General features: G+C 54.1%; 55 protein-coding genes (2 of these 55 running past the window's edge). 20 read left to right on the top strand and 35 right to left on the bottom strand.

Annotated features, from left to right (window positions below; translation table 11 throughout):
• Positions 1-96, bottom strand: the start of a protein-coding gene (locus HUF18_RS12675; RefSeq protein ID WP_145470881.1) for a YeeE/YedE family protein. It extends 324 nt beyond the left edge of the window; the window shows 96 of its 420 coding nt (coding positions 1-96); the start codon lies at positions 94-96; the stop codon falls past the left edge of the window.
• 190 nt (positions 97-286) lie between these two features.
• Here HUF18_RS12675 and HUF18_RS12670 point away from each other — a divergent pair, with 190 nt between their 5' ends.
• From HUF18_RS12670 to HUF18_RS12660, 3 genes are read left to right on the top strand one after another with little or no spacing between them, the layout of a single operon-like run.
• Positions 287-1,654: a leucyl aminopeptidase family protein gene (locus tag HUF18_RS12670; RefSeq protein WP_225692450.1), complete on the top strand. Its 1,368-nt coding sequence runs from the start codon at positions 287-289 to the stop codon at positions 1,652-1,654.
• Positions 1,655-1,697: 43 nt separating this feature from the next.
• Positions 1,698-2,318: a trimeric intracellular cation channel family protein gene (locus HUF18_RS12665; protein ID WP_145470877.1), complete on the top strand. Its 621-nt coding sequence runs from the start codon at positions 1,698-1,700 to the stop codon at positions 2,316-2,318.
• 37 nt (positions 2,319-2,355) lie between these two features.
• Complete coding sequence (locus HUF18_RS12660; protein ID WP_225692449.1) at positions 2,356-2,727, top strand: hypothetical protein; 372 nt, start codon at positions 2,356-2,358, stop codon at positions 2,725-2,727.
• A 39-nt stretch (positions 2,728-2,766) separates the two neighbouring features.
• Here the strand turns inward: HUF18_RS12660 and HUF18_RS12655 are convergent, their stop codons facing one another.
• The 3 genes from HUF18_RS12655 to HUF18_RS12645 all read right to left on the bottom strand — a co-directional run bounded on the left by HUF18_RS12655 (position 2,767) and on the right by HUF18_RS12645 (position 6,789).
• Positions 2,767-3,432 carry a carbonic anhydrase gene (locus tag HUF18_RS12655; RefSeq protein ID WP_145470874.1) on the bottom strand — a complete coding sequence of 222 codons (666 nt, stop codon included), beginning with the start codon at positions 3,430-3,432 and terminating at the stop codon, positions 2,767-2,769.
• A 110-nt stretch (positions 3,433-3,542) separates the two neighbouring features.
• The gene (gene oadA / locus HUF18_RS12650) at positions 3,543-5,354 is read right to left on the bottom strand and encodes a sodium-extruding oxaloacetate decarboxylase subunit alpha (protein WP_145470951.1); all 1,812 of its coding nucleotides are present in this window, start codon (positions 5,352-5,354) and stop codon (positions 3,543-3,545) included.
• Between the two features lie 19 nt (positions 5,355-5,373).
• Positions 5,374-6,789, bottom strand: a complete 1,416-nt coding sequence (locus HUF18_RS12645; protein ID WP_225692448.1) for an acetyl-CoA carboxylase biotin carboxylase subunit — start codon at positions 6,787-6,789, stop codon at positions 5,374-5,376.
• Between the two features lie 136 nt (positions 6,790-6,925).
• Here HUF18_RS12645 and HUF18_RS12640 point away from each other — a divergent pair, with 136 nt between their 5' ends.
• The gene (locus tag HUF18_RS12640) at positions 6,926-7,882 is read left to right on the top strand and encodes a LysR family transcriptional regulator (RefSeq protein WP_225692447.1); all 957 of its coding nucleotides are present in this window, start codon (positions 6,926-6,928) and stop codon (positions 7,880-7,882) included.
• A 48-nt stretch (positions 7,883-7,930) separates the two neighbouring features.
• On the opposite strand, the gene HUF18_RS19640 is transcribed toward HUF18_RS12640, so the two are convergent.
• From HUF18_RS19640 to HUF18_RS12630, 3 genes are all read right to left on the bottom strand, one after another.
• On the bottom strand, positions 7,931-8,056 hold the full coding sequence (locus tag HUF18_RS19640) for a hypothetical protein (RefSeq protein ID WP_255606124.1): 126 nt from the start codon (positions 8,054-8,056) through the stop codon (positions 7,931-7,933).
• Between the two features lie 38 nt (positions 8,057-8,094).
• On the bottom strand, positions 8,095-8,304 hold the full coding sequence (locus tag HUF18_RS12635; RefSeq protein WP_145470949.1) for a hypothetical protein: 210 nt from the start codon (positions 8,302-8,304) through the stop codon (positions 8,095-8,097).
• A gap of 70 nt (positions 8,305-8,374) precedes the next feature.
• Positions 8,375-9,358: a GlxA family transcriptional regulator gene (locus HUF18_RS12630; RefSeq protein WP_225692446.1), complete on the bottom strand. Its 984-nt coding sequence runs from the start codon at positions 9,356-9,358 to the stop codon at positions 8,375-8,377.
• Between the two features lie 107 nt (positions 9,359-9,465).
• On the opposite strand from HUF18_RS12630, the gene HUF18_RS12625 reads away from it, so the two are divergent.
• Positions 9,466-10,008 (top strand): acyl-CoA thioesterase, encoded by a 543-nt coding sequence (locus HUF18_RS12625; RefSeq protein WP_225692445.1) that lies wholly within the window; start codon positions 9,466-9,468, stop codon positions 10,006-10,008.
• Between the two features lie 43 nt (positions 10,009-10,051).
• Here HUF18_RS12625 and HUF18_RS12620 read toward each other — a convergent pair whose 3' ends face one another.
• The 8 genes from HUF18_RS12620 to HUF18_RS12585 form a co-directional block, all read right to left on the bottom strand.
• Positions 10,052-11,569, bottom strand: coding sequence for a phage tail sheath family protein (locus HUF18_RS12620; RefSeq protein WP_225692444.1), 1,518 nt, complete (start codon positions 11,567-11,569; stop codon positions 10,052-10,054).
• A gap of 107 nt (positions 11,570-11,676) precedes the next feature.
• Positions 11,677-12,213 carry a DUF1697 domain-containing protein gene (locus HUF18_RS12615; protein WP_225692443.1) on the bottom strand — a complete coding sequence of 179 codons (537 nt, stop codon included), beginning with the start codon at positions 12,211-12,213 and terminating at the stop codon, positions 11,677-11,679.
• 166 nt (positions 12,214-12,379) lie between these two features.
• Positions 12,380-13,933 (bottom strand): alkyl hydroperoxide reductase subunit F, encoded by a 1,554-nt coding sequence (ahpF, locus tag HUF18_RS12610; protein ID WP_225692442.1) that lies wholly within the window; start codon positions 13,931-13,933, stop codon positions 12,380-12,382.
• Between the two features lie 259 nt (positions 13,934-14,192).
• Positions 14,193-14,750 (bottom strand): alkyl hydroperoxide reductase subunit C, encoded by a 558-nt coding sequence (gene ahpC / locus HUF18_RS12605; protein WP_145470856.1) that lies wholly within the window; start codon positions 14,748-14,750, stop codon positions 14,193-14,195.
• A gap of 442 nt (positions 14,751-15,192) precedes the next feature.
• Positions 15,193-16,275, bottom strand: coding sequence for a mechanosensitive ion channel family protein (locus HUF18_RS19790; protein ID WP_225692441.1), 1,083 nt, complete (start codon positions 16,273-16,275; stop codon positions 15,193-15,195).
• 75 nt (positions 16,276-16,350) lie between these two features.
• Positions 16,351-17,094 (bottom strand): 23S rRNA (guanosine(2251)-2'-O)-methyltransferase RlmB, encoded by a 744-nt coding sequence (gene rlmB / locus HUF18_RS12595; protein ID WP_225692440.1) that lies wholly within the window; start codon positions 17,092-17,094, stop codon positions 16,351-16,353.
• Positions 17,095-17,101: 7 nt separating this feature from the next.
• Positions 17,102-19,762, bottom strand: coding sequence for a ribonuclease R (rnr, locus tag HUF18_RS12590; RefSeq protein WP_225692439.1), 2,661 nt, complete (start codon positions 19,760-19,762; stop codon positions 17,102-17,104).
• Between the two features lie 51 nt (positions 19,763-19,813).
• A complete protein-coding gene (locus tag HUF18_RS12585; protein WP_225692438.1) occupies positions 19,814-20,185 on the bottom strand; it encodes a gamma-butyrobetaine hydroxylase-like domain-containing protein in 372 nt (123 codons plus the stop codon).
• Between the two features lie 144 nt (positions 20,186-20,329).
• On the opposite strand from HUF18_RS12585, the gene HUF18_RS12580 reads away from it, so the two are divergent.
• On the top strand, positions 20,330-21,964 hold the full coding sequence (locus HUF18_RS12580) for a methyl-accepting chemotaxis protein (RefSeq protein WP_145470846.1): 1,635 nt from the start codon (positions 20,330-20,332) through the stop codon (positions 21,962-21,964).
• Positions 21,965-22,033: 69 nt separating this feature from the next.
• On the opposite strand, the gene hslU is transcribed toward HUF18_RS12580, so the two are convergent.
• Positions 22,034-23,377 (bottom strand): ATP-dependent protease ATPase subunit HslU, encoded by a 1,344-nt coding sequence (hslU, locus tag HUF18_RS12575; protein WP_145470844.1) that lies wholly within the window; start codon positions 23,375-23,377, stop codon positions 22,034-22,036.
• A 3-nt stretch (positions 23,378-23,380) separates the two neighbouring features.
• Positions 23,381-23,911, bottom strand: coding sequence for an ATP-dependent protease subunit HslV (gene hslV / locus HUF18_RS12570; protein ID WP_225692437.1), 531 nt, complete (start codon positions 23,909-23,911; stop codon positions 23,381-23,383).
• Positions 23,912-24,069: 158 nt separating this feature from the next.
• On the opposite strand from hslV, the gene HUF18_RS12565 reads away from it, so the two are divergent.
• Entirely contained in the window at positions 24,070-24,561 is a 492-nt protein-coding gene (locus tag HUF18_RS12565) for an FKBP-type peptidyl-prolyl cis-trans isomerase (protein ID WP_225692436.1), read from the top strand.
• 103 nt (positions 24,562-24,664) lie between these two features.
• On the opposite strand, the gene HUF18_RS12560 is transcribed toward HUF18_RS12565, so the two are convergent.
• On the bottom strand, positions 24,665-25,063 hold the full coding sequence (locus tag HUF18_RS12560; RefSeq protein WP_225692435.1) for a hypothetical protein: 399 nt from the start codon (positions 25,061-25,063) through the stop codon (positions 24,665-24,667).
• A 116-nt stretch (positions 25,064-25,179) separates the two neighbouring features.
• Here HUF18_RS12560 and HUF18_RS12555 point away from each other — a divergent pair, with 116 nt between their 5' ends.
• The 3 genes from HUF18_RS12555 to HUF18_RS12545 all read left to right on the top strand — a co-directional run bounded on the left by HUF18_RS12555 (position 25,180) and on the right by HUF18_RS12545 (position 28,147).
• Positions 25,180-25,758 (top strand): LPP20 family lipoprotein, encoded by a 579-nt coding sequence (locus HUF18_RS12555; RefSeq protein WP_225692434.1) that lies wholly within the window; start codon positions 25,180-25,182, stop codon positions 25,756-25,758.
• A gap of 70 nt (positions 25,759-25,828) precedes the next feature.
• A complete protein-coding gene (locus HUF18_RS12550) occupies positions 25,829-27,400 on the top strand; it encodes a hypothetical protein (RefSeq protein WP_225692433.1) in 1,572 nt (523 codons plus the stop codon).
• A gap of 99 nt (positions 27,401-27,499) precedes the next feature.
• Complete coding sequence (locus tag HUF18_RS12545; protein WP_225692432.1) at positions 27,500-28,147, top strand: MBL fold metallo-hydrolase; 648 nt, start codon at positions 27,500-27,502, stop codon at positions 28,145-28,147.
• A 76-nt stretch (positions 28,148-28,223) separates the two neighbouring features.
• Here the strand turns inward: HUF18_RS12545 and HUF18_RS12540 are convergent, their stop codons facing one another.
• Complete coding sequence (locus HUF18_RS12540) at positions 28,224-28,784, bottom strand: hypothetical protein (protein ID WP_225692431.1); 561 nt, start codon at positions 28,782-28,784, stop codon at positions 28,224-28,226.
• Positions 28,785-29,056: 272 nt separating this feature from the next.
• Here HUF18_RS12540 and HUF18_RS12535 point away from each other — a divergent pair, with 272 nt between their 5' ends.
• Positions 29,057-29,920: a hypothetical protein gene (locus HUF18_RS12535; RefSeq protein WP_225692430.1), complete on the top strand. Its 864-nt coding sequence runs from the start codon at positions 29,057-29,059 to the stop codon at positions 29,918-29,920.
• Between the two features lie 85 nt (positions 29,921-30,005).
• Here the strand turns inward: HUF18_RS12535 and rpmE are convergent, their stop codons facing one another.
• Entirely contained in the window at positions 30,006-30,215 is a 210-nt protein-coding gene (rpmE, locus tag HUF18_RS12530; RefSeq protein WP_145470828.1) for a 50S ribosomal protein L31, read from the bottom strand.
• Positions 30,216-30,357: 142 nt separating this feature from the next.
• Here rpmE and HUF18_RS12525 point away from each other — a divergent pair, with 142 nt between their 5' ends.
• From HUF18_RS12525 to HUF18_RS12505, 5 genes are all read left to right on the top strand, one after another.
• A complete protein-coding gene (locus HUF18_RS12525) occupies positions 30,358-32,568 on the top strand; it encodes a primosomal protein N' (RefSeq protein WP_225692429.1) in 2,211 nt (736 codons plus the stop codon).
• Positions 32,569-32,680: 112 nt separating this feature from the next.
• Positions 32,681-33,496, top strand: coding sequence for a CZB domain-containing protein (locus HUF18_RS12520; protein WP_186436030.1), 816 nt, complete (start codon positions 32,681-32,683; stop codon positions 33,494-33,496).
• 22 nt (positions 33,497-33,518) lie between these two features.
• Positions 33,519-34,031, top strand: a complete 513-nt coding sequence (locus HUF18_RS12515) for a phosphatidylglycerophosphatase A family protein (protein ID WP_225692428.1) — start codon at positions 33,519-33,521, stop codon at positions 34,029-34,031.
• A 177-nt stretch (positions 34,032-34,208) separates the two neighbouring features.
• A complete protein-coding gene (locus tag HUF18_RS12510; RefSeq protein WP_145470820.1) occupies positions 34,209-34,580 on the top strand; it encodes a VOC family protein in 372 nt (123 codons plus the stop codon).
• Between the two features lie 59 nt (positions 34,581-34,639).
• Positions 34,640-35,215, top strand: a complete 576-nt coding sequence (locus HUF18_RS12505) for a YdeI/OmpD-associated family protein (protein WP_225692427.1) — start codon at positions 34,640-34,642, stop codon at positions 35,213-35,215.
• Positions 35,216-35,427: 212 nt separating this feature from the next.
• Here the strand turns inward: HUF18_RS12505 and HUF18_RS12500 are convergent, their stop codons facing one another.
• The 10 genes from HUF18_RS12500 to HUF18_RS12455 form a co-directional block, all read right to left on the bottom strand.
• On the bottom strand, positions 35,428-36,591 hold the full coding sequence (locus HUF18_RS12500) for a VWA domain-containing protein (protein ID WP_225692426.1): 1,164 nt from the start codon (positions 36,589-36,591) through the stop codon (positions 35,428-35,430).
• Positions 36,579-38,885, bottom strand: a complete 2,307-nt coding sequence (locus HUF18_RS12495; protein ID WP_225692425.1) for a DUF5682 family protein — start codon at positions 38,883-38,885, stop codon at positions 36,579-36,581. Before HUF18_RS12495 ends, HUF18_RS12500 begins: the two co-directional genes overlap by 13 nt.
• 21 nt (positions 38,886-38,906) lie before the next feature.
• Positions 38,907-39,986 carry an ATP-binding protein gene (locus HUF18_RS12490; RefSeq protein WP_145470812.1) on the bottom strand — a complete coding sequence of 360 codons (1,080 nt, stop codon included), beginning with the start codon at positions 39,984-39,986 and terminating at the stop codon, positions 38,907-38,909.
• Entirely contained in the window at positions 39,979-41,451 is a 1,473-nt protein-coding gene (locus HUF18_RS12485; protein ID WP_225692424.1) for a DUF5691 domain-containing protein, read from the bottom strand. The genes HUF18_RS12490 and HUF18_RS12485 overlap by 8 nt, the downstream gene beginning before the upstream one ends.
• Positions 41,445-42,830, bottom strand: coding sequence for an SWIM zinc finger family protein (locus HUF18_RS12480; protein WP_225692423.1), 1,386 nt, complete (start codon positions 42,828-42,830; stop codon positions 41,445-41,447). The genes HUF18_RS12485 and HUF18_RS12480 overlap by 7 nt, the downstream gene beginning before the upstream one ends.
• 215 nt (positions 42,831-43,045) lie before the next feature.
• Positions 43,046-43,870 carry an NAD(+) diphosphatase gene (nudC, locus tag HUF18_RS12475; RefSeq protein ID WP_225692422.1) on the bottom strand — a complete coding sequence of 275 codons (825 nt, stop codon included), beginning with the start codon at positions 43,868-43,870 and terminating at the stop codon, positions 43,046-43,048.
• A gap of 28 nt (positions 43,871-43,898) precedes the next feature.
• A complete protein-coding gene (locus HUF18_RS12470; RefSeq protein ID WP_225692421.1) occupies positions 43,899-44,666 on the bottom strand; it encodes a hypothetical protein in 768 nt (255 codons plus the stop codon).
• Positions 44,667-44,743: 77 nt separating this feature from the next.
• A complete protein-coding gene (locus HUF18_RS12465; protein ID WP_225692420.1) occupies positions 44,744-45,565 on the bottom strand; it encodes a mechanosensitive ion channel family protein in 822 nt (273 codons plus the stop codon).
• Positions 45,558-47,645 (bottom strand): ATP-binding protein, encoded by a 2,088-nt coding sequence (locus HUF18_RS12460; RefSeq protein ID WP_225692419.1) that lies wholly within the window; start codon positions 47,643-47,645, stop codon positions 45,558-45,560. The genes HUF18_RS12465 and HUF18_RS12460 overlap by 8 nt, the downstream gene beginning before the upstream one ends.
• Positions 47,646-47,710: 65 nt before the next feature.
• Positions 47,711-48,388: a zinc metallopeptidase gene (locus HUF18_RS12455; protein ID WP_145470798.1), complete on the bottom strand. Its 678-nt coding sequence runs from the start codon at positions 48,386-48,388 to the stop codon at positions 47,711-47,713.
• 247 nt (positions 48,389-48,635) lie between these two features.
• Between HUF18_RS12455 and ribA the strand changes: the two genes are divergently transcribed.
• Entirely contained in the window at positions 48,636-49,292 is a 657-nt protein-coding gene (gene ribA / locus HUF18_RS12450; protein ID WP_145470796.1) for a GTP cyclohydrolase II, read from the top strand.
• A gap of 15 nt (positions 49,293-49,307) precedes the next feature.
• Here ribA and HUF18_RS12445 read toward each other — a convergent pair whose 3' ends face one another.
• From HUF18_RS12445 to HUF18_RS12425, 5 genes are all read right to left on the bottom strand, one after another.
• Positions 49,308-50,648, bottom strand: a complete 1,341-nt coding sequence (locus HUF18_RS12445; protein WP_145470795.1) for an HD domain-containing phosphohydrolase — start codon at positions 50,646-50,648, stop codon at positions 49,308-49,310.
• Positions 50,638-52,314 (bottom strand): sensor histidine kinase, encoded by a 1,677-nt coding sequence (locus HUF18_RS12440; RefSeq protein WP_225692418.1) that lies wholly within the window; start codon positions 52,312-52,314, stop codon positions 50,638-50,640. The genes HUF18_RS12445 and HUF18_RS12440 overlap by 11 nt, the downstream gene beginning before the upstream one ends.
• 79 nt (positions 52,315-52,393) lie before the next feature.
• Positions 52,394-54,274, bottom strand: coding sequence for a 1-deoxy-D-xylulose-5-phosphate synthase (dxs, locus tag HUF18_RS12435; protein ID WP_145470791.1), 1,881 nt, complete (start codon positions 54,272-54,274; stop codon positions 52,394-52,396).
• Between the two features lie 212 nt (positions 54,275-54,486).
• Positions 54,487-55,389: a (2E,6E)-farnesyl diphosphate synthase gene (gene ispA / locus HUF18_RS12430; protein ID WP_225692417.1), complete on the bottom strand. Its 903-nt coding sequence runs from the start codon at positions 55,387-55,389 to the stop codon at positions 54,487-54,489.
• Complete coding sequence (locus tag HUF18_RS12425) at positions 55,389-55,631, bottom strand: exodeoxyribonuclease VII small subunit (protein WP_145470787.1); 243 nt, start codon at positions 55,629-55,631, stop codon at positions 55,389-55,391. The genes ispA and HUF18_RS12425 overlap by 1 nt, the downstream gene beginning before the upstream one ends.
• A 195-nt stretch (positions 55,632-55,826) precedes the next feature.
• Here HUF18_RS12425 and pomA point away from each other — a divergent pair, with 195 nt between their 5' ends.
• The 3 genes in view from pomA to HUF18_RS12410 are tightly spaced (at most 17 nt apart) and all read left to right on the top strand, a layout consistent with a single transcriptional unit that may run on beyond the window.
• A complete protein-coding gene (gene pomA, locus HUF18_RS12420) occupies positions 55,827-56,585 on the top strand; it encodes a flagellar motor protein PomA (protein WP_145470785.1) in 759 nt (252 codons plus the stop codon).
• 5 nt (positions 56,586-56,590) lie between these two features.
• Complete coding sequence (locus HUF18_RS12415; protein ID WP_145470783.1) at positions 56,591-57,571, top strand: flagellar motor protein MotB; 981 nt, start codon at positions 56,591-56,593, stop codon at positions 57,569-57,571.
• A 17-nt stretch (positions 57,572-57,588) separates the two neighbouring features.
• Positions 57,589-57,671: the 5' end (the start) of a PilZ domain-containing protein gene (locus tag HUF18_RS12410; RefSeq protein ID WP_145470781.1), read on the top strand. It continues 475 nt past the right edge of the window; the window shows 83 of its 558 coding nt (coding positions 1-83); it begins with the start codon at positions 57,589-57,591; its stop codon lies off the right edge, out of view.

Here is a 57,671-nt window from a genome sequence, read left to right as displayed (position 1 = left end):
GGTCATACCACTGATACGGCCAATGCCCAGCCACAACAGACTTGCCGCCAGACCAATCAGCGTGCCGCCGATCAGCTCCGGAATAAATTCGTTCATAGAAGAGATACCTGAATAAAACCGTGGGGTATTCTAATCCATGTGCGGGATTACGTCTGCCGGCGCGTCTGCTGGCGCTTCCGCGCGCAGCAAGCTGATATTCACCACCAAGGTCGCTGGTGCCGCCCATTCTGTAATTTGCGGGAATTACCTATACTGTGAACATTATTTTCAGTAGTCCGGAGTTTCCATGTCTGATGTTTTAGCCGCAGGCCAGCAGGGTATCCCTCTTACCATTCTTGAAAGCAGCGATTTTCCGCGCTGGCTCGAACAACAGGCTGACAGCGTTAAAGCCTGGCTGGATGCCTGCGGCTACAGCGGCAAGGGAGCACAGTTATTACCGGCAGCCAATGGCTCCCTGCAAAGCGCGCTCTTTGTCTGCGATAACCTCGACGATATGTTCGCCTGTGGCGAGCTGGCCAACCTGCTGCCCGCAGCGGATTACGTGATCGACAATATCAGCGATACCGATCAGTTAATCAGCATTGCCTTTGCCTGGGGCGCTGGCGCCTACCGGTTTGAGCGCTATGTCAAACCGGGTAAGCCACAGGCGCGTTTATTACTGGCCGACAGCGGCGCACTGGCGTACGCCCAGCAGCTGGTCAGCGCAACCCGTCATGTCCGTGATCTGGTCAATACTCCTGCCGCCGATATGATGCCGCAGCATCTGGCAGCTACTCTGGAAAATCTGGCGCAGGAGTTTGGCGCACAGTTTTCTCAGATTGTCGGCGATGATCTGCTGAGCGAAAATTATCCGATGATTCATGCGGTCGGGCGCGCCAGTGCCCATGCTCCACGTCTGCTTGATCTGCGCTGGGGCGATGAAAAACATCCGCTGGTCACTCTGGTGGGTAAAGGTGTGTGCTTTGACAGCGGCGGTCTGGATTTAAAACCTGCCGATGCCATGCGCACCATGAAGAAAGATATGGGCGGCGCTGCCCATGTGGTTGGCCTTGCTTACCTGATTATGGCGCAACAGCTGCCGGTGCGTTTACGCGTGCTGGTTCCGGCGGTTGAAAATGCTGTCAGCGCTGACAGTTTCCGTCCCGGTGATGTGCTGAATACGCGCAAAGGCTCAACCGTTGAAATTGACAACACCGATGCCGAAGGCCGTCTGGTGCTGTGCGATGCATTAACCGAAGCGGTCAGTGAGTCACCGGATCTGGTCATCGATTTCGCCACACTCACCGGCGCCTGCCGGGTGGCGCTGGGTACTGAATTGCCGGGTTTCTTTACCAATCAGATGCAGCTGGCTTCTGATTTAATGCAGGTCGGTCAGCGCATTACCGATCCGGTCTGGCACCTGCCCCTGCATCAGGCTTACCGCGATTCACTGAAAAGCGATATCGCCGATCTGGTGAACTCTGTACCCGGACCCTTTGGTGGTGCGATTACCGCCGCGCTGTATCTGGAGCATTTTGTTGATAACACGCCCTGGGTGCATTTTGACGTAATGGCCTGGAACCGCCGTAAATTACCGGGCCGTCCGGTGGGTGGTGAAGCCATGGGTATGCGTGCCGTTTTCGCATATCTGCAGAACCGTTATGCAGCGCAATAAGCGCTGCTGTTTTTTTAACATTACTTAATGCCGGGCGATCACTATGGTTCTGAGCACCGCTGAAGTGATGTACTGGTCAACCATGTTTGCTTCGATTCTGTCAGCCTCCGCCGGTGTGCTGGATGCGCGCAGCAAACAGTTTGATCTGTTCGGTATTATGATTATCGCGTTTTGTGCCGCCCTCGGTGGTGGCACCCTGCGCGATACCCTGCTCGACCGCACCGTATTCTGGGTAGCGGATTCCAGCTATCTGATTTTTACCTGGTTTGGTGCTCTGGCCACTTTTTTTCTGGCGCGCTGGATTAAATTGTCCGGCCGCTGGTTTGTACTGCCGGATGCTGCGGCATTAGGTTTATATACCGTAGCCGGCACTCAGGCTGCCCTGGGCGTTGGTGCCGATATGCTGGTCGCTTCGTTTATGGGTGTTATTACCGGTGTTGCCGGTGGGATTCTGCGGGACATACTGCTCAATCAGGACCCGCTGGTATTTCAGGGGCAGTGGTATGCGACCGCCGCCTGGAGCGGCTCCCTGCTGTATATTTTGCTGATTCATAACGATATAAATATCGGCGCCGCTGCCCTGGTTGCCGGTATTTTTATTTTTCTGCTGCGCCTCAGCGCCATCCGCTGGAATCTGGTTTTGCCACGCTATAAAGAGAAATAACGTCCGCACAGTACCCTGTAAATTCAAAGGAATGAACATGACCCCCACTCTGACACACACCCTGTTGCTGCTAACCAGCCTGTCCATTGGCACAGCGTACGCAGCACCAGCATTACCGCTGGCCGATGGTCAGTATGTATTTCAGCAACGCTACGCCGAGCACCCGCAGATGCAGGGCATCAATCTGGATACCGAAATAAAACAGGGAAGGATCTCTCTGACCAACAACGACAGTGACGGCGTATTTCCGTTGGGATTAATTGATGAGGGAGAGCTGTACTGGCATGCCCGCTCCGGTCATTGGATTATTATCTATGAACCGAAGGATAAAGAGGCAAAGGATGTTGGCGGTTGCAGCGATGGTCCGGCGGTCGTTGATCTGGAGAATAAAATTTACTGGACCTGCTGATTGCAGAATCAGGGCCGGTGAAGAAACCGGCCCGGACGATTATTCGCCGACGCTCGCAATAATATCGGCATAATGAGCCGAGAAATCGTTAAAGGTATCGCTGTTATGGCTGCAGCAACGGATGCCACCACTTTTAATGTCATACACCCAGCCGTGAATATGTACTTTCTGTGTCGACAGCTTGGCGGCCACCACCGGATGGGTGCGTAAATGCTGCACCTGCTGCAAAACGTTCTCTTCAATGGCTTCGTTCAGGTGCTCATGACCCAGACACATATCCGATGGAATACCATTGCGTTCGCGCACGATTTCCATTGCAGAGCGGCAATGACCTAACCACTCTTTAACGTGCGGCAGACCTTTCAGTTTGGTCATATCCAGCGCGCCTTTAATCGCACCACAATCGGTATGTCCGCACACAATAATATGGCGTACGCCTAAAACCGCGACGGCATACTCAATAGATGCGGTCATGCCACCGGTTTCGTTAGAGTGTGGGGGAATAATATTACCGGCATTACGGCAGATAAAGAGATCACCAGGGGCTGAGCCGGTAACCATATTCGGATCGATACGGGAGTCCGAACAGGTAATAAAGAGTACGTCCGGATTCTGGCCATCGTCAGCCAGCGTGCCGAACAGGTCTTTCTGTTGCGGATACACATTCTGTTTAAAATTCAGTACACCACGTATCAGTTTTTCCACTGCAATCTCCCCTTATCAACGGCGCTAAGAATACGGTATTCCCTCCGTAAGAAACATGATTTTCTCAGCGGACTGTTGTGCCGCTGACGACACAACAATCCTCCCCGGTATCAACCGATTTCGATTAATACCTCACCCGGCGTTACCCGGTCCCCTTTGCTCACATAAACCGCCTGTACGGTACCGGCGATATTGGCGTGAACTTCGGTTTCCATTTTCATCGCTTCGGCAATCAACACCGACTGGCCGGCTTCGACTTTATCACCTTCTTTCACCAGCACATCGACGATATTGCCCGGCATTGCTGCGGTAACATGACCCGGTTGTGTGGCACGTTTACGGCCATGATTGCTGCTGCCTTCGGCGACGTATTCGTTCAGCGATTCAAAAATTACTTCTTCCGGCATACCGTCCAGCGACAGGTACAGCTTGCGTTTACCGACACCGGAGTCGCCGACACCGGTAATAGCTACTTCATAGCTTTCGCCGTGTACGTCGATACGGAATTCAGTTGCCATCGCTTCGCCCATACGGCCTTTGCCTTTCTGGTCCGGTGGCAGCAGTTCTTCCGGTTTCAGGGTGCCATCGGCACGCTGCTGCAGAAATTCACGGCCCAGATCCGGGAACATGGCAAAAGTCAGAACATCTTCTTCGCTTTGTGCCAGAGCACCAATGTCATCACGCAGCTTATTCATTTCCGGGCTTAATAAATCCGCCGGACGACCGTCGTTAACGCTCTCATTACCAATGGCTTTTTTCTGCAATTCAGCATTCACCGGCGCCGGTGCTGCACCATAGCCACCCTGCAGGTAACGCTTAACTTCGTTGGTGATGGTTTTATAACGCTGACCCGCCAACACGTTATATACCGCCTGGGTGCCAACAATCTGTGAGGTTGGGGTTACCAGCGGAGGAAAACCAAGGTCTTCACGTACCCGTGGAATTTCGGCAAACACCTCACGGATTTTATCCAGCGCGTTCTGTTCTTTCAGCTGATTCGCCAGGTTGGACATCATGCCGCCCGGCACCTGATTAATCTGCACGGAAACATCTTCGCGGGTAAATTCACTTTCAAACTGGTGGTATTTTTTCCGCACTTCGCGGAAGTAATCGGCAATTTCACCCAGTAATTCCAGATCCAGACCGGTGTCGTAGCCTGTGCCTTTTAACGCAGCAACCTGCGACTCGGTCGCCGGATGACTGGTACCTGAGGCAAAGGAAGAAATCGCAGTATCGATACGGTCAGCACCGGCTTCTATCGCTTTCAGCTGACACAGCGGCGCCAGACCTGCCGTTGAATGACTGTGAATAACCAGCGGTAAATCCACTTCGGCTTTAATCGCTTTTACCAGCTCATAAGTGCCGTATGGTGTGAGCAGACCCGCCATATCTTTAATGGCAATAGAGTCGGCGCCCATGGCCTGCATCGCTTTGGCCTGTTCAACAAAGAGCGCTGGCGTATGCACCGGACTGGTGGTGTAGCAGATGGTGCCCTGCGCATGTTTACCGGCTTTTTTAACCGCTTTCATTGCGGTTTCGATGTTACGCAGATCGTTCAGCGCATCGAATACACGGAATACATCAATGCCGTTATCCGCCGCTTTCTGCACAAAGGCTTCCACCACATCATCGGCGTAATGGCGATAACCGAGCAGGTTCTGACCACGCAGCAGCATTTGCAGGCGGGTATTGGGCAGCGCTTTTTTCAGCTGACGCAGACGCTCCCACGGGTCTTCTTTAAGGAAACGCACACAGGCATCAAAGGTGGCGCCGCCCCAGACTTCCAGCGACCAGTAGCCGACTTTATCCAGCTTATCGCAGATCGGCAGCATGTCTTCGGTGCGCATACGGGTCGCAATCAGCGACTGGTGTGCATCACGCAGAACCACATCGGTGACTTCAATCTTTTTCACGTTACTCATCATTCATTCCTCCTGCGGATTACCAGCCGGCGTGTGCGGCAATGGCTGCGGCAATGGCCAGCGCAACTTCGCTGGGGTGACGTTTTTCTGAATAATTCAATAATTCCGGATGGGTCGGCACAAAGCTGGTGTCGAATTCCGCCCGTTTAAAATCGGCGTTACTGAGAATCTGCTGGTAATAGTGCGCAGTGGTTTTAATACCGTGCAGACGCATGTCATCCAGCGCGCGCTGCCCACGGGCAATCACTTCTTCCCAGGTCAGCGCCCAGACCACCAGTTTTAAACACATGGAGTCGTAATACGGCGGAATTTCATAGCCGGTATAAATTGCTGTATCGACCCGTACACCCGGCCCACCCGGCGCGTAATAGTGAGAGATACGGCCAAAGCTTGGCAGGAAATCGTTTTTCGGGTCTTCGGCATTAATACGGAACTGCAGGGCAAAACCGCGGTAGGCAATATCTTCCTGGCGATAACTGAGCGGCAGGCCAGCGGCAATGCGCAGCTGCTCACGCACAATATCCACCCCGGTAATCTGCTCGGTAATGGTGTGCTCGACCTGCACCCGGGTATTCATTTCCATGAAGTACACTTCATTGCCGGTCAGCAGGAATTCGACCGTACCGGCATTTTCATAACCGACGGCTGCGGCCGCTTTCACCGCCAGCCCACCAATGTACTGACGCTGTTCCGGCGTTAATTGCGGGCTTGGCGCAATCTCGATCAGCTTCTGGTTACGGCGCTGAATAGAGCAGTCACGCTCATACAGATGCACCACATTGCCCTGACTGTCGGCCAGAATCTGCACTTCGATATGACGCGGGTTTACGATGCACTTTTCCATAAACACATCGGCCGAACCGAAGGCTTTGGTGGCTTCAGAAATAACCCGCGGGTACTGGGATTTTAATTCGTCGGCAGAATCACAACGGCGGATACCGCGACCACCACCACCGGAAGTGGCTTTCAGCATCACCGGATAACCAATCTCGGCGGCCAGTTTCAGCGCCTCATCCAGATCGGCCAGATTACCGTCGGAACCCGGAGTAATAGGTACGCCAGCAGCGCGCATGGAATCACGGGCCTGGGTTTTATCGCCCATCTTGTGGATAACATCCGACTTCGGCCCGATAAAGATTACCCCTTTCTGTTCACACAGGCGGGCGAACTCAGCGTTCTCTGACAAAAAGCCGTAGCCCGGATGAATAGCATCGCAGCCGGTTTCCAATGCCAGATTCACAATGCGCAGCGGATCGAGATAACCGGCCAGCGGATCTTCACCCAGCATATAAGCTTCGTCCGCACGCTTAACATGCAGCGCATAGCGGTCCGGTTCGGTATAGATAGCCACCGAGCGGATGCCCATCTCGGCGCAGGCGCGCACGATACGGACGGCAATCTCGCCGCGGTTAGCAATAAGAACTTTCTTCAGCATGGGGAACTCCTCGTTCGTAGTCCCTGAGTGAAAGGGTCAGATCAGCTTAGACAACACCAGACCAAAGCAAAAATTGATATTTTTTACTCAACCTATAAGGTATTACTTATAGATAAAGACCAGCGAGCAACATAACATGCCACTCAGCGTACAAAAATTAGCCAGCCGACTGACTTTTCGCCAGTTGCAGGTATTCCACGCCGTATATGAGCTGGAAAGTTACAGTAAGGCGGGCGAGCTGCTCGGCCTGACCCAGCCGGCGGTCAGCAGCCAGATGCGCCAGCTGGAGCAGGCGCTGGAAATGCCCTTATTCGAATACGTCGGTCGCCGTTTATTTGTGACGGCGGCCGGAGAGAAGCTTGCCCGGAGCGTGGATGGTATTTTCGGTGAACTGCGCCGGCTGCAGACCGATCTGGCCGAGCTGGACGGTAAAGTGGCTGGTGAGCTGAAACTGGTGGCGGTGAATACGGCGCAATATGTTGTGCCATATCTGCTGCGCGCTTTCCTTAATCTTTACCCACAGATCAACGTCAGCGTCAGCGTGGTGAACCGCGCCGCGGCGATTCAGCGCCTGAACGATAACCGTGACGATCTGGTGATTATGGGCATGGTGCCAAGCGAGAAACCGCTGGCATCACTGCCGTTTCTGAATAATGAGCTGGTACCGGTGGTGCCGGCCGGACATCCGCTGTTACTGCAGGAAGCGGTCAGCCCGCAGGACTTCCTCGACAGCAACCTGCTGATGCGCGAGGCGGGTTCCGGCAGCCGCCTGGCGCTGGAAGTACACTGCCAGCAACAACGCCTGCGGGTGAAACCCAGCATGGAAATCGGCTCGAACGACGCCGTTAAACACGCCGTGATTGCCGGCCTTGGCGTAGCCGTGCTGCCTAAGCTCAGCATCCGGCCTGAACTGCAGCTGGGGACGCTGCGGGTGTTGGATGTTCCGGGCTTCCCACTGCGCCGCAGCTGGTGTGTGGTGTATCCGCAGGCCAAACATCCGACCCCGGCCATGAAGGCTTTTATTGATTATATTCAGCAGAATATTAAACAGTTCGAGCAGGTATTTTTACGTAACCCACAGTTGAAGTCCTGACCAAAAAAAACGACACCCGCAGGTGTCGTTTTTTATATCAGCCTGCGATTAAGCGGCTTTTTTCAGCTTTTTCTTCAGCACTTTCAGTTTGCTTTCCTGCTTGGAGATCTTGGCCTTACGCGCTTTGATCTCTTTTTTCAGGCTGACGACTTTCTTGGATACTTTCTTAGACATAACAAATTCCTTCTTTATTCCGATGGGTGCATTAAGCACTATGACTCTTCAGTCTGCTGATTTTTCCGGATAAAACCGCGGATAAATCGCCGGATTTCACGGGCTGCACTGGTGTCCAGCTCTTCGCACAGAGCAAGAAACTGCTCCCGCTCTTCGCCATTAATACGGATAAGCAGCTGTGCATCATTCTTTACAGCTTTGGCCTTTTTACTGCGGCCAGTTTTGGCTGAAGCCTTTGCCTTATCCACGACGCCTGAAACCCAATAAGATGAAGAGAACTTAATGATATACATTGTATATCATTATGCAATACATTAATTACTCTGCAGATGACTCCGCTCTGGACTTTGGCTGAAACTGTTTACGATAAGCCGCAGGCGATAAACCCACCCGCTGACGGAAAAGACGGCGGAATGAATTACTGTCTTCATAACCGACCGCCAGCGTAATGCTGTCAATAGTCATGCGGGTCGACTCAATCAGCTGCTTGGCTTTTTCTATGCGCAGCGCCTGCAGATAAGCCAGCGGCGCCTGCCCCGTCGCCTCTTTAAAACGCCGCTTAAAGTTACGCACACCAAAGCCGAAACGGCTGGCCAGTTCATCGATGACCAGGGCTCCGGCAAAGTGTTCATCCAGCCAGTTCTGTACCTTCAGAATATCCTGATCAGTGTGATTTTTCGGCGCGGCCCATAAGGCATAGGGGCTTTGTACGCTGCGGACATTATCAATCAGTAAATAACGGCTGCAGGTTTGTGCCAGCTCTAATGAAGCAAAACGGCGTATAAGGTGCAGCAGCAGATCCAGCACCGCCGTCGCTCCGCCACTGCTGATCAGCTGGCCGTCTTCACATAACATTTGCTGCTCATCCAGCCGGACCTGCGGGAAGCTGCGCCGGAACAGCCCGGCGAAAGCCCAGTGAGTGGTCACCCGCATACCATCGGCAAGACCGCTTTCGGCCACTAAAAACGTTGCATTACACATGGTGGCAATCGTCGCGCCTTGCCGGTAGCGCTCCGTCAGCCACGCCCGGTAGCGGCCAAACTCCGGCATCGCCTGCTGCAAACTGAAGAGAAAGCCCGGAATCACAATCAGATCGGTCTGGCGGATATCGGCAATCCCGCAGTCCGCCATCAGCTGCTGACCGGCTGAGGCCGTAACCGGCAAGCCATCAAGCGACACCTGGCTCAGCTCAAACAGCGGCTTCTCCTGACCGGAAAATAAGTTGGCGGCATAAAATATCTCCTGCGCCATAGTCGCACTGGCCGCAGAGCATTGATCAGCCAACAGCAAAGTAACGTGCATAATGCCTCGATTGCAGATTTCGCGTGAAACAAGTCATTTATGCATATACAACGCCGCCCCCGCAAGCCTTAGAGTGGCCGCCTGTTTAAGCAGTCAGGAAAATAAAGATGAATCTCTGGTTTCGATTGTTACTTATGCTGCTGCGCCGCCCGTGGCGCAAGCCGGTCGACGGCCTGGACACCACGGTGGTGAAAATGCGCGTATGGCCACTGGATCTGGATTTTAACCGCCATGTAACCAATGGCCGTTACTTCACCATGGCCGATGTCGGGCGTATGGATTACGTATTACGCAGCGGCGCCTACAAAGTGGCTCTGCGCCATAAAGCGTTTCCGGTTGTGGGTGATGTCTGGGGGAAATTCCGCCGTGAGCTGCGGCTGTTTGAAGCCTTTGAAATCCACAGCCGTATGCTCGGCTGGGATGATAAATGGGTCTTTGTTGAACACCGTTTTATGCGCAAAGAACGGGTTATTGGCGTGGTGATAATGCGTGGCCTGTTCCGTTCGGCAAAAGGGCTGGTCGATCCGCAGGAGTTTATCGCCGAAATGAATCTTGCTCCGCAATCACCACCGCTGCCAGACTGGCTCAGCGCATGGTCAGAAAGTTGCGACGGTATGAGTTCCCAGCTGCGCGACGAAGAGCTCTGCTGAACAATCTGGCCGGATTACCGGCCAGTCAGCGTTTCCGGCAGCATCAGGAATCTGCCTGCTGCTGCTCAAAGTTCAGCACAATAAATTCAGCAGGACGAACCAGTGCTACTTTTACATTAACCCGCAGCCAGCCATTCAGAATATCGTCACTGGTCATGCTACTCCCCAGCCCGACCGCAACATTAAACGCATCACTGGCAGACGAGCCCTGCAGACCACCTTCTTTCCAGATACTGGTGAGAAAATTCTCAATCATGGCTTTTACAGCATTCCAGGTGCTGGCATCGTTGGCAGCAAAAATATAATTTTTCATGCCCTCCTGAATTGAACGCTCAAGAAAAATTGCAGTGCGCCGCACCGGAATATAACGCCAGTCCTGACTGTTACCATCCAGCGTGCGGGCGCCCCAGACAAGAATGCCCTGGCCATTAAAAAAACGGATGGCGTTAATGGATTTGCCGAAAGCTGCATCAATATTCAGCTCAGCCTGTTGATGATCTGATAAGCGGATAGGTAACGCAGCTGCGCCAACGATGCTGACATTAGCTGGTGCACGCCATACGCCCTCGTTACTATCATTAATCACATAAATGCCAGCCATCGCCGCACTGACCGGCAAAATATTGACCTCGGTATTCAGTCTTTGCTGCAAGCTGTTATAACGCTTACTGGCATTCCGTAATGCCATATCGTGCTGCCGGATCTGCGTTACAGATGGCTCTGCTAAGGCTGCGATATCCGCCAGAATGCGGCTGACTGCCGATGTACCATCAGACTCTGCATGAAGGAACTCCGCCAGTTGATGCAGATTACCGCCAAACAAATTGGTGTAATTCAGCTCGTTACTTCCCACCATCGTGGTGCCGATAAACGGATAATAGCAGGCAGCATTTTTCAGCTCGTTACTGCCCGTGCTTTCGCGAAAATTCCGGATATCTTCGCTGTATAACACCGGGTCAGGATTGCGCCCGCCAATGACATCGAACAGACAGAACGGATACTCCAGCTGTTCAGCCTGCAACAGCATGGCCTGCATCAGTGTTGCATTTTCTGCCACCGACAGCAGTGTTGCGTCCGGACACAGGTACAGCGTCGGCTCTGATTCTTCTGCCAGATAATGCAGGCCACGCAAAAGGTCGGCGAGCAGAATATTCGGATTAATAATCGCTGCCTGCGCACTGCTTAAGGGGTTTCCGCTCGGCTTACCGTAATTTCCGACCGATACAACATAAGCACTGCCACCCCCGTTTTCAAAAAACAGCCGCATACTGTTACACAGGTAATACACCGTTGCCGGATCGGGCAGAAGGTCGTAATTATCATCTCCGCCCTGTGGGTAATACTGTACCGGCTGGAGTACGGCCGCATGCATAAAGCGCGAGACAAATTCTTCGTAAGATTGTACAAGCACCGCTTTATTCAGCAGTGACTGACCGTTTAATTGTGCCGCAGGCGTATAACCGATAAACGCAGGAATAGCGGTTGCACTGGGCACAACCGAATCAGGAAAGGTGTTTATCTCATTGATATAAACACCCGGGGTTTTGACTGTTGTGGTCATAGTGGCTCCGTGCGCTGCTGTCTGTCCGTGAATGACTGAGCATGCCTGAACCAGCCAGAGGGTCAAGGAAAGTTCCCGCGCTCTGGCATACCTGAATGTTAACGGAGTTAGTCCACAGCGTTCAGCAGGCTTTCTAACTTGCTGACGGTGTTCCAGTTTCTGGCGGTTACAGGAACCCCAAGAACTTTTTCCACACCTGCCGCCAGTTTTGAACGGCCAATACCTTCTGGCGCATACAGATAAAATACGCCGTCAGCCAACTGAAAAGATTCCGATGCCTTACTCAGAGCCTGAAGGCGTTCTGAGTCTACGGTCTTTGGCTGTGCAGCCAGAAAGAAGAAGTGCAGCACTTTGCCATCATCCACCGGATAAGGGTTGGCCGCGATAACTGCTTGTAACTCAGCTGCACTCAGCAACAGAACGTCCACCTCAAATCCATGCTGAGCAGCAATCAGACTGCGCAGCCGCGTACTGTCTGCCGCCACAGGTTGTGCAGCGCTCTGAAAAACAACATTACCGCTCTGAATATAGGTTTTAACCTGCTGATAACCGGCCTGTTCAAACACGGTGACCAGATCTTTCATCGGCAGAATATTTTTACCGCCGACATTAATGCCGCGTAATAACGCAATACAAGAGATCATCTGCATCCATTCCTGTTAATAATCCAACACTCCGCCTGACAATAGCGGACTTTGATGCGATTAAAAACAAAAACGGCCCGGAAGCAATCATTGCTACCGGGCCGCGGGCTGCTTGTCTGTTCCCAACAAGCATTCAGGGTGCTGAATTTTTAAATTATGCGGTCGCTCAGTTGCGGATTAAGTAATCGAAGGAACCCAGTGCAGCGGTTGCACCTGCGCCCATCGAAATAATAATCTGCTTGTACGCCACGTTGGTGCAGTCACCGGCGGCGAATACGCCCGGTACATTCGTCTGGCCATGGCCGTCGATAATAATCTCGCCACGCTCAGTCAGCTCGACCGTTCCTTTCAGGAATTCGGTATTCGGCACCAGACCAATCTGTACGAAAATACCCGCCAGTTCGATCACATGGCTTTCGCCGGTATTACGGTCCTGGTATTTAATCGCCGTTACCCGCTCACCATCGCCAATCACTTCAGTGGTCATCGCCATTTTAATAATGTCGATATTGGCAGTGGCTTCGGCTTTTTTCACCAGCACCGCATCGGCACGCAGTACATCGGAAAATTCCAGTACGGTGACGTGCTCAACAAGTCCGGCCAGATCAATAGCGGCTTCAATACCGGAGTTACCACCACCGATCACCGCAACACGCTTACCTTTAAATAACGGGCCATCACAGTGCGGGCAGAAGCATACGCCTTTGGCTTTGTATTCCTGCTCGCCGGGTACGTTCATTTCTCTCCAGCGCGCACCGGTCGCGAGAATCACCGACTTACCCGCCAGTACCGCACCGTTGGCCAGTTCGACTTCGGTTAAACCAGAATCGGTTTTGCGTACCGCAACGGCTTTCTGGGTTTTCATCACATCCACGTCGTATTCTTTAACGTGTTCTTCCAGATGCGCAACCAGCTTCGGACCTTCGGTGTAAGGCACAGAAATAAAGTTTTCGATGCCAACGGTATCAGATACCTGACCGCCAAAACGCTCGGCCACCAGACCAGTACGAATACCTTTGCGCGCCGCATAAATGGCAGCTGAAGCACCCGCCGGACCACCGCCCACCACCAGCACATCAAACGGATCTTTATCGGCCATTGCCGCCGCGGCTTTGGCATCGGCGTCGTCATCCACTTTATTGAGGATTTCCGCCAGCGTCATTTTACCGTTGGCCAGCACTTCACCATTCAGGTACAGCGAAGGGACCGCCATAATATTGCGTTCTTTCACTTCGTCCGGAAATACGCCGCCGTCGATCATAGTGGCGGTAACGTTCGGATTCAGCGCGGCCATTAAATTCACCGCCTGTACAACATCAGGACAGTTGTGGCACGACAACGATACATAGACTTCAAAATTCAGGGTGCGCGTCAGGGATTTTGCCTGATCCTGCAATGCCTGATCTTCTTTCGACGGGTGACTGCCCGCCTGTAATAAAGCCAGCACCAGCGAGGTAAACTCGTGGCCCATTGGCACACCGGCAAAGGCCACACGGGCTTCGCTGCCCACTTTGGCAACGGTCATTACCGGAGAACGGCCACCGATTTTTTCGTTGGTCACCGTCAGGGAAATCTGATCATTCAGTTCTGCGATTTCACGCGCCAGGGTTTCCAGTTCTTTGGATTTTGGCGAATCATTAACAGACACCTGCAGTTCAATCGGATTACGCAGATTGTTCAGGTAGGTGCCTAATTGTTGTTTCATATTTGCATCAAGCATGGAAATACCGTCCGATTGAAGATTTTTAAAACGGCTCCGGAAAACCGGAGCCGGGTATTGCAATTACTTCAGGTTATTTGGCGAGGCCTGTGGAATTTACTGCAGGCTGGCCGAAGCGTTGACTCACCCGAAGCATTTGGCAAAGCCGGAGAGATGAAGCGCAAGGTGTTTTCGCGCGAGGACCCGAGACATACCACATAGGTAGGCGAAGGGCCGAGCAAGAAAACAACGTCGCGATTCGCTCTCCGGGAAAGCCAAATCAGATCTTGCCGACCAGATCCAGGGAAGGAGCCAGCGTCGCTTCACCTTCTTTCCACTTAGCCGGGCACACTTCACCTGGGTGAGCGGCAACGTACTGAGCAGCTTTCACTTTACGCATCAAGTCGTCTGCATCACGGCCGATACCTTCAGCGGTGATTTCCATGGCCTGAATAACGCCCTGTGGATCAACCAGGAAAGTAGCGCGGTCTGCCAGGCCCTGGCCTTCACGCATTACACCGAAGTTGTTGGTGATGGTGCCGGTCTGGTCGCCAACCATGTAGTAGTTGATCTTACCGATGGTTTCAGAGCTGTCGTGCCATGCTTTGTGACAGAAGTGAGTGTCGGTAGACACAGAGAATACTTCTACGCCCAGCTTCTGCAGTTCTTCGTATTTGTCAGCCAGGTCGCCCAGTTCGGTCGGGCACACGAAAGTGAAGTCGGCTGGGTAGAAGAAGAATACTGCCCACTTGCCTTTAACATCAGCTTCAGTGATTTCTACGAACTCGCCCTGTTTAAAAGCGGTTGCTGCAAATGGTTTGATTTCAGTGTTGATCATGTGGTCTTGCTCCATAGGTTTGTGTTGGGAACAGGACCTATAGTAGGGACATGCTTCTGATTAGTTAAATTGATCTTTTCAAAGAAGGCTATTAGGTATAGCTATTGAACAGTTTGACTAGGGGCCTGTTGACACTAAGTGAATCGGGCCTGCTGAGAGCCAGTTTTTCTCAGAACAAGGAGAGAGGAGTGATATTAGCGGGCTAAATGAATGACGAGCGACGATGTTATTGGGGAAAACTGGCCTCAGCCCGAAGGGTTATGGCTAAAAATCCCTCACCCTGCGTTGCTGTTCGTTCGCTTAACCCGTTAGGCCACACTCTCAGCGCCTTGTCTGAGGAATTTTTATCCGATAACAGGCCTGTTTAATTAGTGTCAACAGGCCCTAGCAGTCCGGAGGATAAGTGCTCTGCCCTGGGTTACAGGGCAGAGTCTGAGCCTTGTCAGCGCTGGGCCGGAGCCGTACCCGCCAGTTGCGGCGGTAAAGAATCGACATGCAGCGTGCGGGTCGGGAAGGCGCAGTCGCCACCCTTCTCGTGGATGATATTCAGTACTTTCAGCAGTACATCCTGCTTGATCTCGTGGAACCTTACCCAGTCAGTGGTTTTGGTGAAGGTGTAGATAAAGAAATCCAGACTGGATTCACCAAAGCTGTTGAAGTTCACGATCATGGTCTGGTTATTATCAATTTCCGCATGTTCGCGCAGCATGGCACGAACGCCTTCCATAATTGCCGGCAGATGACGCGAATCCTGATAGCGGATACCAATGGTTTCGTAGATACGGCGGTTGGTCATGCGCGATGGGGTTTCCACCGAGATATTGGTGAACACCGAGTTCGGTACATACAGCGGACGCTTATCAAAGGTGCGGATACGGGTCACACGGAAGCCGATATGCTCTACCGTTCCTTCGATGCTGCGGTCCGGCGAACGCACCCAGTCACCGACTTTGAACGGGCGGTCGAGATAAATAATCAGCGAGCCAAAGAAATTGGCCAGCAGATCTTTGGCGGCCATACCGACAATCAGACCACCGACACCACCAAAGGCGAGGATGCCGGAAATGGATATGCCCAACAGCTGAAAAATCGGCAGAATAATCAGAATGGTAACGCTGAGTTTGGCCACTTTACCCACCAGCTGTACCGTGGTCGGATCGATGCCATTCACAATCTGCCGTTCTTCCACGCGGTTAATCAGACGCCACAGCGCCCAGGCGGTGAGAATAATCAGCGCCAGCTGACGCACCACCGGAATGCTGGAAATAATTTCAGAAGAAAAATGACCGGCGGTGATGTCGGCAATCCAGGTCGCACCAATGGCAAAAATAATCCAGCTGATGGGGACGCCAATGGCCTCCAGCACAATATCGTCCCAGCGGTTCTTGGTCGCCAGCGCCAGCTTAACCAGACGCTTGCGGGTAAAGCGCCATGCCGCACCGGCAATCAGCGTGATACTCAGGGCAATGCTGACATCCCAGAACCAGTCATAATTCTGTGAAATTAATTCGTTCCACCACTCCACGCAGAAGACTCCATTTATTCAGAAGGGAATTTTGCGCAGACAGGCAACGGCGGTTACCTGCCCGCAAACAGGTACTCAGCTCAACTGACGCTGACGCACCGCTTCAAACAGACAAATGCCGGTAGCCACCGACACGTTAACCGAGCTGACTTCGCCGGCCATCGGAATATTCACCAGATAATCGCAATGTTCACGGGTAAGGCGACGCATACCCGCACCTTCAGCGCCCATAACCAGAGCCGTTGGCCCGGTAAAATCCTGCTGATAAATGCTGTGCGTTGCTTCACCGGCGGTGCCGACAATCCAGATACCGCGCTCCTGCAGTTCTTTCATGGTGCGAGCCAGATTGGTGACCTGAATATAAGGCACGGCTTCGGCTGCGCCACAGGCCACCTTGGCGGCTGTTGCATTTAACGGTGCGGATTTATCTTTCGGCGCAATCACCACCTGCACACCGGCGGCGTCTGCCGTACGCAGACAGGCACCCAGATTATGCGGATCGGTAACACCGTCCAGAATCAGAATCAGCGCATTGCCACTGATACCATCGAGAATATCCGGCAGGTGTTTCTCGTTTTTATTCTGCACCGGCTTACGCCAGGCAATAATGCCCTGGTGATTACCTTCATCGGCTTTCTGATTCATCAGGCCTTTATCGGCCTCACGGATATCCAGCCCCTGTTCGGCAGCCAGTTCCAGCACGCGCTGCATACGCTGGTCCTGACGGCCTTTCATCACCCACAGCTCCACCACCTGATCCGGACTGCGCTGCAATAAGGTGGTAACGGCATGCAAACCGTAAACGGCTTCTAACTTCATTGATTAATTAACCTGTTTTCTTTCCGGCCTTTTTGGCCGGTTTTTTCTTTGCGGTCTTTTTCTTTACCGCTTTTTTGCTTTCGGTTTTCTTTTTGGCGTTCAGCTTTTGCCGTTTGCTCGGCTTGGGCTTTTTCTTTTTGCTTTTAGTGCCGTCAGAATCGTCAGCAGCAAAGGTTTTAGCGCCCTTGTCAGCCGTACGCTTAACACCGGCATTTTTAACGCCGCTTTTATTAGCGCCGCTTTTATTACCGCCACTTCTGGCACCATCTCCAGATTCTGTCGAGGGTGCCCGTGCTTTTTTTTGGCGGCTTGGCTCCAGCGTTTCTTCGGTTACTTTGCCATCGGCCTGTTTATTACGGCGACGCGGTAAACGCGCAGGCGTTGGCAAGTCGCTGGCTTTACTGCGTCTGGCGTTAACCGGCGCAGTGGTCAGTTCGAAATCGACTTTGCGCTCGTCGAGGTTCACGTTCATGACCCTTACCCAGAGCTTATCGCCAAGGCGGAAACTGCGGCGCGTGCGCTCACCGACCAGACGATGTTTCACGGCATCAAAGTGGTAGTAATCGTTTGCCAGGCCACTGATATGCACCAGACCTTCGACATAGACGTCTTTTAATTCAACGAATAAGCCAAAGCCGGTAACCGCGGTAATAACCCCTTCGAATTCTTCACCGATACGGTCGCTGATAAATTCGCACTTGAGGAAATCGACCACGTCACGGGTAGCATCATCGGCACGGCGCTCGGTCATCGAACAATGCTCACCCATTACCACCATCGCTGCGGTGTCGTATGGGTAAATGGTTTTCTGTGCCAGTGGCTTGGCACCGTCGGCACGTTTTACGTGTTTGCATTCGCGTTCGCTGCGGATCACGCTGCGCAGACCACGGTGCACCAGCAGATCGGGGTAACGGCGGATTGGCGAAGTAAAGTGGGTATAAGCTTTATAAGCCAGACCAAAGTGGCCTTCGTTATCCGGCTTGTAAACGGCCTGACTGAGCGAGCGCAGCAACACGGTCTGGATTAAATGTGAATCCGGACGGTCGCCAATCTGGCTCAGCAATGCCTGATAATCTTTCGGCGACGGGTCCTGACCATGCGGCATGGATAAACCGACTTCGGCGAGGAAAGATTTCAGGTTCTCGAGTTTTTCTGCGCTCGGACCGTTATGCACACGATACAGTGCCGGCACGTCATAACGCTGGAAGAAGTCGGCAGCACAGACGTTGGCCGCCAGCATGCATTCTTCAATCAGCATATGGGCCGCGTTACGTTCGGTCGGTACGATTTCCTGAATTTTACGCTCAGCATCGAACACGATACGGGTTTCGACCGAATCGAAATCCATCGCACCGCGCTCTTCACGTTTGGCGCGCAGGGTTTTATACAGGACGTAGAGATTTTCCAGATGCGGCACAACGTCTTTGTAATGTTCACGCCAGGCATCGCCGTCGTCACCACGTTCCGGCTGCAGCATTTTCCAGACCTTGTTATAGGTCAGGCGCGCATGGGAGTGGATAACACCTTCCATAAACTGATAACCGGAAATATTCCCGGCTTTGGAGATGGTCATTTCACATACCATCACCAGACGATCTACTTCCGGGTTCAGCGAGCATAAACCGTTGGACAGTTTTTCCGGCAGCATCGGTACCACAAACTCAGGGAAATACACCGAGTTACCACGACCGTGAGCTTCAACATCCAGTGCCGAACCTGCCTGTACGTAATGGGATACATCGGCAATGGCAACGTATAAACGCCAGCCACCGGTTTTGCGGTTAGGTTCGCAGTAGACGGCATCGTCGAAGTCTTTGGCGTCTTCACCGTCGATGGTGACAAAAGGCAGCTGACGCAGGTCGATGCGGTTGTGTTTGTCTTTATCTTTGACCTGTTCCGGCAGTTTTTTGGCTTCTACCAGCACTGCGTCCGGCCATTCGTGCGGGATATTATGACTGCGGATGGCAACATCAATTTCCATCCCCGGTGCCAGATGATCACCCAGCACTTCGACCACTTCACCCATAGGTAAGCCGCCGGGCTTGGGCTGCTCAACAATCTGCACCACCACAAACTGACCATGCTCAGCGCCTTTGCGGCCAACCGGCGGAATCAGGATTTCCTGCGCCACGCGTTTGTTATCCGGCTGTACGACGCCGACACCGGACTGATCGAAGTAACGGCCGACAATCTGCTGGGTATTACGCTCCAGCACTTCGACAATTTTGCCTTCCGGGCGGCCACGGCGATCGAGACCAAGAATCTGTACCGCAACGCGGTCACCGTGAAAGACTTTGCTCATCTGGCGGTTAGACAGGTACACATCATCAGCACCGTCACGCAGCACAAAGCCGTAACCATCGCGATGACCCATCACCACACCGGTAACCAGATCGACTTTGCGCAGCGGTGCAAACTGGCTGCGACGGTTGCTGATCAGCTGGCCATCACGCGACATCGCAATCAGGCGGCGACGCAGAGCTTCTACGCGGTCTTCATCGGTTTCACCCAGTGCTTCGCAGACTTCCGCGTGGGTAGCCGGGTGGCCCAGTTGCTCCAGCAATGCCAACAGGGCATCACGGCTGGCAACCGGGTTTTCATATTTTTGCGCTTCGGCCTCGGCATTTGGGTCATGGAACGGGGCTTTTGGTGCGTTGGAATCCGTCAATGTGCGGCTCCTATAATTAATTTGCGCCCAGTATAACGGTTACACACGTATTTACAGGGCTTTAAAGTTGATTTGCGCGCTGTCGCGGCTTTTTCCGGCCTGTTGCAGGCGCTGCAGGTAATCAGCCCACAGTTCATCACGATGCGTGCATAAATGATAGAGATAACTCCAGTCATACAGACCTGAGTCATGGCCGTCGTCAAACACCAGTTTCAGCGCATAATTACCGGCCGGTTCAATACGCAGCAATACCACATCTTTTTTACCGCTCTGCAACACCTCATTGCCGACACCATGACCACGGACTTCTGCCGAAGGTGAGTGCACACGAAGAAATTCATAAGACAGCTCATAAGGCTGCTCACCATAGGTCAACTCAAGACAGTGGCTGACTTTCTTCACTTTTATTGCTTTTGGAATCACTGTTATTCCACTCCGGGAGTATGGATAACGGGCGGATGAGATAAAGCGCGCTACACTTTTATGTAAGGCATACATGGTGTGTCGCCCAATATCAGGCTCCGGTTGTACCTGATGTAGTTTACTATCGGTGAGATTGAGCTGCCTATGAATTCTTTACGCAATATCAGTATCCGTGCCCGTTTATGGGTAATTCTCAGTGCTTCCGTAATATGTGTTCTGCTGATCCAGCTGCAAGCCATGCAACATATTTACAACACCATAGACAAGGCGAAACAACAGGCGGTAAAACAGCAGGTCGACAGTGCATACAGCCTGATTGAGCATTATTACCAGCTCAGCCAGCAGGGAATGCCGGTAGCAGAAGCACAAACCCGGGCAAAGGATGCTGTCCGCGAGCTGCGTTATAACGGCAATGAATATTTCTGGATTAACGACTCCGCACCCGTCGTTGTCGTTCATGGTGTCAAAGCAGAGCTGGAAGGAAAAAACGTTAACGACGTTAAAGACCCCAATGGCCTGTATTTGTTCCGCGAAATTGTAAAAGCAGCAAAAAGTAAGTCCGAAGGCAATTATGTGCACTATTACTGGCCCAAGGCCGGCAGTTCGGAACCCGTATCCAAGGTCAGCTACGTTAAACAGTTCAGACCCTGGGACTGGATTGTCGGCACCGGTGTTTATACCGACGACGTAATGACCGCCTTCTGGCAAAGTGCCACCGGCCTTATTACCACCAGTCTGATTTTTATTATTCTGTTGATTGCCGTCATCATGCTGGTATCGAACAGCATCCGTCATCCGCTGCGGGTTATCACTCAGGCGATGGATGATATTGCCCGCGGTGAAGGCGATCTGACTCAGCGTTTACCTTCCAAAGGTCAGGACGAAATCACCAATATTGCTCAGGCCTTTAATACCTTTATTGGTCAGATTCACAAAGTTGTGAGCGAAAGTAAAACCGCCTCAGAACTGTTGGCGCAACTGACCCGTGAGATTGCCACCGTCAGCAGTGAAACACGCCGCCTCACCGACGATCAGCTGCAACAGACCGATCTTGCTGCCACAGGCTCGAATGAAATGAGCCAGACTATTCACGAAGTGGCTGGCAATGCCGAACGCGCCGCCGCCGCCGCCCGGGAAGTCGATGACAACGCCCGCCGTGGTATGAAAACCATGCAAACCACACAGCAAAGCATTGGTAGCCTTGCCGCCGATATCCAGAGCTCCTGCGAGGTGATTCAGGGTCTGCAGAGTGAAACCGACGCTATCGGTTCGGTACTGGATGTTATCCGTGGTATCGCCGAACAAACCAACCTGCTGGCACTGAACGCCGCCATCGAAGCCGCCCGTGCCGGTGAACAGGGCCGCGGTTTTGCCGTGGTCGCCGACGAAGTACGCACCCTCGCCTCGCGCACCCAGGAATCGACTGAAGAAATTAATAAAATGATTTCCCGCCTGCAGGATCAGGCCGCCAGCGCTGTACATTCGATGGAAGAAAACGTAAAAAATTCTGAATCCACCTCTGTCACTTCACAGCAGGCACTGGACGCGATATCAACCATCAGCACAGCAGTCAGCACTATTACCGAAATGAACCTGAGCATTGCCAGTGCGGTTGAGGAACAAAGCGCCGCCGCCAACGAGATCAGCGGCAACGTTGTACGGATCGCTGAATCTTCAGGGCATATTGCCGACAATATGGTAAAAACCGATCAGTACGGACAGAAACTGTCCGACAGCAGTGAAGCTCTGGTCAGATTAATTGAGCGTTTCCGGATTTAAATTGCGCCAAATAACGTTACACATAAAAAAAGGAGGCCTGCAGGCCTCCTTTTTTTATCCGTATCTGTGTCAGAGAATAAACTGACTCAGATCCTGATCGCGGGCCAGATCGCCCAATTGCTTCTCAACATAGGCGGCATCAATTTCGACCGCCTGAGTCATATCGGTTGCATCAAAAGATACCTGCTCCAGCAGTCGCTCCATAATGGTATGCAGACGGCGGGCACCGATATTTTCTGTGCTCTCGTTCACCTCAAAGGCAATTTCTGCCAGACGCTTGATCGCATCCTCGGTAAAGTTAATATCCAGCCCTTCGGTTTTCAGCAGCGCTTTATACTGTTCGGTCAGCGATGCTTTTGGCTCGGTCAGAATACGCTTAAAGTCATCCGGCGTCAGCGCTTCCAGTTCCACCCGGATTGGCAGACGGCCCTGTAATTCCGGAATCAGATCGGAAGGCTTGGACAGATGGAATGCACCGGAGGCAATAAACAGAATATGATCGGTTTTGACCATGCCGTATTTAGTGCTGACGGTGCAGCCTTCGATTAATGGCAGCAGATCACGCTGTACACCTTCGCGCGAAACATCGCCACCGGAACCACTTTCATGACGCTTGGCGACTTTATCGATCTCATCAATAAAGACGATGCCGTTCTGTTCCACCAGCTCCAGTGCACGGGCTTTCAGCTCGTCCATATTCAGCATTTTGGCGGCTTCTTCGTCGCGCAGTTGTTTGAAGGCTTCTTTGATTTTTAATTTACGTTTGTTTTTCTTTTCGCCACCGAGGTTGGAAAACATGCTCTGCAGCTGACTGGTCATTTCTTCCATGCCAGGAGGTGCCATAATTTCCACACCAACGCTGACCTGCGCCAGATCGATTTCAATCTCTTTGTCATCCAGCTGCCCTTCGCGCAGCTTTTTACGGAAAACCTGGCGCGTTGAGCTGTCTTCTGTTTTTGGCTCTTCGGTAGTGTCCCAGCTGGTTGTGCTGCTGCGCGCCGGCGGTAACAGTACATCCAGAATACGTTCTTCCGCGGCCAGTTCGGCACGGCTGGCAACCTTGACCATTTCCTGCTCACGCAGCAGTTTCAGACCGGTTTCGGTCAGATCGCGGATAATGGATTCAACATCTTTACCGACATAACCGACTTCGGTGAATTTGGTGGCTTCAACCTTAATAAAAGGTGCATTGGCCAGCTTCGCCAGACGGCGGGCAATTTCGGTTTTACCAACACCGGTCGGGCCGATCATGAGGATATTTTTTGGTGTTACTTCATCACGCAGTTCCGGCTGCAGCTGCATCCGGCGCCAGCGGTTACGCAGCGCAATGGCAACCGAACGTTTGGCATTGTGCTGTCCGATAATATGACGGTCGAGTTCATGCACGATTTCGCGCGGGGTCATCTGGCTCATGGATTATTCTCCCGCCTTCAGTTCTTCGATAGTGAGGTTGCTGTTGGTAAATACACAGATATCTGCAGCAATATTCAGACTTTTTTCGACGATTTCACGGGCGCTTAATTCGGTGTTTTCCAGCAGCGCACGGGCCGATGCCAGTGCGTAATTACCACCAGAGCCTATGCCAATCAGATCGTTTTCCGGCTGCAGCACATCGCCGTTACCGGTGATGATCAGCGACGCCGTATGGTCGGCAACCGCCAGAATCGCCTCCAGCTTGCGCAGCGCACGGTCAGAACGCCACTCTTTCGCCAGCTCAACCGCAGCACGGGTCAGTTGCCCATGGTGCTTCTGCAGCTGCGCTTCAAATTTTTCAAACAGGGTAAAGGCATCTGCCGTTCCCCCGGCAAAACCGGCCAGCACCTGATCGTTGTACAAGCGCCGCACCTTACGGGCATTACCTTTCATTACGGTATTACCCAGAGAAACCTGCCCGTCACCGCCAATCACCACATCATTACCACGGCGTACGGATACAATAGTTGTCATGAAAATTTCCTGCTTTCTGATGCACGAATAACCGATATGGGGGTCGCCGCAGACAAATCAAGTCACTCCCCTGCGTAACCGCCAGAACGCGACAGGTGTTGCCAAAGACCGGGCCGGAAACGATACTCGCGCCTTTTAATGTTTATGGGGAAGTCATCATGATCATCGCCAAGGATACCGTGGTGCAGCTGCACTACAGCCTGTTCGACGAGCAGGACCAGCTGATCGAAAGCACCAATAAAGATGCCGGCGGCGAAGCCATCGCTTATCTGCACGGCCACAACAATATGATTGCCGGATTTGAACAGGCCGTTGCCGGCAAAGAAGCCGGTGAGCATATCAGCATCACCCTGACCCCGGATCAGGCCTATGGCGAGCGTCAGGCCGATGCCGTCGCACGCGTGCCGGTAAAACACCTGCAGGGCGCGAAAAACTGGAAGAAAGGCATGGTTGCCTGGGTCGAAACAGAACAGGGCCCCCGTCAGGTAACCATCGTTAAAGTTGGCCGTTTTATGGCCGACGTCGATACCAACCACCCGCTGGCCGGCAAGACACTGAAGTTCGAAGTGGATGTCGTTGCTGTACGCGCTGCAACCGCCGAAGAGATCTCTCACAAGCACGCTCACGGTGCCGGTGGCCACCAGCACTAAGGCTGTTTAATCAGAGAAAACAGCCCCTGACTGAACCCAGACTGAACGGCCCGCAACGGAATTTATTGTTCCGCCACCGGCCGTTCAGCCTGTTTTTTGATCGTTAATGGCTTTCCAACCAGACGTAATATTCATCCCGCTGGGCGTCATACCAGGTGTCACGGATGCGCGCTTTTACCGTTACGCCGCTGACCTTTTCCACCGTTTCTTTATTCAGACTGACGCTGCTGGCGTCGTTGCGTATCCGTTCCGATAAATAAGACACGCTGCTGATTTCTACCCCCTGCTGCGCGGCAAGACGCTCGCGGGCACGCTGCAATGCGCATTCTTCCTGAGCATAACGGCCTTTAATATTAAACCCGCAGGATGCCACAACGCCGTTGCCCGGATTCATAATCCACGCCGGGGCACCATCCTGAACCTTAGCTCCGGCACAGCCATACTGTAATAAAACTGTGATCAATAATGCTGTTGCCAGCGCTGTATTTTTCATCTTTGACACGTCTCACATCCGCCATAATCCCGTGTGGCATTTTGCCATAGCATCCGCTATTCTCGGCACACCTTTTATAGCAGTTTACTTTTATTAAACCGCTCACTTCATTCAAGGAGAGGAAGATGAAACTTCGCGCTTTATTCGCTGTAGCGACGACCACTCTGCTGGTCGCCTGTGCTTCTAACCAACCAACTCAAGCTCCGGTAGCCAGCTGCGTATTCGCCGATGGTTCTGGTCAGGCCGCTCCTGAGTGGGTGTGTGGCGCTCCGGTTGATGGTCTGGATCTGTCTGCCGTTGGTTACGCTGACAAGTCTGCTGCCGGCCCTAACTTCATGAAGCAGATGGCTGCAACCGCTGCCCGTGTTGAACTGGCACAAACCATGAAAGTGGAAGTGCAGAACATGATCAAACAGTACGCCGAAACCACTGGTACCGGTGATTCTGAAACCGTTGATCGCGTTAATACTTCTGTAACCAAACAGATCACCAAAGAAACTCTGGTAGGTTCTAAAATCTTCCGTCAGATGCCAACCCCAAGCGGCGGTATCGTAGTTCTGGTTGGTCTGGATGCTGACACCGTTAATAAACTGGCGGAACAGGCAATCAAAACCTCTATGAACAATGAACGTGCCCTGTGGCAGAAATTCCAGGCCGAGAAGTCTTTTGACGAACTGGCTTCTGAAATTTCCAACATGCAGTAAGCGTTTAACGCTGACGCACGATCATAATAAGAAGCCGGCGTCTGCCGGCTTTTTTATGCGAGGAATCCCGATGAAATTTCCAGCAAAGCTCTCTGTTTACCTTTGTGTCTTACCAGCACTCAGTCTGTCGGCTATAGCAACAGCCGAGTCTGAATATGAACAATGGTTAAAGAAAACCCGTGGCGATTTTCAGACCTATCTGGATGAAAATGACAAAGCCTTTATTCAGTTTCTGCAGCAGAAATGGCAACCGGTTGATGTGAAACCCGCCGAGCAGCGTGATCCGAAACCCAAGCCGGTTGATCTGCCGGAAATTCCGGCTTCTGCCAAGCCAGATGCCAAACCTGCGGTAGATGACACGCCTAAAGTCGTCCTTCCCAAGCTGCCGCCGGTCGCAGAAGTTCCTGCGCCCAAACCACCGGCTCCGGAGCTGATCAAGCCACCACTAGCCAAGCCACCACTGACCAAGCCACCTGTTGACGACAAACCTGGTGCAGAAAAGCCAACGCTGGATAAACCGGTAGCAGAAAAACCCGCGAAAAAACCACCGGTCAGCGGTCCGGTTGCGCGTTTTGGTTTCTACGGAAATGCCATCGAAATTCCCTACAACGCCAAATTCAAACGCAATTTCAGCGGTAAAATTAATAACGAAAAAATTGCTTCATACTGGCAGCAGCTGGCCAGTGCTGAGCACAAACCAACGGTGCAGGCACTGCAGGCTGAAGCACAACGTCTGGGTCTGAACGACTGGGGCAGCGCCCAGCTGTTTGATCAGTTTGCCCGCGCCCTGCATAAAGACAGCACCAGCCGTAAGCTGACCAGCTGGTTCCTGCTGGTAAAAGCCGGTTACGATGCCCGTGTCGCCTATAACGACAAAGTTCATCTGCTGCTGACATCCGAACAGGAAATGTTTGGTGTTACTTTTTTCCGCCTCGGTAATAAAAAATATTACGCCATCAATCTGAATGAAAAAGCACTGAAGCCCGGCAAAGTATTTACCTACGAAGGCCAGCATGACGAAGGCTCACGCGCCCTTGATTTCAGCCAGCCGAATCGTTTTGCCATTGGCGGCAGCGAAGAACAGCGCCAGCTGAAATTTAAATACCGTGACCAGTCGTACAGCATCAAAGTAGCGTATCCACAGCGTTTCGTGAGCTACTTCAGCAGTTATCCGCAGCTGTCGTTGCCGAACTATTTCAAAGCCGGCTTACCGGCGGTAACCAGCGAATCACTGCTCAATCAGCTACGTCCGGTCGTGGCCGGGAAAAGTGAGCAGGAAGCGGTGAATCACCTGCTGCGTTTCGTGCAGACCGCTTTTGCCTATCAGACCGACGATGAGCAGTTCCACGAGGAAAATTACCTGTTCCCGCTGGAAACCCTGCACTACCCCTACTCCGATTGCGAAGACCGCGCCGCGCTGTTTGCCTGGCTGACCGAATCGCTTTTGGGGCTGGATGTCGTGATTCTCGACTTTCCGGGGCACGTTGCCACCGCAGTCGCCTTTAACGGCGGCGTACAGGGCGATAACTGGAGCTGGCAGGGCAAGCGCTACACCATCGCCGACCCCACCTATGTGAATGCCGACGCCGGTATGACCATGCCGCAGTTTGCCGGGGTCAAACCGAAAATCATGGCCTTCTGAGCCGCCCGTTACGGCACCAGCGGGAGAAGCCTGCGGGCTTCTCCCATCCTTCCTGTTAGGCTACCCTTGCGCCTTTACTGCAAACCAGAGCCCCTGTTCATGTCGTTATCTGTCGCTATTGTTCCCGTTACCGCCTTCGCCCAGAACTGCTCCATCCTGATGTGTAATGCCACCAAGGCCGCAGCCATCGTCGATCCGGGCGGCGATATTGAACGCATTCTGCAGCAGATAAATGCCATGGGTGCCAGAGCCGAAAAAATTCTGCTGACTCACGCCCATATCGATCATGCCGGCGGCACCGCCGAGCTGGCACGTCGCCTGAGCCTGCCGATTGAAGGTCCGCACGAAGGTGATCTGTTCTGGATTCAGGGACTGCCACAGCAATCCGCGATGTTTGGCTTTCCGCAGGCTGAGATCTTTACCCCGGACCGCTGGCTTAACGATGGCGATAAAGTACAGGTCGGCAGGGTTGAACTGGATGTGATTCACTGCCCTGGACACACACCCGGCCATGTGGTGTTTTACAGCGCTGCCGACCAGCTGGCGATTGTCGGTGATGTGATTTTTCAGGGCTCCATCGGCCGCACCGATTTCCCTAAGGGCAACCATGCCGAACTGGTGTCTTCCATCCGCGACAAATTGTTTCCGCTGGGTGATGACATTACCTTTATTCCCGGTCACGGCCCGGAATCCACCTTTGGCCACGAACGCCGTACCAATCCCTTTGTTTCCGATCATCGCGGCTGATCATCCTGGCCGGTAAACAACGGACATAAAAAAACGGCGTGCACTGCACGCCGTTTTTTATGTCCGATCGGAGTCATCAGTTCAGAACCGGTACCGGTTCTCCTCTGTCGGGCAGAGGAATGGCTTCTACATCCGGCAGAGCCGAGGTCTGCAGACGCGATAAGCGGTTCATCCGCGCCCGGCTTTCAGCCAGCGCCTCATCCATCTGCTCCTCGTAAATATCCAGCCAGGTGCGCGAACCGGGCACCATACGCGCCAGATCACGCATCCCCTGCTTCAGCGCATTCAGATGCAGCTGATAGCTTTTTTCCTGCTCCAGCATCAACGCCTTAAACGCCGTGGCATTACTGCTGTCGAGAATATTTTTGGTGTCGGTCATGCTCTGTTCATAAGCGATAGCCGCTTCTTTCAGAATGCCAACATCACGCTCCAGCTTGGCAAAACTCTTACTGTCGACATAGGCCACATCCGGCTGCATCAGCTTAACCACCGCAATGGTTACCGCCACAGAAATCGCCACCACCGCCAGTACAGCGATGATCATCAGTACAACCCGGTTAGTGGATACGGTGTCTTCCAGCATTGCCAGACGCTGGGCTTCGCTCAGCTCACCTTCGCCTTCTTCATGTCTTGTCACAAAAAACTCTCTGTATACAAATGGCAGGATAAGTTTAGTAACGGATTGGCTGTAGCGCCAATCAACAAACCGATACACCAACACAACAGGTCTGACAGCGTCATACAACAGTCATCCCGGCGCGGCACAGTCTGCGTTACTACCCGACCACCTCTGACAACATTGGCGCATTCTTCGTTCAGCAAACGCAGATTCGTCGCTTCGCCTGATTGCCGCCATGCGCAGAGCAGCCGAGGATGGTACGCCACATTCATCGCGTGAAGGAGCAGACGATGGCACAGACCAGCAATACACCACCGGAGACCGATCAGGCTGCAGCCAGACAGCTGCTGGGAACCCTTAGCAATCAGGCACAGGACATTGAGGCGGCCTATCAGCATCAACTGCGTCAGACGGCCACCCAGCTACTGCAGCAGCACCAGCCCGCCGAACAGCAGGCACTCTGTCTGTCGCTGAATAAGCTGATTGCCGCCCGCCAGAGCCTGCTTAACGAACCCGTGGCAACCAGCCCGGACGAGGCTGCCGTTGAGGCCTCAGTCCACACCACAGGTGCAGAAAACCAGCCGCCGCAACAGCCTCCCCTGATACGCACGGATTCTTCTGCAGGCTCCAGCGCCTCCCTTTGGTCTGCCATTACTGCTCCACGCATGATGCTGCTTGCCTTGCTGTTACTGTGCATCACCGCTGCCAGCCTCACATTCAGCCAGCAGCAACATATCCACAGCCTGCAACAGCAACTCCTGAGCCTGCAGCAAAGTCTGCAATCCAGTCAGCAACAACTGGCGCAGCAGTTAACCGTACAACAGCAGGAACGGGCCGAATGGCGGCATACGCAGCAGGAATACCAACACCAGATCACTGCCGCACAGCAGCAGTTACTGGCTCAGCAGCAACAAGCCAGTGCGCAACAACAGGAGTGGCAGCAACGTCTGGCCAGTGTGGATAAAGCACTGGCGCTGGAACAACGCGAAGGCGATGCCCTGCAGCAGCGGATTAACCGCCTTAGCCGGGTATCGGAAGAATTGATTGCCAACCTGTGCGCCGACAGTGCTGCCGTTGGCCCCGCGGTCGGCCTGACGATCTATGCGCAATACATGCAGCGCTGCCAGCAAAGCTGGGAACTGGCGGCGCAGTGAGCAGTGAGCAGATGCCGGATGCCGGATGCCGGATGCCGGGCATAAAAAAACCCGCACAAGGCGGGTTTTTTCGGTTCGGGCTTTATTACTTCTTGAAAGCACCGAAACGCTTGTTGAAGCGGTCGATACGGCCACCGGTATCAACAACTTTCTGCTTACCAGTGTAGAACGGGTGGCAAGCTGAACACACGTCCAGGTACATAGTACCAGGCTTAGTGGATTTGGTTTTGATCACGTTGCCGCAGGAGCAAGTTGCTTCCAGAGCAGCGTACTCAGGATGAATACCTTCTTTCATGGGACACCTCTTGGGTCTTCACGCCGCCACTTGCGAATCTTCTCTCCACAAGTACCGCGCTACTGGATTACAAAAACTTGCCCTTGCATGGGCAATAAGGACGCGCATAATACCAGAGCCGACCTAAGCAGCAAGTCTTTTCATGTCCTTTTTTGTTGTCGAAATTGCTCTTCCCCTCCCGCTACGCCGCACTTTTGACTACTTGCCGCTGCCCGGAGAAACGCCGGATCACTATCGGCCCGGCCAACGCGTACGGGTGGAATTTGGCCGTCAGTTGCTGCTGGGCATCGTACTCAGCTGCCGCGGGCAGTCGGATGTTCCCAGCAATAAGCTGAAACCTCTGCTGGCACGCCTTGACGATACCCCACTGATCGATGAACACAGTCTGGCGCTGTGCCGCTGGCTGGCCGATTACTATCACCACAGCATGGGCGAAGTGCTGGAGCATATGCTGCCGACCATGCTGCGCCGTGGCTGCGAGCTGAGCGAGGCCGACGAACGGGTCTGGCTGAAAACCGCAGACGAGCCGGCCAAAGCCCTGCGCGGCAGCAAACAACAGGCGCTGTGGCAGTTATTTCAGCAAAACCCGCAATGGCCACACAGCGAGCTGACCTCTCAGGGATTTACCCTTGCGCAGCTGCGCAGTCTGGCCGACGCCGGACTGATTGAAGAACGCCAGCAGCTGCCACTGCCGCCGGTTATTCAGGAGAATCAGCGTTTTCACAGCCTGAACCCGCAACAGCAGAGTGCACTGAAGGCACTTGAACCGGAGCTGCATCACTTTCGCGCCTGCCTGCTCGAAGGCGTAACCGGCTCGGGCAAAACCGAGGTCTATCTGCGTCTGATCGAGCAGGTACTGGCGGCGGGCAAACAGGCACTGGTACTGGTACCGGAAATCGGTCTGACTCCACAAACCGTACGCCGTTTCCAGGCGCGTTTTAATGTACCCATCGCCATGCTGCATTCCGGCCTGAACGACCGCGAGCGTCTGCAGGGCTGGCGTCAGGTGAGTGAGGGCGGCGCACGCATTCTCATCGGCACCCGTTCGGCGGTATTCACGCCGATGCCCGACCTCGGCCTGATTATTCTCGACGAAGAACACGATGCCTCGTTTAAGCAGCAGGATGGCCTGCGCTATTCGGCGCGCGATTTTGCTCTGGTACGGGCGCATAAAGCCGGTGTACCTATTGTGCTCGGTTCGGCCACCCCCTCGCTGGAAACCCTGCACAACGCGCTCAGCGGTAAATACCTGCACCTGAAACTGAGCCAGCGCGCCGGCGATGCCAAAGCACCGGGCATGAAGCTGCACAGCATTCTGCACCAGCCACTGACCGCCGGTTTCGCCCAGCCGGTGCTGAACGCCATGCATAAACATATAAGCGACGGCAAACAGGTGCTGGTGTTTATTAACCGCCGCGGTTTTGCCCCACTGCTGGCCTGTCGTGACTGCGGCTGGATGGCCGAATGCCGACGCTGCGACGCACGCCTGACCCTGCATCAGTATCCGCCGCATCTGCATTGTCACCACTGCGACTTCCAGCAGGGTATTCCTGCGGTGTGTCCGCAATGTGGCAGTCAGCACGTTGAAGGTATTGGTCAGGGCACCGAGAAAATTCAGGATCAGCTTGCCGTGCTGTTCCCGCAGGTGCCGGTGCGCCGGGTCGACCGCGACACCATCCGCAGCAAGCAGGCGTTCGATAATCTGTTCGACGATATTCACAGCGGCGGCCCCTGCATTCTGGTCGGCACGCAGATGCTGGCCAAAGGCCACCACTTTCCCGATGTCACTCTGGTGGTAGTGCTGGACGCCGATGCCGGTTTATTCAGCGCCGACTTCCGCGGCATGGAACACAGCGCGCAGTTAATCTGTCAGGTGGCCGGCCGCGCCGGGCGTGAAGAAGCACCGGGCGAAGTGTGGATTCAGACCCTGTACGCCGAGCATCCGCTGCTTAACCTGCTGCTCGACAGCGGCTACCACGCACTGGCGCTGTCACTGCTGCAGGAACGCCAACAGCAGCAGCTGCCGCCGTACAGCCATATGGCATTACTGCGCAGCGAATGCGAAGACCGTATGCAGGCGCAGCAACTGTTGCAACAGGCGCGTGCCTTTGTGCAGCAATGGCTGCAAACCCACAGCGGCGCCAGCTGGCAGGCACCGGTTACCCTGCTTGGCCCCTTCCCCGCCATCATGGAACGGCGCAATGGCCGCTTCCGTTTTCAGTTACAGTTTTACGCCGCCGAACGCAGTGTGCTGCACCGTACCGCAGCGGCACTGGTGCATTTTCTTGAGCAGCACAAAGGCTTATCAAAGGTGCGCTGGAATCTGGATATCGACCCCATCGACACTCTCTGAACAGGCAGACAGCAGACTGTCCGGCAGGATAACGAGCGCCATCTATACTTGATCTTACTTATCAGGATAACCACCGCACACTGCCAACCTAATGCCCGCGCAAGGACCCGCCATGGAATACCTCAGCTTCCGCCACGCCCGCCAGCACTTTGCCGTTCCCATTGAAAGCGTGCGTTTTATTGCCGCCGAAAGTGCTCTGACGCCCACGCAGGTTGCCACCGGTAAAGGCCAGCAATTCGATATGGTGGAGTTTGAAGGCCAGGCCTGCATTATTCTGTCGCTGGCACGTCTGCTCAATCAGCCATCCGAACGCAGCAAAAGCCGTGAATTACTTGAGTTATTGCAGGCCCGTGAGCAGGACCATGTTCTCTGGCTTAACACCTTAAAAGACTGCCTGCAGCATGGCGGCAGCTTTGATCTGGCGCGCGACCCGCACCAATGCAAATTCGGCCAGTGGTACGACAACTTCCGCACCGACGACAGCCAGTTGCAGCATGTACTGCGCAGCTTTGACGAACCGCATAAACGTATTCACGCCCTCGCTGATCAGCTGCTCACCCTGCGTGATAACGATCAGGCCGAAGAAGCCCTGAACATTCTGAGTCATCAGGGCAGCAGTACGCTGCAACGCCTGCGCGACCTGTTTGCCGAAGCGTCGAACATGGTACGCAGCAGCATCCGCCCGACCGTAATCATGCTGCAGAGCAGCGAACAGCAAACCCTCGGTCTGCGGGTCGATGACGTCGGCGAAGTGTTCAGTTGCAGCGCCGCACAACTGGAAAAAGAGCAGCAGGACTATATGCCGCCCTTTGCCCGTGGCTGGCTGAAAGGCATCCGCATCGCCGGTAATGAAGTGACCATCATGGAAATTAATCCCGCCCGGCTGCTATCATCCACCGCTATTAAAGAGGGTCAGCTGCTGGCCTGAAACAGGTCAGCCGGAGAACCCTGTGAGTAACTCAGTCAACCAGTCTGCTGTACGCCCCAATCTTAAAAACCCCATTCACCTGCTGGCTTTCGGTTTAGGCTCCGGTCTGGCACCAAAAGCACCCGGCACCTTTGGCACTCTGGCAGCATTACCCGTCTGGTATTTTTTATTGCAGGGCATGCCAACGCTGCCGTATCTGGGCATCCTGATTGCCGGTTTTGCCTTAGGCGTCGTGCTGTGCGAAATCACCTCGCGCGACCTCGGCGTACATGACCACGGCGGCATTGTCTGGGACGAATGGATTGGTGTGTGGATAACACTGCTCTGGTTGCCGCACAGCGGCGATGTGCTCACCGACTTTGGCTGGTTGCTGTACGGCTTTGTGCTGTTCCGCTTTTTCGACATCCTCAAACCCTGGCCGATTAAATGGCTGGATGCCAAAGTCCATGGCGGTTTCGGCATTATGATTGACGATGTGATTGCCGGGATTTTTGGCTTGCTGGTATTGCAGGGAACGGTACTGGCGCTGGGATAATTCGCCAGCCTGCTGGCACATTAATATGCTGCAAAGCCGTTGCGGCAACACATATCGCAGGAGCTGGCCATGCCTGCGGCTCGTTGCCATGTCGGCGAAGTATTGTGATATCAATACTGCTGACGCTTTCTGTCACCAGCCGCCGCTATCCTCGCTGCTTTCTGAAGGAGAACCATAATGAAGATGAATTACTTTGTGTTTGGCACCAACAATATGGAAGCAGCGGTTAAGTTCTATGATGCCCTGTTCGAAAATACGGAAATGCGCCAGACCTTTGCGAGCGAGCGTATGACATTCTGGCAGGGTGAGGATGACGACGGAGCCTTTGCCGTGGCAATTCCTTTTGATCAAAACACAGCGACCAATGGCAATGGCACAATGCTGGGTTTCAGCCTTGATTCTGAGGATGAAGTTACCCGTCTGTATAACAAAGCCATTGAATTAGGCGGAAGCTGTGAAGGCAAACCCGGCCAGAGAGGGCCGCGTTTCTCGGCTTATGTGCGTGATCTGGATAACAACAAAATAGCCTTTGGTGCAAAAAATATGTAACCACGCTGGCAATGACTGAGAACGTCAGTCGTTGTTCTGACTGAGGAGGCTCCAGCCTTATGCCTGTCCCCGATCCGCAGAAAATCATTGCCTTTGCCACGGCTGAAGAACTTGGCCTGTGGCTCAGGCAGAACCACGCGGTTGAGCGTGAATTGTGGGTGAAGATTTTTAAGAAAAACACAGGTATTCCCAGCGTTGTCTGGGAAGATGTTGTATCAGAAGTTCTGTGCTGGGGCTGGATTGACGGTATCCGCAAATCTCTTGATGAACAGGCTTATCTGCAACGGATTACACCAAGAGGCCCGCGCAGTATCTGGTCGAAGAAAAATACTGAACATATAGAACGCTTAATCGCAGAAGGCCGGATGCAGGAACCCGGCCTGATGCACGTACACGCAGCCAAAGCGGATGGCCGTTGGGAAAAAGCCTATTGCGTCAGCGATATGGAAGTTCCCGCCGACTTTCTGCAGGCGCTGGAAAGCAGACCAGAGGCAAAGCAGTTTTTTGCAACGCTGCCCAAATCAAGCCGCACCCTGATAGCTTTCCGTCTGGCAGAGGCAAAAAAGCCCGAAACCCGACAGGCAAGATTTGAAAAATTCCTGACGATGCTGATTAACGGAGAAAAACCGCTTTAGCATTCCGCAGGACAAAAAATTAACCGTGTTGCTATTCAGAATTGCCTGTGACTTTATGGATTAATTCACTTCACTTAACAACAGCAGATAAATTCCGCTAAACAACCCTGAAAACTCCGAGCAGACAAAACATTCTGTTCGCGGCCGTATGATCGAAGCCTTTATTGTGATTATTAAAAAGCAGGCCGGAGCCTGCTTTTTAATACAGCGTTTTATTCCGCCGGCCGGACCGTTGCAATTCCGCTATCAGCGGCCCACTGCAGTACATCTTCCCGCTTCAGCGCCGTAGCCATCAGCTCCGGAAATCTGTCTGGCGTACAGGCAAACACCGGGCTGCCGATGGCAGCAAAGTCAGCCGCCATCTGACTGTCGTAAGACGGTCGGCCATCATCGCTCAGTGCCAGCAGCGTGATGACGTTAACGTCCTGGCGGATCAGCTCCGCCACCCGCGCTTTCAGCGCATCGGCATCGCCGCCTTCGTACAAATCGGTAATCAGGATAAGGTGCGTTTTTGCCGGCCGTTCGATTTTGCCAGCGCAATAAGCCACTGCCTGGTTGATGTCGGTGCCACCGCCCAGCTGCACGCCAAACAACACCTGTACCGGGTCGGCCAGTTCATCCGTTAAGTCGACAACCGCAGTATCGAAGCACACTAATCGCGTTTTCACTGCAGGAATGGAAGCCATTACAGCAGCAAAAATTGAGCTGTACACCACTGAGGTGGCCATAGATCCCGACTGATCGACACAGAGAATCACTTCGTCAAGGTCCACCAATCGCCGCTGTTTGCGGCTGAAGCCCACCAGCTTTTCCGGCACAACAGTCGCCAGTTCGGGTTGGTAATGGCGCAGGTTGGCGGCGATGGTGCGGTGCCAGTCAATATCGCTGTGACGTGGCCGGTGAGTGCGTTTACCTCTGTCGACCGCACCGCGAATAGCTTCGGCGGTTTTTTGCTCCAGCCGCGCCATCAGTTCATCAACCACTTTGCGGATAACCTGACGCGCGGTTTCCATGGTTTTTTGCGGCATCATGTTACCCAGGCTGACCAGATCGGCGACCAGATGCACATCGGCCTCCATAGCCTGTAAAAACTCCGGTTCAAGCAGCATCTGCCGCAGTCCCAGCCGTTCAAAAGCATCGCGCTGCACCAGTTGCACCACCGACGCCGGAAAATATTCGCGGATATCGCCCAGCCAGCGGGCAATGCGCGGAGCGGAACCACCGAGACCACCACGGCTTTTTTCTGAATCCGAGCCATCGCCATACAACGCGGTCAGAGCATCGTTCAGACGTTTGTCACTGGCACTCAGCGGCGTGCTTTCCTGCTCCGCCCCCAATGCCAGTTGCCAGCGACGCTGTTGCATCAATTCATCCATTGCTTATCTCCCGCAAGCAATTTGCCCAGCCCTTGCAGATGCGCAGACCACTGAGATGCCAGGGTTTCGTTGACGGCAAGCGTGGTACTGTTGTGTACCTCACCGGCATGCAGTGCATCCAACAGACGCCGGCGCTCCATCGCATCCAACTCAGCAAATACCCGCCGCAGCAGCGGCAGACTGTCGATAAAAGCCTCTTCTTCCAGCGTCCCCAGCCATTCGTCGACCAGTTGCCGCAACCGGGAATCGTAGAGCAACCGCTCAGCCGCACCACTGAAAAAGCCTTCAAAGAATCCTTTGGCTTCATCAATGGGGTTAGCCGGTGACAGCATGCGAGCCATTAATTGCTGCAGGCTGTCTTCATCCAGACGCTTAGCCTGATACAACAAACGGCTGGTAAGACCGCGAGCACCGGCATCACACAGATTGCTGTGCATCACTTCCTGCAATGCTTGCCACCAGCCTTCCATAACGCTGTCGTTAACCTGCGCCAGCTCAAGCTGAGCATGGGCATTAGCGATGGCATGCCGGTAGTGTGTACTTTCTTCTTCGTTAAGCTGGCGCACCGCAACCGGCAAAGACAGCGAGGCCTGCACCGCCAGCCGTTCGATCAGGCCATTCACATGAGTCAGTGACAAATTTCTGGAAGTGCCGTAGCGGCTGATATCCACCAGCGGCGGCAGACCATCGAGCAGATCCAACCCCTCGGCCGTGTGGGCCGCGCGCTCAGCCAACAGCGAGAATCCTTGCTCCACTGCCTGCGGCAGTTCGGCTTCCAGCGCCGCCAGCAGCAACTTAGCCAGTTCGCCCAGCTGGCGCTGGCCGCGCATCTTCTCGATGGTGCGCTCGGCAGCGGCTTGTGCCAGCGAGCTGCCATAGATCTGATTTTCCACCAGCTGCACCGCAAACTCCGGCTGCCAGGCAATTACCCAGCGTTCGCGGAACGTACCACGGCTGCTGCCGCTGCCGGTCTGTTCGCCCCAGGGCACATCCAACAGCCGCAGGCGGTGCAGCAGCCAGGACTTCAGTTGCCCCGGTTCACTTCTCAGATCCAGCGACAATTCCCGTGGCAGCGCCTCGCTTTTAAGGCGGGTCTTCTTTTGCCACTGCTGCAGATCGTCCAACAGAGGCGCCAAAGGCACATCGGCGGGGACTTCGCCCACCAAAGACCCCAGCAGGAGCTGTTGGGAAATCTGCTGCCACCACAAAATTTCACCACCGCACAGGCTGGCAATCGTGGCATCACGGGCTTCTTCAAACCCCGGGCTGGGACGATTACGGATAACCGCGAGGCTGTGACACAGACGCACGGTTTCTATCACCGCCGCAGTAGAAACCAACAACCCAGCCTGGCGTAACTGCTCGGCAACCAGAGCCAGCCAGCGGGCCAATGAGGCTTCGTTTTGGCCAAAGCGCCACAAATGGCGATACCACATGGGCGCCGATACCCCGGCGCTGTAGCCCGAGCCACTGGCCAGCCGTGGACTGGTCCAGGGTATCCAGGTTGAGTTAATGCGCTTGGCCGGAAGCTTGGCCGGTAAGGTTTTCAGCCTTGCTTTATCGTCTTTCTGGCTGACTTTTGCCTTTAACCCCGGCAGGTGCCAGGCACCGCAAATGGCAGCGACCGGGCCGTCGGTCTTTTTCGCCGCGTCGGCAATCTGCAGGCGCATATAAGCTTCGCGCTGTACTTCCCTTGGGCTGTCATCGGGAATGGCGTCGCGCAGCTCGGCCATCGCCTGCTCCAGCGCAGCAAAGACCGCAGGATCGTCATCGGCGCCCTGCTCAACAATATGATTCCACCAGCTTTCACCGTCGTCGTAACCCGCCAGGCGCGCCAGAACGGAGATGGGATCAAGGCGCAGCGCCTGGCTGCCGGCACTGGCAGTGTTTTCGGTATCCGGGGTTTCAGTATCCGTACCTTCGGCATCAGCATCATCTGTGCTGTCTTCACCCGTTTCAGCAAGCGCAGCCGCCAGCTGAACTGACACAGGCAGATCAATAAAACGAACATCCGCACCCGCTTGCAACGCCCAGCAGCAGGCCTGATATTCGGGCGAGTACTCGTCAAACGGGTAATAAATGCTGTGGCCGACTTCATCGGTCACAAATGACAACAGCGCGACCGGCGGCTTCATCCCTGCACTGGCCATAAACGGCAGCAATTCGCTGCAGTCGGCCGGGCCTTCGATCAGCACAACCGCAGGCCGTAGCCTCTCCAGCGCCGCCAACAAACGCCTGGAGGAACCCGGGCCATGATGACGAATGCCGAAATAGTGAATTTCCTTCATGGACATCGGTTCTCTGCTGGTTCCGGCTTAAAGCAACTCGTTGATGCTGTGATAATAATCGCTGTAGTCATTGCGCTTTTTCAGCACGGTTTCGAGATATTCTTCGAGTACCAGCTTATCCTGCACCGGGTCCTTAACAATCGCGCCCAACAGATTGGCGCCGATATCGGCCGCACCAAATGACGCATCACCAAACCACGCCGCCTGACTCAGGCCGCCAACCATGACGGCAATGGCTTCAGCCGTAGAGAGTGTGCCCGAAGGCACTTTGAGCGCCATTTTGCCGTCCAGTGTGGTGCCACTTCTCAGTTCGCGGAAAATGGTTACGACTTTTTCAATTTCTTTGCCGGCACTCTCCGGTACCGGCAACGACAGACTTTGTCCCATTTCAGCAACCCGGCGGCGGATAATTTCGATCTCTTGTTCCATATCATCCGGCAGCGGCAGCACCACTACATTGAAACGGCGCTTCAGCGCCGATGACAGCTCATTAACGCCTTTATCGCGGTTATTGGCAGTGGCGATGATGTTAAAACCGCGTTTGGCGAACACCACCTCGTTCAGCTCCGGCACCGGCAGCATCTTTTCTGACAGCACGGTAATCAGGGTGTCCTGTACATCCGAGCCCATGCGCGTCAGCTCTTCCAGCCGGCACAGGCTGCCCGCTTCCATGGCACGGAACAGCGGCGTCGGCACCAGCGCTTCTTTACTCGGCCCTTTGGCCAGCAACTGGGCATAGTTCCAGCCATAACGAATCTGGTTTTCATCTGTCCCCGAAGTGCATTGGATAACACGGGAGCTGTTGCCACTGATCGCCGCGGCCAGGTGCTCTGACACCCAGGACTTGGCCGTGCCCGGCACCCCGAGTAACAACAGAGCCCTATCGGTGGCCAGTGTTGCGACGGCGGTTTCGATCAGGCGCCGGCTGCCAATGTACTTGGGGCTGATTTCCACGCCCGAGGCGGTGGTGCCGCCGAGCAAATACTTAACCACGCTCTTCGGGGTCATCTGCCAGTTTTCCGGTTTTTGCCCCTGATCTTCTGCCTTCAGAGCGTCCAGCTCAGCCTGATAAATGACTTCTGCCGGTTGCCTTAATACGTCACTCATCTTTTCGTCCTTCCTGTTTCAGACTCACGTTAAATTTCAAATGTTCAAGTAAGGGATGCAGGGGTGATAACCCCATGTTTGTTATCTGCGCCAACAGCCATTGCGCGCAGTCATAGTTAAGACACAAGCCAATTTGTTGCATCGCCAGTGTCAGCGAGTAATCGGAATCCTGCGACTCGCCTGCACTGGCCAGAGCCTTAAGACGCTGTATTAACAAAGCCACCGAAGGGCTTTGGCTGAACGCTTCAAGGCTGAGCCAGCGCCATTCCTCAGCAAACAGAACACCCAGGGTATTGGGGAGCAGATCCGCCCGCGCAAGCAGATGAGCGGCCAGCCCGACACAGGCTTCTTCGCTCAGTCTCGGAGCCAGAATACGCAGAGATAAAGAGGGATCGGTGCCGTCATCAGCGGCGGCCTGCAACAGCCTTTCAGCAGCCAGCATAACCTGCGCTTCCGGCAGACTATCGGCGATGTTATGCAACAGGGATTCATTAGGGCTGTAATTGCCTTTGCCACGGTTGTCGGAAAAAGACCATTGTTCCAGCAACGCATTCAGCGTCAGCCCCATACTGGCAGCCAGTGCTGGCAGCGGTACGCTGGCCAATGCCTGACAGCGCTCCCGGTATTGCACGCTGTTTTTCAGTTCCGGGGCCAACAGCAGGGTCTCGCGGCGCAGCAAGCCACGGGTTTTACTGGTCAGCCAACCCTGCAACTCAGTGATAGTTTCATCCTGTACCTGCGGCTCATGCTCGCCAAGACGCATTTTAAAACGCACAGCGAGTTCTTTAATCTTTTGCGAGCGATCCTGCTCCAGTGTTTCCAGCAGGGGCAGGTCAGCGTGACTCAATCCCAAACTGAGCAATTCATACAGGTCGAAGCGTTTATCGGCCGGCTCAGAAGGAGCCATTAAAGCAAGTAACGAGCGGGCATCGTGCGGAGCATCACGGCGCAATTCGCGCAGGGCATTAAGCCGCGCTGCCGGGCTGAAATCGCCCCAGCTGGCTTCTGTCAGGGCAATATCCGCGCTGCCAACCCAGCGCAGCCAGGGGGCAAACGCCGCCGGTAAACGGTTTTCATTGGCGGTCGGCAACCAATCCAGAGGATGTGGTGCAACTCCACGACTCACCAACAGGTTGAACAGCCGCCAATACAGGCCATCGTGCTTACTCAGTGCTGCCAATATTTGTCGGAAGGCCGGACGGCACTCCGTCGCCAGAGTCGGTAAGCACAACACCGGTAGCGCGGAGAGAGGCTTTAGCTGCTCCGGCACGGCAATCTGCTCCAGCAAAGGATATTGGCTGCAATACGCCAGCGCCAGCAACGCGCGGTCATCATCATTTGCGCCGTCAGGCTGCGGCCAATGTGGCGGCAGTGCGGCGGCTGTACCGCCGTCGCCCATTAACCAGCTCTGCTTTAACGCATCGACCTGTGCAAGATCCTGCGTCAGGGTTTCAAGGGTCAGCATGCAATCATCCCCCACTGAGGAGAGGCAACCGACAGCAGCTCTGCCTTCGTGCCGTCCCAGGAAATAAAGGCCGCCAAATGCTCGCCGTGGGCCAGCAAGGGCAGATCGTTATTCGCCAGCGGCAGCAATTGCTCGCCGGCTTTGAGCCAGTAGCCCGCGTCTTTGTCCTGCATCAGACAGCAGTCGCCAAGCAGCAGCGGAACGGCGCGCTGCCATGGCAATGTGCGACGCAGCAAGAACAGCGCCCGTTGCGGACTCTGTTCCACGGCGCTGGGCCATGACACGGCTTCAGTCTCAACAATCCGGTACTGAGCCAATATCGCGCGCTCAGGCATTCGTGAAGGGTAAAACACCAGATCGCCTTCGATCTGGGTACCGACCCTGAGGCTGGCCTCGCGCTTACCGGCAGAAGCCGGGCTGTAGTCCTGCAACATGGCAGCAGAAGCGCACTGGCCATCCAGCGGCCACAACCAGGTGGCATGGCTCACCAGTCCATCACGACGGGTTTCAATTCGTTCTCCGACACACAGCCAACGCCCGTTAACGGGCGTCTGCTGACTGTTCAGAAGCTGTTCCCGGTTCTCTGCTCCGAGCAAAGCACGACGTGCATCCGGGTCCTGTGGGGCTGCCTGCCATGCACGCGATAACAGTACCCACATGCCCAACTCTTCCACCAGGCGAGCCAGCTGCCGTTCCAGCGGCAAGCCGGCCAGCAATGAAGGTAACTCGTCTACCCGTGCCGCCAGCGTACTGGCTTTGGCATCGACCAGGCGCGCAGCAATGCGCCGTACGCGCGGACGGAGGTCTTTCAGCAGACCGGCCAGACCCGTGCGTTGCTGGTCGCGGATCCACAATTCAAGCTCACCTAAACCATCGCGGACACTGCGTTCAGTGGCCTGCATCGCACTCTCGGCGCGCTTTTGCCGCTGCGCTTCTTTTTTCGCCAGTTCTTCCGCGCTGAAAACCGGCTCATCATTACCGGCACTGGCAATATCTTTTACGGCGACGGCTTTAGGCTCGTCTGTACTGGCTGCACCAGACGAGCTGCGCCGACGGCGGGAAAGCCATTCGGCTACCCATTCCGGTGGAGTGGCTTCGACAAAGCTGTTTTGGCTTTCACTGAAAATCCACATCAGGGCAAGCACATGCTTACAGGGAAATTTTCTGGATGGGCAGGTACATTTGTAACCATGATCGGCAACGTCGGCCATGGTGAGATAAGGGTTCGCCCCGGAGCCCTGACATTGACCCCAAATGGTATTCAACTCAGACGCCAGACCCAACATGGGCCATTTAGAGGTGTTAAGCAGTTTTTTTGCAGCGCCCAGAGATGACTGATCCGGGGCCAGGTCCTGCACGACCTGTAACGGGAGCTCCATTTCCTGTCCTTGTTTTCTTGCCTGCTGTGCTTATCGGGCAGACTGAGAAGGTCGGTTATTCCGGGTTCGCAAGTATTTACCCGGCATAAAATTTATTGGCCATATAATGGCTGATTAAAGTCGGATGGTGCCCGATTACGGCTTAAAAAGAAATCGATCAACGCACAATACTGACACAGATATCATCAGATAATTCATTCGCGTTGACTACGGTCTCATTCGTTTCGCACCAGCTCCACCGCAGCTTCAATTAATTTACGCGCTACTGTCTGTGGCGCCGGAAGTTGCGGCAGGTTGTCGATATCAAACCAGTCGGCGCTTTCCAGCTCAGTAGTGTCTATATTCAGCTCACCACTGTCGTAGTCGCATAAATAACCGAGCATTAACTGGTGCGGGAATGGCCATGCCTGCGAGACGAGATAGCGTGGGTTTTTAATCTGTATTCCGGCTTCTTCAAATATTTCCCGCGCCAGTGCTTCCTCGGCGGTTTCGCCGGCTTCAATAAAGCCGGCGAGACAGGAGTACATGGCGGTGCGGTGGCGGTTAGAGTGGGCGAGCAATAATGTCCGTCCTTTGCGCACAACGCCAATCACACACGGGGATATTTTCGGATAAGAACGATAGCTGCACGCCGGGCAAACCAGCGCCCGATCATTAACAATAGGTTTCAGCAGTGTGCCGCAGCGGCTGCAGAAGTTCTGCGTGCTGCGCCAGTAACGTAACTGTGCGGCAGCATTTACCACACGGAAAATATCGTCGCTGGCGGCGAGCAGATAATCGCGCAATGCCACCTCTTCAAACCCCGGCGGAATATCGGCCAGACCAACCACCCGCAGCGGCACACCATTAACACTGCCGAGCAATAACTCCAGCCGTGGGTCCTGTTCAACGGAATCGGTTGTCCACGGCATGACTTGCTCTGCATTGTTCATCATCTCTGGCTTCAGCAGCAGACGCTCGCCAAGAAAATACAGGCTGAGAGTTTGCGGGCTGTCTTCGCCTGGCACGATGGCGGGATGGTAAATAAATTCGATGGTCATAACCGTTTTTCCGTCGATCAATCCGGGCTTAAAATGCTTGCAGGCAAATCTGCAGGCGATCCCTGTCGTTCATTATGTATTGGTCGTATTCCTGCAGAAAAGGAATATGAGGCAGATCATTCAGTAATACGCCGACACGCTGCTGATGAAATACGTTAGCATCGCGGTCGTAACCCAGCGGGTTGCCGATTTTAATCGCCAGCAGTTGCAGTGCCATCAGATCCTGCCCCAGCTGGTAGGTTTTATTGGCACTTTCGCAACGGTAATACAAACTGTGTAACGCGCCATAGCCCAAAGATTCAATCAGGTGTTTGCTCATCGGCAGATAAATATTGTGACGGTGTTCCAGCACATCAATACTGCGCAGCACGTTATTGACGGCATCACTGACGGCAAAGGCATCCTGACCGTCAATGGCAAATAATTGCCGGATAATATCCCGTGCCTGCTGTTCCAGCTCTGCGGTCAGCTCCGCTGCGGGCGGTAACGGGTAATCAAAGCCACGGTTATCGTCCATCGGCACAAAGTCATTCTGGATAATCGCAATGCCCTGTTCGGTAAACGGATAAGCGCGCGCATCATAGGTTTTGGCAACCGGCAGCAACAGGGTTTCTGTCAGAATCAAGCGGTCAAACAAAGCATCGGTGGCGCCACCGGTCTGTTCGCTGTATTGCACTTTGCGTTCGCCATACAGGCTGATGGCATCCTGCAGATGTTTTTCAAAGCCGTCGATACAGCCGCTGAGCAGTACAACACTGGCAATAAGCGGCATTTTAAGCAGAGAGAGAATGTTCATTTTTTTTATGTCCCTGGTGAGAATTCCTGAAGGCAGCATCATATCAATTGTTACCTCAGGCCAGAAACATTAAACCACTATAAAGCCTGCAGCGGTTTAGGACGCGCAATATCATGTTGTGCCAGCAGCGCCGTGCCACGCAGAACGATATCCGACTGAAAGGCTTTTTCATAACGCACATCAAGCACGTAGGCTTTTACCCGCAGACGGATGGCAAGCACATGAGCTATTTCAACTTCTTCCAGAGTAAAAACCACAGGTTTTTTCAGGTAGGCGTAACGGCTCGTCACCACCACTTCTTCGATTAACTTTTGTGCTTCAGCCAGATCGGCGTCGAGGGCCAGATGAAAATCAGTAACCACCATCATATCCAGCTCACCGGCATTACCGGAGGCGACAACATCGGTAATAAAACGCGAGTTGGGAATAGTGACCAGATTATCATCCAGTGTCACCAGCCGCACGGTACGCAGACCAATAGAAACAATCTCGCCATAGGTATCGCCAAAGCTGACGCGGTCACCAACACGGAACGGGCGGTCAAACAGCAGCAGAATACCGGCCACCAGCGATGCAGCAATATCTTTTAAGGCAAAACCCAGTGCAACAGCCACGGAACCGGCGGCGGCAAAAAGCAGTTCTTTCGGCGGTTGCAGCACGGCAATAAATAAGCCAACGGTACCGAAGATATACAGCGCAAATGTCAGCAGCGTGGAAATCTGCAGAATTAAAAAACGCCGGGCGGGGATTTTTTCCATCAACCGCTGGCTGAGGTTACTTAATCCCTGAGCGCCACCCCACAGCGCAAAGCCACCGATAATCAGCCAGAAAATCGCATATAAATTAAAAATACCGGCGATGCTGAGCAGGCCATCGACCAGACCGTTGGTTTCATTCATTCAGCATATTCATCCTGTTCAGTGTGCTCACCACGGTGTGATACCAGAGCGCGGTAATGCCGTAGCGACCATCATTGCCTTTTTCAATCATACCGGCTTCCAGCCCGGTTTTAAGAGCAAAGCGTACAATGTTTTCTGCGGTATTGGTTACCCGTACCAGTTCGGCCGTAGTCAGATTACCGTGGGTAACAATGGCCGCAAAAATAAACAGCATGCGCGGCCCGGATTTTTCAAAGCCGGTGCTGGCAGGCAAACGTGGAATGCTGGCGGTAGCCACACCACGCTGGGTACTGACCGACTCTTTCCATAGCATCAGCGCCGTGACCGGAATACCGTGACAGGCATCCCACAGCAGGCTGAAATAACGTTGCTCGGCATTGCGCAGCGCGCCGGCAACCGGCGAGCGCGGATCAATCAGCACATCATCGTATTGCAGGCGATAACCGCTCTTCTGGTTGCGCGACAAAATCAGCGAACGGATTTCTGCCTGCGTCCAGCGTTTTACCCGGATCACATTACGCATCTGATAATCACGGCCAAACACATTACACAGATAAGCCCAGCTCTGATTATTAATAACAATCAGCCAGTAAATATTCTGTACGCGGGTATTGGTCAGGCTGAGCAGTGTGCGCCAGCCATCCAGACAACCTACGTCGGCAAGGAATGAGTTTTCAGCATTATTGAGAATAATCAGCGTTGGTTGCAGCTGTTCATCCTGGGCTGCCAGTGCTGCCGGGCCGGCACTTAAATCTATTTCCAGCGCGTCACCTATCAGGCGATAAATGTCGGCGGCATTAGTGGTTTTTGCCGGCACGTCCAGCTGCCGGATCTGCACCTCCCTGTTTTCATTCTGCAGGGCATTGGCAAAACGTTTGGCCGCCGATTTTTTACCGATACCCGGCTCGCCGGTAATCAGCATAACGTTATCGTCGCTGCGTTCGGCGTCCCAGGCATCAAAATTCTTGCGGATAGCAGCACTGAGACCGGTATCGATAATCGGATAATCCCAGTCATTGCCGGCATTAAACCAGCGCAGATAATTGTCGTCGGTACATTCACCCTGATCATCTTCTTCGCCGTTATCAGCCACCGTATTTTTCATCCGGAACCAGCGTGCATTCAGCTTTTGATACCAGGTAAATTCCACCAGCAACTGGGCAATAAATGCCTGCAGGAACAGCAAAAGATTAAAAGGAATCCACAGCGGCAGAATCAGATTCATAAAGCGCCCATGACCGGCTTTTTCAATCAGAGGGTCCATCTGTTCGGGCAACAGACGCTTAAGGTTCTGTATTAATTCTTCGCGGTAAAAATGCAGCAGGTAGCTGATAACCACCCAGCTGAACAGCCAGACAAAACCACCCACCATTTGACTGATCATCGAACGGTGAAACAGATAATCGGCCAGGGCAATCAGCGCCCAGGGCAACAGCAACCAGGAAGTCGATGAACGGGCACGCTGCTCCAGCAGCGCGGTGCTGTCGGCATTTAAATAACTGCCAGCGCCCTGACAAACACTGAACAGAAACCACTCCGAAGCCAGTTTCAGCAACACATACAGAATATAAACCTGCATCAGCAGAGGCAGTGCGCCTCCTACTCCGGCGGTTTCTTGCTGCATAGGCGGCAGCAACGTGCTGAGCCATAACAGCAGCACCCAGGGCAGCAGTGGTGTAATACCACTGATAAACCGGGTAATCGCACGCAGTCCCTGATGATGAATTCCGCCACCAATCAGACGGTTATGCAGCGCCGCTAAAATACTGGCTGTCCAGTTGGCAAATAGTTTGGCCAGCCAGCGCAGGGGAAAAACCAGCAGCAGCGGTGCACCGCTGTTCATAATTACCTGTGTGCGCTGACCTTCGGGAATGCCATGCAGCAGACTGTCCCAGGCGCTGACAACATTATTTAAGGTGGTGTGCAATTGCTGCCATTCTGCACGCAGCATCATTACTAATCCGGGCCAGTCGATTCCGGGCAAAGCCGCATGTGCGGCAGGCGCCAGCAACAGTACAGCCAGAAACGGTGCCAGCAGTAACAGGAAATAACGGCGGCTGGAATATTGAGACAGGTTCATCCTTCACTCACTACGGTGTCCATGCGTGCACGTTAACAGGCCCTAAACGAAAAGGCAGCACAATATCAGCGCCGCAATAAGCGCAGCCAGCGGCCGATATTCAGCAGGCTGACCAGCGAAGCGGCAACATAGGTTAAAGCCGCTGCCGTCAGAATGCTGTGTGCAGCTTTCATATCGCGCTCGTCCAGATACTCTCCTTCGCGCAGCAATGGCAGCGCCTTACCGAAGCTGGCATCCCACTCCACCGGTAAAGTAACAATATGTACCAGAGTGCCGATCAGCATGGCTCCAACCGCCACAACCAGGGCAAAACGCGAGGCAACAGGGGCAACCACCGCCAGAAACGGCGCCAGCAGCAACGCCAGCGGGGCAATACGCTGCATCCAGTAGGCCAGCACGGCAAAGCCGGTGCGGCTCTGGAACAGGGTTTCTTTACGCGCATGCTGCAGCGCATGACCGACTTCGTGGGCCGCGACCACTACCGCGGTGAGACTTTTGCCGTCCAGTTTATCGCTGGTCAGACGTACCGTTTTGCTGCGTGGATCATAGTGATCCCCCTGATCGGTGGCTTCCACCTGCACATCATTCAGCTCCAGTTTGGCCAGCAGGTGACGCGCCATATCGCCACCGTTACCCGGATAATCATTGCGCGGAGCACTGTGCTTTTTCAGCACATGCTGCACCCACACGCCGGGTAAAATAAGAATCGCGAGTACTAACAAGGCCAACAGCAGCCAGATCATTGGGTCGGTTTCCTGTATTCATTGTTCGCTGAGAGAAAAATAACGCCGCCAGTGACGTTCTGATGGTGCAATTCTACTGCACTTTTCCCTGTATTCCGCCTGCTCCCGGGGGCATTGATGCACAATCGCCACGGCAACAACAAAGCCACAGTGGATAACAAGCCGCCGGTCTTTGGCGACATCGCATTAGGCAGGGCAGTGTCAGACTGTTAGAATACGCGCCCTGTTTTACCCAGGAGTACTCCCATTGAGTATCACATTCATTGCTTCGTCCAAATTACCGACACCGTTCGGTGTCTTCACCATGCATGGCTTTGAAGACAGCAGCAACGGCAAAGAGCACGTAGCTCTGTCCATGGGCGATATCGCCAATGGCGAGCCGGTACTGGCACGGGCACATTCTGAATGTCTGACCGGCGATGCGCTGTTCAGTATGCGCTGTGACTGTGGCTACCAGCTGGAAGAAGCGCTGCGCGCTGTGGCCGAAGCCGGCCGTGGTGTGGTGCTGTACCTGCGTCAGGAAGGCCGTGGCATTGGCCTGCTGAATAAGATCCGCGCCTATAACCTGCAGGATCAGGGAGCAGACACCGTTGAGGCCAACGAACAGCTGGGCTTTGGCGCCGATATGCGTGACTACAGCATGTGCCGGCCAATGCTCGATCATCTGGGAATTCACGCTATCCGTCTGATGACCAATAACCCCCGCAAGGTAAAAGCACTGAGCGAAGCCGGGGTTGATGTGGTTGAGCGGGTATCGTTACAGGTGGGACGCAACCCGCATAACGATGGCTATCTGAACACCAAAGCCAGCAAGCTGGGGCATTATCTGCCGCAATCGGCGGCCGGTATCGTCACTCATCAGGATGATGATATTCCGGGCAGCAGCGACGACACTGAGAAGTAAGCGACGGCCTGTTGCTTACTTTTTCGCGGCGGATTCCCGCCGCACGTGCAGTTTGATTTCATGGCCCTCGAACTGCCGCTCCATGGCCTGCAGTTTGGCCACATGACGCTCCGTCAGCTGTGTTCCTTCTGACAGCAGAACCACCCCCGCCGGACTGACCAGGTTGCCGGCCAGAATCATACCAACGCGCGCCTCTTTGATGTTGATACGCTCCAGATTCGGCACCACACCTTCTTCAAAGTCATCCAGCACCGTCATAAAGACATCCACCAGCTCGCGGTCGTAACGCTGCCCGGCCATTTTCAGCAGATAGGCTCTGGCGGTTTCTTCATCCAGGGTTTCGCCGAGAAAGTTATGTTCGCGCTGCAGCTCAACATAGTCGCTGACGATACGCAGTATGCGCGCCTCTTTGGGGATGGCATTGCCACTCAGCTTGTCGGGAAAGCCTTTGCCGTTATACAGCTCCATATGTGAGCGGATGATATTGGCGACATTCTGTAACGGTTCCAGCAGCATCAGGCTGGTCTGGCCATTAATGGTGAAGTGGGCGTATTCGTATTTTTCGTTGGCGCTCATCTGCGTCAGTGCCTTGCCCAGCACACTGTCCGGCAGCGATACCTTACCGATATTCTTCAGCAGTGCGGCGTAATAAACGTCCTGAATGGATTGCCCGTCGAGACCGGAAAACTCAGCAAATAATTTTGCCAGCCGCGCCTGGCGCTCGCTGCTGCCTTTTTCTTCACCATTACGTGCCTCCATGATGCCAACCAGAATGTGCACCATGCTGTTAAACTCCTGCCGCAACGTGCGGTAAGCGTCACTCAGCTTGGCCTCGGCCTCGCCGACCTGATCGGATTTCTGCTGATATTTATCCTGCAGCTCACGGTTCAGGCGCGCCAGTTCGGCATTCTGCTCGGTAATATGCGCATTCAGCTTAATATTGGCGGCTTTGAGCTCACGGGTATCCAGTGCCTCGGCCACGATATTGCGCAGCTGATCGTTATCCCAGGGTTTGGAGATATAACGATAGATATTGCCTTCGTTAACCGCCTTGATAGCAGACTCCAGGTCGGAGTAACCCGTCAGCAGAATACGGATCATCTCTGGATACTGTTCAAAGCAATGCTTCAGCAGTTCAGCCCCACTCATGCCCGGCATGCGCATATCGGAAATGATCAGATCAAACTCTTCCTGCTGCAGCAGCTCCACAGCGGCGGCTCCGCTGGTAACCAGCACGACATCGTAGTGACGATGAAATAAGCGTTTCAGTGCCTGCAGCACGGCTTCTTCATCATCCACGATCAGTAAGCGGCCGTGTTTTTCCCGTACCAGAGTCTGGACGTTGTCACTCAGCATGGTTCTTTTCTCCGATCGGCAGAATCAGGGTAAAACAAGCGCCTTTACCGGGAGCGGTCTCAAGCTCAATCCCTCCCTGATGTTCCTGCATCAGTTTGTAGCACAGCGCCAGCCCTAGACCAGTGCCATCTCCTTCCAGTTTAGTGGTAAAAAAGGGTTCGAACACCCGGGATGCAACATTGTTCTCCATACCGGGGCCATCATCGCGGATACTGATACTCAGCACATTCTGATCCAGTGCTTCACTGATATAAATATTGCCGCCACTGCCCTCCAGCGCCTGAATGGCATTGATCAGCACATTCAGTACGACCTGGCCAATCTGCGATGGATTACAGAACACTTCCGGCAGATCAATCAGCTCTACCGTCAGGTTTACGTTGTCGGGCAGTCGGGAACGGGCGATATTGATAATGCTGCTGACGTCATCATTCAGCTGGCACCATTGCATATGTGACTGGGTACGGCTCAGCTTACGCATATCGGCAATAATCTGGGTAACACGTTCGGTACCCCGAATGCAGTCCTGCAGGCGAGAAGGTGCCACGCTGGACACATGCGGGATATCCAGACGCTGGTAGGCGAGCAGCAGCTCCTGATAGAAATCTGACTTAATATCCAGCAGGTCAGAGGCTTCATCGATGGACTGGACAAAATCGAGCAACGCCTGCAGATCATGGCCCAGTTCTTTCAGGTTGCTGCTGATATAAGCCACTGGATTATTAATTTCGTGGGCAATACCGGCCGACAGCTCTCCCAACCCGGCCAGCCGCTCCGAGAGTTTCAGCCGTGTCTGGGCGTTTTCCAGATCACGGTTCAGACCGCGCAACTGATAATTACTTTTCAGCAGTTCTTTCTGGCTGCGCGCATTCAGCGCCATCTGGGTACGCAGAATATGACTGGTTTCTGCCAGCTCAGCTGAACGGCCTTCAAGCTCTCGGCTGGCCTGCATACGGCGGCCATACTGATAAAACAGAATAATCAGTAACAGCAGGCTCAGCGCCATAGCAGCACTGGCAGCCGAATATGGCAAATAGGTCTGAAAAAAGTGTCCTTCGATCTGACTGCGATCGAGATAAAGGCTGAATTCCGGTAACAGAAAATCATTGAATACCATCATCTGCTGACGCTGCTGCGGCGCCGGATCGGATAATGGCTGGGCATGGTACATCACCAGTATCGGAATATCGCCATAACCCATATCGGAGGTGATCTGCTGCAACCATTCATAAAGTTCAAGGCGGACAATCAGGCTGCGCTCTTTCATCGCGGAATGTAGAGTCAGCACCAGACCGGGACGCTCGACCAGACGGCCGGGAATAGTGATATCGGCTTTCAGATCCTGCAGCGACATATGCAGCAACCAGTCGCCGGTAACGGCCAGCTTTTCACTGCTTTCCTCACTGATCAGCATGAACGGCCCCAGCGGCGAATTCTGCCGGTATTGCTGCAGCTCAACATAACCTGGCGGATGATCGTTCAGCAGTTGTTCGGCATCTGCCAGCAGCTGGTAATACTCACGCAGCGAACGGATGTATACATGCTGCAGTAAATCGTGGGAAACAGCGGCAGTACGTTGCTGCTCTACGCGGACGCTGAGCTCGTAGACTCCAAATCCAATAATGGTGGAAATCAGCAGACTGAGCAGAACATGACGTTTAGCCATGAGTTCCTCTCCCTGGACATTGCTTAAGCTATCAGTAAAGCACTGTCTGGGAGAAAAACGAGGGGTTATTAGAGGTAGATCAGCCTTGCGCCAACCGCGAACGGATGCTGCTGAGGAGGCTATCGGTATCCAGCGCAATATCCCGCTGCTGCTGGGCAGGAGAAGCATGCTCGATATAGCGGTCGGGGATGCCCAGAGTCAGTACCGGAATCTGCACATTGGCGGCTGCCAGCGCTTCCAGCACGGCACTGCCGGCCCCGCCCATCACAGCGTTTTCTTCCAGTGTGACCAGCAGGTCATGGTCTGCCGCCAGCTGTAATACCAGTTCGGTATCCAGTGGCTTAACAAAACGCATATCGGCGACGCTGGCATCCAGAGTGGCAGCCACCAGCTGAGCTTCGCGTAACGGCGCGCCAAAGGCGAGAATGGCAACACGCATCCCCGCAGCGGCAGAGCTTTCGCGGCGCATAATGCCCTTACCCAGCGCCAGTGCCTGCATCTCTGTGGTTGGCTCAACTCCGGTGCCGCTGCCACGCGGATAGCGCACCGCGGCCGGGCCTTCGTACTGATAGCCGGTATAGAGCATCTGGCGGCATTCGTTTTCATCCGATGGGGTCATCACCACCATGTTCGGAATGCAGCGCAGATAGCTTAAATCGTAGGCACCGTGATGCGTCGGGCCGTCTTCTCCGACCAGGCCTGCACGATCGATAGCAAAGAGTACATCGAGGTTCTGCAATGCGACATCGTGAATCAGCTGATCATAAGCGCGCTGCAGGAAGGTCGAATAAATCGCCACCACCGGCTTGGCACCTTCGCAGGCCAGGCCCGCAGCCAGAGTAACCGCATGCTGTTCGGCAATGGCGACATCAAAGTAACGCTCAGGAAATTCCTGCGAGAAGCGGATCAGGTCAGAGCCTTCACGCATCGCCGGAGTAATACCCATCAGACGCTCATCGGCAGCGGCCATATCGCACAGCCAGTTACCGAACACATTGGAATAGCTCGGCATTTTCACACCAGCGCCGGCATTGCTGCCTTTCAGCGCATGGTATTTGATCGGATCATCTTCGGCCGGCTGAAAGCCTTTGCCTTTACGGGTAACCACATGCAGGAAGCGCGGGCCTTTGAGCTTTTTCAGGTTCTGCAGGGTAAGCAGCAGCTCATCCAGATCATGACCATCAATCGGGCCATAGTAGTTGAAGCCCAGCTCCTCGAATAAGGTACCGGGCGCGACCATGCCCTTCATATGCTCTTCGGTTCGGCGGGCAAATTCCCACGCCGCCGGAATCTTCTCCAGCACCCGTTTGCTGCCTTCACGCAAAGCGGAATAGGTGCGGCTCGACCAGATGCGGGTGAAGTATTTGTTCAGCGCACCGACGTTGTTGGAGATCGACATATCGTTGTCGTTAAGGATCACCAGCATATCGGCTTTAACGTGGCCGGCGTGGTTCAGCGCTTCAAAAGCCATACCGGCGCTCATGGCACCATCGCCGATAATCGCCACGGTTTGCTGTTCTTTCTGCTGCGCACGCAACGCCAGCGCCATGCCTAAGGCCGCACCGATAGAGGTGCTGGAGTGGCCCACGCCAAAGGTGTCGTATTCGCTTTCTTCACGCAGCGGGAACGCCGCCGGCCCTTCAGCGCTGCGGATGCTTGGCATCTGCTCGCGACGGCCGGTCAGGATTTTATGCGGATAAGCCTGATGACCCACGTCCCAGACCAGACGATCTTCCGGGGTGTTAAATGCGTGATGCAGGGCAACCGTCAACTCGACCACACCCAGACCTGCGGCAAAATGACCACCGGACTGGCCAACACTGTAGAGCAGAAACTCACGCAGCTCAGCACACACCTGTGGCAACAGGTCTGCATCCAGCGCACGCAGGTCGGCCGGAGAGTCAATGCTGTCCAGCAGCGGTGTACTGGGGCGGGAGCCCGGAATTTCAGTCAATGTCATCAGCTTATATCAGCGCGGTCGCGGTATCCGTCGGGAGGGGGCATGTTCAGGAAACAATAAGAACCGTAAACCGTAAGGCAGCCCCGCAAAAGGGCTGCCATTCTAACGGCTGTTGACGGTAATGAGTAGCACTGTGACGTATATGGCCCGGACTGACAGCTCAGAGACAGCGCTTTTACCCCTGCCACTGCACGAATAAGATTTAACGCAGGTCAGTGATCGCGGTTGATGATGTAATCGGCCAGTTGCGCCAGTACCGAGGTATCACCACCCAGACCAGCCAGTGCCGCATGGGCGTCGGCCACCAGCTCACGGGCTTTGGCCCGCGCACCATCAAGGCCCAGCAATGCCGGATAGGTTGGTTTGTTCAGTGCAAGGTCCGCGCCCTGTGTTTTGCCCAGAGTGACCGTATCACCTTCAATATCGAGAATATCGTCCTGTACCTGAAAGGCCAGGCCGACGGCATCGGCATAACGCACCAAGGCCTTCTCGGTTGCCTGATCCACTTCGGCGCAGGCGGCATGAGCGCCCATTAACACCGCACTGCGGATCAGCGCACCGGTTTTGTGACGATGCATGCGTTCCAGCTCGGGCAGCGTCATCGGCTTGCCGACATGACCCAGATCGATGCTTTGTCCGGCCACCATTCCCGCACCACCGGAACCCTGTGCCAGCAGACGAATCAGGGTCAGGCGTTGTTCTGCCGTTTGCTGTGGTGCATTGGCCAGTACTTCGAAGGCTGCCGTGAGCAGACCATCACCGGCCAGAATGGCGGTGGCTTCATCAAAAGCAATATGACAGGTTGGCTTACCACGGCGCAGATCGTCGTCATCCATGGCCGGCAGATCGTCGTGCACCAGACTGTAGCTGTGCACCATTTCCAGCGCGGTCGCAGCGGCATCCGCCTGCTCCCAGTTACCACCCAGCGCCTGCGCTGCGGCATAGCAAAGAAATGGCCGCAGGCGTTTACCGCCATTTAACACGCCATAAGTCATGGCATCCGCCAGGCGCGAATCCGCCAGCTGCAGAGCCTGAAGATGCTGATGCAGTTGCTGTTCCAGACGCTGCTGTACGCTCTGCAGCTGTTGCTGCAATGGCTGTAAATCCTGTGCCATCAGGGTTCCTCACCTGCGGCAAAAGGCTGTGCAACGCTCTGACCATTTTGTTCAAGCAGCAGCTGTACCCGTTGTTCGGCAGCACTCAGCGCCTGCTGACACTGACGGGTCAGGCCTATGCCCTGCTCAAAGGCACGTAACGAGTCTTCCAGCGACAGGTCGCCGTTTTCCATACGCACGACCAATTGCTCAAGCTCAGTCAGTGCTGCTTCAAATTCAAAAGGGGCATTTTTACCAGTCATATATCGCGCTCTCCCGGAGAGCGGCCACACTAAACCCAAGGCTCCGGCGGGTCAACCTGTGCGCTTATGGCGGCCCCTGTCTGCCCTCTGGCGGCAAACAAATCAGCCTGCCAACAATTTCGTCAATGCGAAGGAAGATCACGAATGTTTGACTAAACTCAGAGGCAGTGAATGGTTTAGTGGCAAGGAGCATCAGTGGATCTCGCATCGTTAGTTGGGGTAGTCGGCGCCTTTGGCATCGTCGTTATGGCGATGGTCTTGGGCGGCGATATCAGTATGTTTGTGAACGTGCCTTCGATCCTTATTGTGATCGTTGGCAGTATGTTCGCCGTTATGATGAAGTTTGAACTCGGCCAGTTTCTCAGTGCCATCAAAGTCGCCGCCAAAGCTTTCTCATTCAAGCTCAGTAAACCCGAAGCCATTATTGAAGAAGTGGTGGAAATGGCCGGTATGGCGCGCAAAGGCGGTCTGCTCTCTCTGGAAGGCAAAGAAGTCAGTGATGACTTCCTCAGTAAAGGTATTCAGCTGCTGGTCGACGGCCACGATCCGGACGTTGTCCGGACTTTAATGAATAAAGAACTCAAGCAGGCCAGCGAACGCCACGATATTGGTATCACTATTTTTAAGTCACTGGGTGATGTGGCTCCGGCAATGGGCATGATCGGTACACTGATTGGTCTGGTTGCCATGCTGGCCAATATGGACGATCCGAAATCCATCGGCCCGGCCATGGCGGTTGCACTGCTGACCACTCTCTATGGCGCAATGATGGCGACCATGCTGTCGCTGCCAATTGCCGACAAGCTGACGCTGCGTAAAAACGAAGAAGACCGGCTGAAAGCTATGATTATTGATGCGCTGCTTGCCATTCAGAGCGGCCAGAATCCACGCGTTATTGAAACCATGTTGCAGGCCTATATTCAGGAAGGCAAACGCAACACATCAGGTGATTGAGCATTATGGCCGCTGAAGAAGAACAGGAATGTCCACCCTGTCCGGCCGGTATTCCCGGTTGGGTAATGACCTTTGCCGATCTGATGTCACTGCTGATGTGCTTTTTCGTGCTGCTGCTGTCATTTTCAGAAATGGACGCCTTAAAGTTTAAACGCCTGGCCGGTGAGCTGCGCGAGGCTTTTGGCGTGCAAACGGTTGTGAACGTCAGTGATCCACCAAAGGGAACCAGTATTATTGCCCGTCATTTCAGTCCGTCGATTCCGGAGCCGACGCCTATTAATGAAGTGCGGCAAAAAACCAGCGATATCACCAAAAGCTCACTGGAAGTGTTGTGCCAGGATGAAGTTACCCAGCAGGAAGAGCGCCAGGGCGATCAGGGGCAGCAAACCCGTGAGGTCGTGGTTCCCAAAGAAGATATTGAAAATAAAAAGACCGAAGCTGAAGCCATGGAAGTGGCAGCCAAACTGGAAAGCGAAATAGCGCAAGGTCAGCTGGAAATCGAAACCGTGGGTAAGAAAATTATTATCCGCATCGAGCAGCGCGGCGCTTTCCGCTCAGGTTCGGATTATATCGACGATAAATTCCTGCCGGTTATCGATAAAATCCGTGAAGTGCTGGTAACACTTCCGGGACGGATTTCCGTTGAGGGACATACTGATGATATTCCGGTTGCCGGTGGCCGCTACCGTTCCAACTGGACGCTGTCTTCCGCCCGGGCTGCAGCCTTTGCCGAAGAGTTGTTTGTCGCACCGGAACTCGACTCCAGCCGTTTTCAGATTGTCGGCCATGCCGATACTCAGCCACTGGTACCGAATACCGATGCGGAATCCCGCGCCCGTAACCGCCGGGTGGAAATCGTGATTCTGCGTACCCACGAAAATGACGATGACGATGTTCCGGAAATACAACCGGAAGACGGACAGGTAAAAGATGCGGTAAATGCCCGGCCCGAAGACTTCGAGCTGAGCCCTGACGAAATATTCTGATTGGGATAATAAAAATAATGGAAGAGAGACGCCGCTTTTTTCGCCTTGATGATGAGGTGGTGATGGATTTTCAGGCCATCACCCAGGATGAATTCAGCCA

Source organism: Thalassolituus sp. ST750PaO-4, from assembly GCF_020320405.1.
GTDB lineage: Bacteria > Pseudomonadota > Gammaproteobacteria > Pseudomonadales > Oceanobacteraceae > Venatoribacter > Venatoribacter alkanivorans.
This window is presented reverse-complemented; position numbering and strand designations above follow the sequence as displayed.

Coding starts and splice junctions, on each gene's coding strand:
- rpmE (WP_145470828.1), bottom strand. CDS start 30,215: ATGAAAGAAGGTATTCATCCTGAGTACGCTGCTCTGGAAGCAACTTGC.
- HUF18_RS12445 (WP_145470795.1), bottom strand. CDS start 50,648: ATGCTGAGTGACAACGTCCAGACTCTGGTACGGGAAAAACACGGCCGC.
- HUF18_RS12580 (WP_145470846.1), top strand. CDS start 20,330: ATGAATTCTTTACGCAATATCAGTATCCGTGCCCGTTTATGGGTAATT.
- HUF18_RS12455 (WP_145470798.1), bottom strand. CDS start 48,388: ATGATCTGGCTGCTGTTGGCCTTGTTAGTACTCGCGATTCTTATTTTA.
- HUF18_RS19640 (WP_255606124.1), bottom strand. CDS start 8,056: ATGTCTAAGAAAGTATCCAAGAAAGTCGTCAGCCTGAAAAAAGAGATC.
- HUF18_RS12665 (WP_145470877.1), top strand. CDS start 1,698: ATGGTTCTGAGCACCGCTGAAGTGATGTACTGGTCAACCATGTTTGCT.
- HUF18_RS12535 (WP_225692430.1), top strand. CDS start 29,057: ATGGCACAGACCAGCAATACACCACCGGAGACCGATCAGGCTGCAGCC.
- HUF18_RS12490 (WP_145470812.1), bottom strand. CDS start 39,986: ATGAGTGACGTATTAAGGCAACCGGCAGAAGTCATTTATCAGGCTGAG.
- HUF18_RS12625 (WP_225692445.1), top strand. CDS start 9,466: ATGAATCTCTGGTTTCGATTGTTACTTATGCTGCTGCGCCGCCCGTGG.
- HUF18_RS12510 (WP_145470820.1), top strand. CDS start 34,209: ATGAAGATGAATTACTTTGTGTTTGGCACCAACAATATGGAAGCAGCG.
- HUF18_RS12425 (WP_145470787.1), bottom strand. CDS start 55,631: ATGACTGGTAAAAATGCCCCTTTTGAATTTGAAGCAGCACTGACTGAG.
- HUF18_RS12440 (WP_225692418.1), bottom strand. CDS start 52,314: ATGGCTAAACGTCATGTTCTGCTCAGTCTGCTGATTTCCACCATTATT.
- oadA (WP_145470951.1), bottom strand. CDS start 5,354: ATGAGTAACGTGAAAAAGATTGAAGTCACCGATGTGGTTCTGCGTGAT.
- HUF18_RS12480 (WP_225692423.1), bottom strand. CDS start 42,830: ATGGAGCTCCCGTTACAGGTCGTGCAGGACCTGGCCCCGGATCAGTCA.
- HUF18_RS12660 (WP_225692449.1), top strand. CDS start 2,356: ATGACCCCCACTCTGACACACACCCTGTTGCTGCTAACCAGCCTGTCC.
- HUF18_RS12505 (WP_225692427.1), top strand. CDS start 34,640: ATGCCTGTCCCCGATCCGCAGAAAATCATTGCCTTTGCCACGGCTGAA.
- HUF18_RS12630 (WP_225692446.1), bottom strand. CDS start 9,358: ATGCACGTTACTTTGCTGTTGGCTGATCAATGCTCTGCGGCCAGTGCG.
- HUF18_RS12550 (WP_225692433.1), top strand. CDS start 25,829: ATGAAATTTCCAGCAAAGCTCTCTGTTTACCTTTGTGTCTTACCAGCA.
- hslU (WP_145470844.1), bottom strand. CDS start 23,377: ATGAGCCAGATGACCCCGCGCGAAATCGTGCATGAACTCGACCGTCAT.
- HUF18_RS12415 (WP_145470783.1), top strand. CDS start 56,591: ATGGCCGCTGAAGAAGAACAGGAATGTCCACCCTGTCCGGCCGGTATT.
- HUF18_RS12485 (WP_225692424.1), bottom strand. CDS start 41,451: ATGCTGACCCTTGAAACCCTGACGCAGGATCTTGCACAGGTCGATGCG.
- HUF18_RS12460 (WP_225692419.1), bottom strand. CDS start 47,645: ATGAACCTGTCTCAATATTCCAGCCGCCGTTATTTCCTGTTACTGCTG.
- nudC (WP_225692422.1), bottom strand. CDS start 43,870: ATGACCATCGAATTTATTTACCATCCCGCCATCGTGCCAGGCGAAGAC.
- HUF18_RS12640 (WP_225692447.1), top strand. CDS start 6,926: ATGCCACTCAGCGTACAAAAATTAGCCAGCCGACTGACTTTTCGCCAG.
- HUF18_RS12520 (WP_186436030.1), top strand. CDS start 32,681: ATGGAATACCTCAGCTTCCGCCACGCCCGCCAGCACTTTGCCGTTCCC.
- ispA (WP_225692417.1), bottom strand. CDS start 55,389: ATGGCACAGGATTTACAGCCATTGCAGCAACAGCTGCAGAGCGTACAG.
- dxs (WP_145470791.1), bottom strand. CDS start 54,274: ATGACATTGACTGAAATTCCGGGCTCCCGCCCCAGTACACCGCTGCTG.
- HUF18_RS12615 (WP_225692443.1), bottom strand. CDS start 12,213: ATGATCTCTTGTATTGCGTTATTACGCGGCATTAATGTCGGCGGTAAA.
- HUF18_RS12555 (WP_225692434.1), top strand. CDS start 25,180: ATGAAACTTCGCGCTTTATTCGCTGTAGCGACGACCACTCTGCTGGTC.
- HUF18_RS12500 (WP_225692426.1), bottom strand. CDS start 36,591: ATGGATGAATTGATGCAACAGCGTCGCTGGCAACTGGCATTGGGGGCG.
- ahpC (WP_145470856.1), bottom strand. CDS start 14,750: ATGATCAACACTGAAATCAAACCATTTGCAGCAACCGCTTTTAAACAG.
- HUF18_RS12545 (WP_225692432.1), top strand. CDS start 27,500: ATGTCGTTATCTGTCGCTATTGTTCCCGTTACCGCCTTCGCCCAGAAC.
- HUF18_RS12495 (WP_225692425.1), bottom strand. CDS start 38,885: ATGTCCATGAAGGAAATTCACTATTTCGGCATTCGTCATCATGGCCCG.
- HUF18_RS12670 (WP_225692450.1), top strand. CDS start 287: ATGTCTGATGTTTTAGCCGCAGGCCAGCAGGGTATCCCTCTTACCATT.
- HUF18_RS12470 (WP_225692421.1), bottom strand. CDS start 44,666: ATGAACATTCTCTCTCTGCTTAAAATGCCGCTTATTGCCAGTGTTGTA.
- ahpF (WP_225692442.1), bottom strand. CDS start 13,933: ATGCTTGATGCAAATATGAAACAACAATTAGGCACCTACCTGAACAAT.
- HUF18_RS12525 (WP_225692429.1), top strand. CDS start 30,358: ATGTCCTTTTTTGTTGTCGAAATTGCTCTTCCCCTCCCGCTACGCCGC.
- hslV (WP_225692437.1), bottom strand. CDS start 23,911: ATGACAACTATTGTATCCGTACGCCGTGGTAATGATGTGGTGATTGGC.
- HUF18_RS12645 (WP_225692448.1), bottom strand. CDS start 6,789: ATGCTGAAGAAAGTTCTTATTGCTAACCGCGGCGAGATTGCCGTCCGT.
- HUF18_RS12620 (WP_225692444.1), bottom strand. CDS start 11,569: ATGACCACAACAGTCAAAACCCCGGGTGTTTATATCAATGAGATAAAC.
- rlmB (WP_225692440.1), bottom strand. CDS start 17,094: ATGAAGTTAGAAGCCGTTTACGGTTTGCATGCCGTTACCACCTTATTG.
- HUF18_RS12565 (WP_225692436.1), top strand. CDS start 24,070: ATGATCATCGCCAAGGATACCGTGGTGCAGCTGCACTACAGCCTGTTC.
- HUF18_RS12465 (WP_225692420.1), bottom strand. CDS start 45,565: ATGAATGAAACCAACGGTCTGGTCGATGGCCTGCTCAGCATCGCCGGT.